Origin of the sequence: Rahnella selenatireducens, from assembly GCF_046449555.1 — a bacterium.
GTDB classification, from domain to species: Bacteria; Pseudomonadota; Gammaproteobacteria; order Enterobacterales; family Enterobacteriaceae; genus Rahnella; species Rahnella selenatireducens.
Map to the genome: position 1 here is coordinate 115,343 of NZ_JBKEZJ010000012.1, position 55,981 is coordinate 171,323.

Annotated in this window: 57 protein-coding genes and 1 other RNA gene (2 of these 58 cut by a window edge); 33 read left to right on the top strand and 25 right to left on the bottom strand. The window is 51.7% G+C overall.

The window, feature by feature from the left end:
- On the top strand, positions 1-574 hold the 3' portion of the coding sequence (serA, locus tag ACLBVC_RS18770; protein WP_195813877.1) for a phosphoglycerate dehydrogenase. The gene continues 665 nt to the left of window position 1, outside the view; 574 of the gene's 1,239 nt are visible here — the last part of the coding sequence; its start codon lies beyond the left edge, outside the window; the stop codon is at positions 572-574.
- Positions 575-926: 352 nt separating this feature from the next.
- Here serA and asr read toward each other — a convergent pair whose 3' ends face one another.
- The 4 genes from asr to zapA all read right to left on the bottom strand — a co-directional run bounded on the left by asr (position 927) and on the right by zapA (position 2,726).
- Positions 927-1,346 (bottom strand): acid resistance repetitive basic protein Asr, encoded by a 420-nt coding sequence (gene asr, locus ACLBVC_RS18775; protein ID WP_410150871.1) that lies wholly within the window; start codon positions 1,344-1,346, stop codon positions 927-929.
- Positions 1,347-1,527: 181 nt separating this feature from the next.
- Positions 1,528-2,124, bottom strand: a complete 597-nt coding sequence (locus ACLBVC_RS18780; protein ID WP_410150872.1) for a 5-formyltetrahydrofolate cyclo-ligase — start codon at positions 2,122-2,124, stop codon at positions 1,528-1,530.
- Positions 2,125-2,163: 39 nt separating this feature from the next.
- Positions 2,164-2,347: non-coding RNA, 6S RNA (gene ssrS / locus ACLBVC_RS18785), on the bottom strand.
- 49 nt (positions 2,348-2,396) lie between these two features.
- Entirely contained in the window at positions 2,397-2,726 is a 330-nt protein-coding gene (gene zapA, locus ACLBVC_RS18790) for a cell division protein ZapA (protein ID WP_013576788.1), read from the bottom strand.
- Between the two features lie 253 nt (positions 2,727-2,979).
- Here zapA and ACLBVC_RS18795 point away from each other — a divergent pair, with 253 nt between their 5' ends.
- From ACLBVC_RS18795 to ACLBVC_RS18900, 22 genes are all read left to right on the top strand, one after another.
- On the top strand, positions 2,980-3,552 hold the full coding sequence (locus ACLBVC_RS18795) for a YecA/YgfB family protein (protein WP_101075350.1): 573 nt from the start codon (positions 2,980-2,982) through the stop codon (positions 3,550-3,552).
- Positions 3,553-3,606: 54 nt separating this feature from the next.
- On the top strand, positions 3,607-4,923 hold the full coding sequence (gene pepP / locus ACLBVC_RS18800; RefSeq protein WP_410150873.1) for a Xaa-Pro aminopeptidase: 1,317 nt from the start codon (positions 3,607-3,609) through the stop codon (positions 4,921-4,923).
- A gap of 18 nt (positions 4,924-4,941) precedes the next feature.
- A complete protein-coding gene (gene ubiH / locus ACLBVC_RS18805; protein ID WP_410150874.1) occupies positions 4,942-6,120 on the top strand; it encodes a 2-octaprenyl-6-methoxyphenyl hydroxylase in 1,179 nt (392 codons plus the stop codon).
- Between the two features lie 28 nt (positions 6,121-6,148).
- Positions 6,149-7,375 carry an FAD-dependent 2-octaprenylphenol hydroxylase gene (gene ubiI / locus ACLBVC_RS18810; RefSeq protein ID WP_410150875.1) on the top strand — a complete coding sequence of 409 codons (1,227 nt, stop codon included), beginning with the start codon at positions 6,149-6,151 and terminating at the stop codon, positions 7,373-7,375.
- A gap of 322 nt (positions 7,376-7,697) precedes the next feature.
- Positions 7,698-8,795, top strand: coding sequence for a glycine cleavage system aminomethyltransferase GcvT (gcvT, locus tag ACLBVC_RS18815; protein WP_410150876.1), 1,098 nt, complete (start codon positions 7,698-7,700; stop codon positions 8,793-8,795).
- Positions 8,796-8,847: 52 nt separating this feature from the next.
- Entirely contained in the window at positions 8,848-9,234 is a 387-nt protein-coding gene (gcvH, locus tag ACLBVC_RS18820) for a glycine cleavage system protein GcvH (protein WP_410150877.1), read from the top strand.
- A 109-nt stretch (positions 9,235-9,343) separates the two neighbouring features.
- A complete protein-coding gene (gcvP, locus tag ACLBVC_RS18825) occupies positions 9,344-12,217 on the top strand; it encodes an aminomethyl-transferring glycine dehydrogenase (RefSeq protein ID WP_410150878.1) in 2,874 nt (957 codons plus the stop codon).
- A 377-nt stretch (positions 12,218-12,594) separates the two neighbouring features.
- Complete coding sequence (locus ACLBVC_RS18830; RefSeq protein ID WP_410150922.1) at positions 12,595-13,338, top strand: SDR family oxidoreductase; 744 nt, start codon at positions 12,595-12,597, stop codon at positions 13,336-13,338.
- A gap of 330 nt (positions 13,339-13,668) precedes the next feature.
- The gene (locus ACLBVC_RS18835; protein WP_410150879.1) at positions 13,669-14,526 is read left to right on the top strand and encodes a DeoR/GlpR family DNA-binding transcription regulator; all 858 of its coding nucleotides are present in this window, start codon (positions 13,669-13,671) and stop codon (positions 14,524-14,526) included.
- 18 nt (positions 14,527-14,544) lie between these two features.
- The gene (locus ACLBVC_RS18840; RefSeq protein ID WP_410150880.1) at positions 14,545-15,531 is read left to right on the top strand and encodes a substrate-binding domain-containing protein; all 987 of its coding nucleotides are present in this window, start codon (positions 14,545-14,547) and stop codon (positions 15,529-15,531) included.
- A gap of 2 nt (positions 15,532-15,533) precedes the next feature.
- Entirely contained in the window at positions 15,534-17,066 is a 1,533-nt protein-coding gene (locus ACLBVC_RS18845) for a sugar ABC transporter ATP-binding protein (RefSeq protein WP_410150881.1), read from the top strand.
- Positions 17,059-18,048, top strand: a complete 990-nt coding sequence (locus tag ACLBVC_RS18850; protein ID WP_195823725.1) for an ABC transporter permease — start codon at positions 17,059-17,061, stop codon at positions 18,046-18,048. The genes ACLBVC_RS18845 and ACLBVC_RS18850 overlap by 8 nt, the downstream gene beginning before the upstream one ends.
- 11 nt (positions 18,049-18,059) lie before the next feature.
- A complete protein-coding gene (locus ACLBVC_RS18855) occupies positions 18,060-19,133 on the top strand; it encodes an ABC transporter permease (RefSeq protein ID WP_410150882.1) in 1,074 nt (357 codons plus the stop codon).
- A 49-nt stretch (positions 19,134-19,182) separates the two neighbouring features.
- Positions 19,183-19,863: a D-allulose 6-phosphate 3-epimerase gene (gene alsE, locus ACLBVC_RS18860; protein WP_259229224.1), complete on the top strand. Its 681-nt coding sequence runs from the start codon at positions 19,183-19,185 to the stop codon at positions 19,861-19,863.
- 15 nt (positions 19,864-19,878) lie between these two features.
- On the top strand, positions 19,879-20,811 hold the full coding sequence (alsK, locus tag ACLBVC_RS18865) for an allose kinase (protein ID WP_410150883.1): 933 nt from the start codon (positions 19,879-19,881) through the stop codon (positions 20,809-20,811).
- Positions 20,808-21,740, top strand: coding sequence for a ribokinase (gene rbsK / locus ACLBVC_RS18870; protein ID WP_410150884.1), 933 nt, complete (start codon positions 20,808-20,810; stop codon positions 21,738-21,740). Before alsK ends, rbsK begins: the two co-directional genes overlap by 4 nt.
- Before the next feature lie 523 nt (positions 21,741-22,263).
- A complete protein-coding gene (locus ACLBVC_RS18875; RefSeq protein ID WP_410150885.1) occupies positions 22,264-22,578 on the top strand; it encodes a hypothetical protein in 315 nt (104 codons plus the stop codon).
- 153 nt (positions 22,579-22,731) lie between these two features.
- Entirely contained in the window at positions 22,732-23,604 is an 873-nt protein-coding gene (locus tag ACLBVC_RS18880; RefSeq protein WP_410150886.1) for a carbohydrate ABC transporter permease, read from the top strand.
- Positions 23,594-24,478 (top strand): carbohydrate ABC transporter permease, encoded by an 885-nt coding sequence (locus ACLBVC_RS18885; protein WP_410150887.1) that lies wholly within the window; start codon positions 23,594-23,596, stop codon positions 24,476-24,478. The genes ACLBVC_RS18880 and ACLBVC_RS18885 overlap by 11 nt, the downstream gene beginning before the upstream one ends.
- 11 nt (positions 24,479-24,489) lie before the next feature.
- Positions 24,490-25,317: a phosphodiesterase gene (locus tag ACLBVC_RS18890; RefSeq protein ID WP_410150888.1), complete on the top strand. Its 828-nt coding sequence runs from the start codon at positions 24,490-24,492 to the stop codon at positions 25,315-25,317.
- Positions 25,317-26,417 carry an ABC transporter ATP-binding protein gene (locus ACLBVC_RS18895; protein ID WP_410150923.1) on the top strand — a complete coding sequence of 367 codons (1,101 nt, stop codon included), beginning with the start codon at positions 25,317-25,319 and terminating at the stop codon, positions 26,415-26,417. The genes ACLBVC_RS18890 and ACLBVC_RS18895 overlap by 1 nt, the downstream gene beginning before the upstream one ends.
- 20 nt (positions 26,418-26,437) lie before the next feature.
- Positions 26,438-27,745: an ABC transporter substrate-binding protein gene (locus tag ACLBVC_RS18900; protein WP_410150924.1), complete on the top strand. Its 1,308-nt coding sequence runs from the start codon at positions 26,438-26,440 to the stop codon at positions 27,743-27,745.
- Between the two features lie 38 nt (positions 27,746-27,783).
- Here ACLBVC_RS18900 and ACLBVC_RS18905 read toward each other — a convergent pair whose 3' ends face one another.
- Positions 27,784-28,392, bottom strand: a complete 609-nt coding sequence (locus ACLBVC_RS18905; protein WP_410150889.1) for an HD domain-containing protein — start codon at positions 28,390-28,392, stop codon at positions 27,784-27,786.
- 348 nt (positions 28,393-28,740) lie between these two features.
- Between ACLBVC_RS18905 and trhA the strand changes: the two genes are divergently transcribed.
- Positions 28,741-29,385: a PAQR family membrane homeostasis protein TrhA gene (gene trhA, locus ACLBVC_RS18910; RefSeq protein ID WP_195813897.1), complete on the top strand. Its 645-nt coding sequence runs from the start codon at positions 28,741-28,743 to the stop codon at positions 29,383-29,385.
- Between the two features lie 57 nt (positions 29,386-29,442).
- Here trhA and ACLBVC_RS18915 read toward each other — a convergent pair whose 3' ends face one another.
- Positions 29,443-30,723 (bottom strand): lysine N(6)-hydroxylase/L-ornithine N(5)-oxygenase family protein, encoded by a 1,281-nt coding sequence (locus ACLBVC_RS18915; RefSeq protein WP_410150890.1) that lies wholly within the window; start codon positions 30,721-30,723, stop codon positions 29,443-29,445.
- Between the two features lie 152 nt (positions 30,724-30,875).
- On the opposite strand from ACLBVC_RS18915, the gene ACLBVC_RS18920 reads away from it, so the two are divergent.
- Positions 30,876-31,757 (top strand): PhzF family phenazine biosynthesis protein, encoded by an 882-nt coding sequence (locus ACLBVC_RS18920; protein ID WP_410150891.1) that lies wholly within the window; start codon positions 30,876-30,878, stop codon positions 31,755-31,757.
- Between the two features lie 70 nt (positions 31,758-31,827).
- Here ACLBVC_RS18920 and ACLBVC_RS18925 read toward each other — a convergent pair whose 3' ends face one another.
- Complete coding sequence (locus ACLBVC_RS18925; protein WP_410150892.1) at positions 31,828-32,382, bottom strand: helix-turn-helix domain-containing protein; 555 nt, start codon at positions 32,380-32,382, stop codon at positions 31,828-31,830.
- A gap of 85 nt (positions 32,383-32,467) precedes the next feature.
- On the opposite strand from ACLBVC_RS18925, the gene ACLBVC_RS18930 reads away from it, so the two are divergent.
- The 3 genes from ACLBVC_RS18930 (at position 32,468) to ACLBVC_RS18940 (ending at position 34,770) form a co-directional block, all read left to right on the top strand.
- Positions 32,468-32,989 (top strand): GNAT family N-acetyltransferase, encoded by a 522-nt coding sequence (locus ACLBVC_RS18930; protein WP_410150893.1) that lies wholly within the window; start codon positions 32,468-32,470, stop codon positions 32,987-32,989.
- 97 nt (positions 32,990-33,086) lie between these two features.
- Entirely contained in the window at positions 33,087-34,184 is a 1,098-nt protein-coding gene (ada, locus tag ACLBVC_RS18935; RefSeq protein WP_410150894.1) for a bifunctional DNA-binding transcriptional regulator/O6-methylguanine-DNA methyltransferase Ada, read from the top strand.
- A gap of 37 nt (positions 34,185-34,221) precedes the next feature.
- A complete protein-coding gene (locus tag ACLBVC_RS18940) occupies positions 34,222-34,770 on the top strand; it encodes a GNAT family N-acetyltransferase (RefSeq protein ID WP_410150895.1) in 549 nt (182 codons plus the stop codon).
- Between the two features lie 64 nt (positions 34,771-34,834).
- Here the strand turns inward: ACLBVC_RS18940 and ACLBVC_RS18945 are convergent, their stop codons facing one another.
- From ACLBVC_RS18945 to gatZ, 7 genes are all read right to left on the bottom strand, one after another.
- On the bottom strand, positions 34,835-35,539 hold the full coding sequence (locus tag ACLBVC_RS18945) for a GNAT family N-acetyltransferase (protein WP_410150925.1): 705 nt from the start codon (positions 35,537-35,539) through the stop codon (positions 34,835-34,837).
- A gap of 140 nt (positions 35,540-35,679) precedes the next feature.
- Entirely contained in the window at positions 35,680-36,534 is an 855-nt protein-coding gene (locus ACLBVC_RS18950) for a tagatose bisphosphate family class II aldolase (RefSeq protein ID WP_410150896.1), read from the bottom strand.
- Positions 36,535-36,538: 4 nt separating this feature from the next.
- The gene (gene gatD / locus ACLBVC_RS18955; protein WP_410150926.1) at positions 36,539-37,588 is read right to left on the bottom strand and encodes a galactitol-1-phosphate 5-dehydrogenase; all 1,050 of its coding nucleotides are present in this window, start codon (positions 37,586-37,588) and stop codon (positions 36,539-36,541) included.
- 44 nt (positions 37,589-37,632) lie between these two features.
- Complete coding sequence (locus ACLBVC_RS18960; protein ID WP_410150897.1) at positions 37,633-39,000, bottom strand: galactitol-specific PTS transporter subunit IIC; 1,368 nt, start codon at positions 38,998-39,000, stop codon at positions 37,633-37,635.
- Positions 39,001-39,003: 3 nt separating this feature from the next.
- Positions 39,004-39,288 (bottom strand): PTS galactitol transporter subunit IIB, encoded by a 285-nt coding sequence (gatB, locus tag ACLBVC_RS18965; protein WP_410150898.1) that lies wholly within the window; start codon positions 39,286-39,288, stop codon positions 39,004-39,006.
- 72 nt (positions 39,289-39,360) lie between these two features.
- Complete coding sequence (gatA, locus tag ACLBVC_RS18970; RefSeq protein WP_410150899.1) at positions 39,361-39,843, bottom strand: PTS galactitol transporter subunit IIA; 483 nt, start codon at positions 39,841-39,843, stop codon at positions 39,361-39,363.
- Positions 39,836-41,131, bottom strand: coding sequence for a tagatose-bisphosphate aldolase subunit GatZ (gene gatZ, locus ACLBVC_RS18975; RefSeq protein ID WP_410150900.1), 1,296 nt, complete (start codon positions 41,129-41,131; stop codon positions 39,836-39,838). Before gatZ ends, gatA begins: the two co-directional genes overlap by 8 nt.
- 266 nt (positions 41,132-41,397) lie before the next feature.
- Here gatZ and ACLBVC_RS18980 point away from each other — a divergent pair, with 266 nt between their 5' ends.
- The gene (locus ACLBVC_RS18980; protein ID WP_410150901.1) at positions 41,398-42,180 is read left to right on the top strand and encodes a DeoR/GlpR family DNA-binding transcription regulator; all 783 of its coding nucleotides are present in this window, start codon (positions 41,398-41,400) and stop codon (positions 42,178-42,180) included.
- Between the two features lie 193 nt (positions 42,181-42,373).
- Here ACLBVC_RS18980 and ACLBVC_RS18985 read toward each other — a convergent pair whose 3' ends face one another.
- Complete coding sequence (locus tag ACLBVC_RS18985; protein WP_410150902.1) at positions 42,374-43,153, bottom strand: ABC transporter substrate-binding protein; 780 nt, start codon at positions 43,151-43,153, stop codon at positions 42,374-42,376.
- Between the two features lie 62 nt (positions 43,154-43,215).
- Between ACLBVC_RS18985 and ACLBVC_RS18990 the strand changes: the two genes are divergently transcribed.
- The gene (locus ACLBVC_RS18990; RefSeq protein WP_410150903.1) at positions 43,216-43,422 is read left to right on the top strand and encodes a hypothetical protein; all 207 of its coding nucleotides are present in this window, start codon (positions 43,216-43,218) and stop codon (positions 43,420-43,422) included.
- A gap of 156 nt (positions 43,423-43,578) precedes the next feature.
- On the opposite strand, the gene ACLBVC_RS18995 is transcribed toward ACLBVC_RS18990, so the two are convergent.
- Together ACLBVC_RS18995 and ACLBVC_RS19000 are read right to left on the bottom strand one after the other, a co-directional pair.
- The gene (locus tag ACLBVC_RS18995) at positions 43,579-44,109 is read right to left on the bottom strand and encodes a rhodanese family protein (RefSeq protein ID WP_410150904.1); all 531 of its coding nucleotides are present in this window, start codon (positions 44,107-44,109) and stop codon (positions 43,579-43,581) included.
- Positions 44,106-44,423 (bottom strand): ArsR/SmtB family transcription factor, encoded by a 318-nt coding sequence (locus ACLBVC_RS19000; RefSeq protein ID WP_410150905.1) that lies wholly within the window; start codon positions 44,421-44,423, stop codon positions 44,106-44,108. Before ACLBVC_RS19000 ends, ACLBVC_RS18995 begins: the two co-directional genes overlap by 4 nt.
- 955 nt (positions 44,424-45,378) lie before the next feature.
- Here ACLBVC_RS19000 and ACLBVC_RS19005 point away from each other — a divergent pair.
- Positions 45,379-47,010: a restriction endonuclease gene (locus ACLBVC_RS19005; RefSeq protein ID WP_410150906.1), complete on the top strand. Its 1,632-nt coding sequence runs from the start codon at positions 45,379-45,381 to the stop codon at positions 47,008-47,010.
- 49 nt (positions 47,011-47,059) lie between these two features.
- Here ACLBVC_RS19005 and ACLBVC_RS19010 read toward each other — a convergent pair whose 3' ends face one another.
- Genes ACLBVC_RS19010 through ACLBVC_RS19035 form a run of 6 tightly spaced genes read right to left on the bottom strand, consistent with a single transcriptional unit; the run spans position 47,060 to position 51,022 of the window.
- Entirely contained in the window at positions 47,060-49,387 is a 2,328-nt protein-coding gene (locus ACLBVC_RS19010) for a primase-helicase zinc-binding domain-containing protein (RefSeq protein WP_410150907.1), read from the bottom strand.
- An 11-nt stretch (positions 49,388-49,398) separates the two neighbouring features.
- Positions 49,399-49,740: a DUF5375 family protein gene (locus ACLBVC_RS19015; RefSeq protein WP_410150908.1), complete on the bottom strand. Its 342-nt coding sequence runs from the start codon at positions 49,738-49,740 to the stop codon at positions 49,399-49,401.
- The gene (locus ACLBVC_RS19020) at positions 49,737-50,000 is read right to left on the bottom strand and encodes a hypothetical protein (protein WP_120134556.1); all 264 of its coding nucleotides are present in this window, start codon (positions 49,998-50,000) and stop codon (positions 49,737-49,739) included. Before ACLBVC_RS19020 ends, ACLBVC_RS19015 begins: the two co-directional genes overlap by 4 nt.
- Positions 49,997-50,521 (bottom strand): host cell division inhibitor Icd-like protein, encoded by a 525-nt coding sequence (locus tag ACLBVC_RS19025; RefSeq protein ID WP_410150909.1) that lies wholly within the window; start codon positions 50,519-50,521, stop codon positions 49,997-49,999. The genes ACLBVC_RS19020 and ACLBVC_RS19025 overlap by 4 nt, the downstream gene beginning before the upstream one ends.
- 13 nt (positions 50,522-50,534) lie before the next feature.
- On the bottom strand, positions 50,535-50,765 hold the full coding sequence (locus tag ACLBVC_RS19030) for a hypothetical protein (protein WP_410150910.1): 231 nt from the start codon (positions 50,763-50,765) through the stop codon (positions 50,535-50,537).
- Positions 50,762-51,022 carry a helix-turn-helix transcriptional regulator gene (locus ACLBVC_RS19035; RefSeq protein ID WP_410150911.1) on the bottom strand — a complete coding sequence of 87 codons (261 nt, stop codon included), beginning with the start codon at positions 51,020-51,022 and terminating at the stop codon, positions 50,762-50,764. Before ACLBVC_RS19035 ends, ACLBVC_RS19030 begins: the two co-directional genes overlap by 4 nt.
- A gap of 565 nt (positions 51,023-51,587) precedes the next feature.
- Here ACLBVC_RS19035 and ACLBVC_RS19040 point away from each other — a divergent pair.
- Complete coding sequence (locus ACLBVC_RS19040; RefSeq protein WP_410150912.1) at positions 51,588-52,373, top strand: capsid protein; 786 nt, start codon at positions 51,588-51,590, stop codon at positions 52,371-52,373.
- Between the two features lie 9 nt (positions 52,374-52,382).
- A complete protein-coding gene (locus ACLBVC_RS19045; RefSeq protein WP_238532095.1) occupies positions 52,383-52,556 on the top strand; it encodes an ogr/Delta-like zinc finger family protein in 174 nt (57 codons plus the stop codon).
- A 333-nt stretch (positions 52,557-52,889) separates the two neighbouring features.
- On the opposite strand, the gene ACLBVC_RS19050 is transcribed toward ACLBVC_RS19045, so the two are convergent.
- Positions 52,890-53,579 carry a hypothetical protein gene (locus ACLBVC_RS19050; RefSeq protein ID WP_410150913.1) on the bottom strand — a complete coding sequence of 230 codons (690 nt, stop codon included), beginning with the start codon at positions 53,577-53,579 and terminating at the stop codon, positions 52,890-52,892.
- A gap of 1 nt (position 53,580) precedes the next feature.
- On the bottom strand, positions 53,581-55,981 hold the 3' portion of the coding sequence (locus ACLBVC_RS19055) for a reverse transcriptase domain-containing protein (protein ID WP_410150914.1). 479 nt of this gene lie beyond the right edge of the window; only the last 2,401 of its 2,880 coding nucleotides appear in the window; its start codon lies beyond the right edge, outside the window — the gene reads right to left on this strand; its stop codon occupies positions 53,581-53,583.

Genomic DNA, 55,981 nt, shown 5'->3' on the forward strand with positions numbered 1-55,981 from the left:
CGAAGTGCAGCTGGCACAAATCAAGCCGGGCGCATTGCTGATCAACGCCTCACGCGGCACGGTGATCGACATTCCTGCCCTGTGCAATGCGCTGCGCAGTAAACATCTGTCCGGTGCGGCTATCGACGTCTTCCCGGAAGAACCGGCGACCAACAGCGATCCGTTCAACTCTCCGCTGTGTGAATTCGACAACGTTCTGCTGACGCCACACATCGGCGGTTCTACCATGGAAGCGCAGGAAGGCATTGGCCTGGAAGTGGCAGGTAAACTGGCGAAATACTCTGACAACGGTTCAACCTTGTCTGCGGTTAACTTCCCGGAAGCCTCTCTGCCAGCGCATACCGAGAAAGCCAGCCGTTTGCTGCATATCCACGAAAACCGTCCGGGCGTGCTGACCAGCATCAACCAGATTTTCGCGGAGCAGGGCATCAACATTGCGGCGCAGTATCTTCAAACCAGCCCGGAAGTCGGTTATGTGGTTATCGATGCTGAAACGGATGTCACAACGCTGAACACCGCGCTGCAACTGATGAAAGCAATTCCGGGCACGATCCGTGCTCGCTTGCTTTACTGACAGACCTGCGCAGCAACAGAACATAAACCGCCGAAAGGCGGTTTTTTTGTGCCATTTCCCGCAGACGGGAAGATCTTACCGGATGAGTCGTTTGCCAGATTGCTCAAGGCGTTGAGCCGATGACGGGCGCCATCTCAGGGCACTTCACGAAAATGTCAGAAGTAAAAGAACAGGCTGACCAGACCACAAACGATCAGTGAAGACAGGGTGATTTCGAACTGGAAGCGGCGCAGCATCATCCGGAGTACCTCAGGATAAAAACTGGAGAAAAAAACACCCGGCGAACCGGGTGTAAATTTAGCAGTCCTGGTAATTGCGAGTTAACACCTCACAAAGACTTCTTGGTGACTTCTTATGCTGCTGGTGTTGCTTTTACAGCTGGAGCAGCTTTCTTAGCATGTTTCACGTGTTTTTTAGCAGCCTGCGCTTTCTGAGCTACCGGAGCAGCTTTCTTAGCGTGTTTCACGTGTTTCTTAGCAGCCTGCGCTTTCTGGGCTACCGGAGCAGCTTTCTTAGCGTGTTTCACGTGTTTTTTAGCAGCTTGCGCTTTCTGGGCTACCGGAGCAGCTTTCTTAGCGGCTTTTTTGTGTTTTTTAGCAGCCTGCGCTTTCTGGGCAACTTTCTTATGTGTCTTGTGTTTGGTTACGTGCTTGGCAGCAGGCGCAGCGGTAGTAGTTGCAGCAGGTGCCGGTGTTGCGGTTGTTTCGGCAGCGAAAGCGACAGAAGACAGACCCATTGCAGCGGCTACAACCAGAGCTAATACTTTTTTCATGTTTAATTCCTCAGAGATATCGGTTTATGTGTCTGCCCCACTGCGGGGCCGTTGAGAAGATAATAGACATGACGGATTTTATTGTCCGTGAGGGATTGGTTTCGGCGTGTAACGGTATGTATAAGGGGAATTTTCTGAGGGGGAGTATTATCTGAGAGAAGTATTAACAGCCAGCCGGCCTTCACCACGTCCACACTTTGCCCGGCGTTATCACTTGCGGTAAAGGCACATCCCAGTGTTCAACCGGCAAGGTATCCACCTGCTGGCAATCATGCGCTAAGCCAATCGGATACGGCCCGTCATCCTGCCAGTGCTCCAGCGTACGGTCGTAAAACCCGCCACCCATACCCAAACGTTGTCCGTGGCGGTCAAACGCGACCAACGGCGTCAGGATGATATCCAGCTGAGATAATGGCAAAACCTGTGTGACATCGAGTTGTGGTTCGAGGATTTTAAGACGATTGAGTACCAACGGCGTTTCAGGCGTATAGCGCAGGAATAACAGATGGTGAGGGGAAAACGGATGCAGCACAGGCAGACAAAGCTCTTTTCCTTCCTGCCACAGGCGCTGAATCAGCGGCGTGGTATCTAGCTCTCCGTCGAAGGACAGAAAAACTGAAATCGTGCTGGCAGACTTAATTTTAGGGTGTGCGGCAACTTGATCGGCCGCCTGAAGGGCAAACAGTGTTTGCTGACCGTCAGTCAGATTTTTTCTACGCTGGCGAATTTCAGTACGGATATTTTGTCGGGCAAAAGCAAAAAGAGGAGTGTGCGACATAGATACAAACACCAGAAAGGGATGTACCAAAAAGAAAGGGGAATCTCCGAGATGCCGTCGCAGGCTGTAACCCTTGAACCCATGGTTCAAGGTGAACGTGCTGTCGCAATCTTTAGGCTTCTCGGACGGACCGAGCATGCGCACCGATTACGGATCATCACATTCTGTTGGTACTAATTATCGGCTCAGGGGACGGGCCCGCTGGCGAACATCTCAGAGAAATTTTTTACCGCTTCTGACTGACCTGTGACGAGCCACATCAGCAACGTGTGTTATTCGAAAGGCGCCCCTTCACGTTCAGAGATCCGGCCTTGTTCGAGCAATGCCTGCTCGATGGTTTGTTGCAGCATCCGGATACGTTGTTCCATATTGGATGCGTAATCGCGCGTTTTCAACCTTTCCTGAGCAAGTTCGTGACATACGTTCAATGCCGCGATGAAAACCAGTTGCTCTGTATTGGTGACTCTAGTGCGAACTTTAAGATCTTGCAACCGCTGATTAAGATCTTCAGCTGCCAGATTCAGTGCTTCCTGTTGTTCTGGCGGACAATTCACCCGTAACGAGCGACCAAAAATTTGAATATCTACCGGTTGTGCAGACATGCCACCTTCCTGCTGATTTATTCGTCCGCCCCAACGTGACCACTACGACCTGGCGCAGGATGTTGGAAGCGGGCGCCACTATAACTATCTCAATACCAGGTTACAACCCCTTGACCGGCTGACTGCTGCCCGATTGTTCAGGGTGTGCCATTCAGGCCAAAGTGAGCCTGATTGCGGGCTGCTAATCTGGTACTACGACAGACCTTGGTGGTAGCATAACACGAACTTAACCTGCCAACGATGGCGAATGCGCATGTCTATTGAGAATACTTACCCTACTTACGATTCGTTGGATCAAAACCTGAAACAACAATCGGTTGCTTTGACCGCAGCAGAAATGCACGGTCTGATCAGTGGCTTACTGTGTGGCGGCAACCGCGACGGCAGCTGGCTGACGATGGTTCATGATTTGACCAATGAAGGTTTGGCCTTCCCGCATACGCTGGCGGATTTGCTGCAACAGCTACGTAAAGTCACCTCCGATACGCTGGAAGATGACAGCTTCGAATTTAAAATGATGATGCCCGATGATGACAAAAGCGTCTTCGAACGTGCCGATGCGCTCGCCGGTTGGGTCAACCATTTCCTGCTCGGCCTTGGCATGATGCAGCCTAAACTTGCGAAAGTGAAAGGCGAAGTCGGCGAAGCCATCGATGATTTGCGTAGCATCGCGCAACTTGGCTACGACGAAGATGAAGATCAGGAACAACTGGCGCAATCTTTAGAGGAAGTGGTGGAGTACGTCCGTGTGGCAGCCATTTTGTGCTTTGGCGAATTTGGCCACAGCCTGCCGTCTGCACCGGAAAACACCCGCACGTTGCACTGATTATTTGAGAACACATTTAATAATAACGAACTAAAACGATTTCAGGAGAAAGTGATGACTCAGCAAGAGATCGAGAACCGTCGCCAGGCTCTGTTAGCGAAAATGGTACCGGGAAGTGCTGCGATAATTTTTGCGGCCCCCGAAGCCCCGCGCAGCGCCGACAGTGAATACCCGTATCGTCAGAACAGTGACTTCTGGTATTTCACCGGTTTCAACGAACCGGAAGCCGTGCTGATTCTGGTCAAAAGTGATGAAAATCATAACCACAGCGTGCTGTTTAACCGCGTGCGTGATCTCACCGCTGAAATCTGGTTCGGGCGTCGTCTGGGGCAGGAAGCGGCACCGGCTAAGCTGGGTGTGACCAAAGCCTTGCCTTTCGGCGACATCAACGACCAGCTTCATCTACTGCTCAACGGCCTTGATGTGGTCTATCACGCGCAGGGCGAATATGCCTATGCCGATGAAATCGTTAATCTTGCGATGGAAAAACTGCGTAAAGGTTTTCGTCAGAACTTCGCCGCGCCCGCGACCATCACTGACTGGCGTCCGTGGGTTCACGATATGCGTCTGTTCAAATCCGCCGAAGAAATCGCGGTTATGCGCCGTGCCGGGCAAATCACCGCGCTGGCACACACCCGCGCCATGGAAAAATGCCGTCCGGGGATGTTCGAATATCAGCTCGAAGGCGAAATTCATCACGAATTCAACCGCCACGGCGCGCGTTTTCCTTCCTACAACACGATTGTCGGCAGCGGTGAAAATGGCTGCATTCTGCATTACACCGAAAACGAATGTGAGATGCGTGACGGCGATTTAGTGCTGATCGACGCAGGTTGCGAATATAAAGGCTATGCGGGCGATATCACCCGTACCTTCCCGGTGAACGGCAAATTCAGCAAAGCGCAGCGCGAAATCTACGACATCGTGCTGGCGTCAGAATACAAAGCGCTGGACGTTTTAAAGCCGGGCAGCAGCATCCAGGCGGCGACCGAAGCGGCCGTGCGTGTGATGATTGAAGGTCTGCTGAAACTTGGCGTGATGAAAGGCGATGTCGACACGCTGTATGCCGAACAGGCGCACCGTCAGTTCTTCATGCACGGCCTGTCTCACTGGCTGGGTCTGGACGTTCATGACGTCGGCCATTATGGCTCGTCAGATCGCAGCCGTACGCTGGAACCGGGCATGGTGCTGACCGTTGAACCGGGTCTGTACATCGCGCCGGACGCCGACGTTCCGGAAGCGTATCGCGGCATCGGTATTCGCATCGAAGACGACATTCTGATCACCGCGACCGGCATCGAAATTCTGACCGGCGACGTGGTGAAAGAAGCCGATGATATCGAAGCCTTAATGGCGGCGGCACGTAAATAATATGAGCATTGTTTCTCTATGAGCATAGTGATTGTTGGCGGCGGAATGACCGGTGCCACGCTGGCGCTGGCGATTTCCTCGCTGACGCAAGGGCGTCTGCCGGTGCATCTGGTGGAAGCCACCGCGCCGCAAGAGCACGGACATCCGGGTTTTGATGCCCGTTCGATTGCGCTCGCGCAGGGAACCTGCCAGCAACTGGCGCGCGTCGGGATCTGGCCCGCACTGGCAAAAATCGCGACGCCTATCCGTGATATTCACGTCAGCGATCGCGGTCATGCGGCTTTTGTTAATCTCACTGCAGCACATTACGGTGTTGAAGCGCTCGGTCACGTTGTTGAGCTGCATGAAGTCGGTAACCGTCTGTTTGCCATGCTCAGCAAGGCGCCTGGTGTGACGGTGCATTGCCCGGCAAAAGTGGTTGATGTTCAAAGACAAATCGACAGCGCGAGTGTCACGCTCGACAGTGGCGAAATGCTTACCGCGCAGTTGCTGGTCGCCGCTGACGGTTCCCATTCGTCTCTTGCGAAAGCCTGCAATATCAGCTGGCAGCGTGAGGATTACGGGCAGATTGCCGTCATTGCTAACATCGCCACCAGTGAACCGCATAACGGCCGGGCGTTCGAACGCTTCACCCAAAACGGACCGCTGGCTTTATTGCCGATGTCCGACGGGCGCAGTTCGCTGGTCTGGTGCCACCCCCGCGAAGCCCGTGAAGAAATCGATCACTGGAGCGAGGCGACGTTCCTCAGCGAACTGCAAAAGGCCTTTGGCTGGCGTCTGGGCACCCTGAAACAGGCCGGTAAACGCTTCAGTTATCCGCTGCAATTACAAAAAGCCAACAGCCATATCAGCCATCGTCTGGCGCTGGTGGGCAACGCGGCGCAAACGCTGCATCCGATTGCCGGTCAGGGATTTAACCTCGGCCTGCGCGATGTGATGACGCTGGCGGAAACGCTGGCAGGTGCCGAAAAGCAGGGCAACGACGTCGGCAGTTATCGCGTACTTTGCGATTATCAGAACCGCCGTCAGCCCGATCAGCAGGCGACCATCGGCGTTACCGACGGCCTGATCCACCTCTTTGCCAACCGTTATCTGCCGTTAATGGTCGGCCGCAATCTGGGTTTACTGGCGATGGAAGGCATCACGCCGTTGCGAGATGCGTTTACCCGACGGACGCTCGGCTGGGTTGACCGTTAATTCCGTTCCGGGCCTTACAGGAAAAATTATGCAATCTTTTGATGTGGTTATCGCCGGTGGCGGAATGGTTGGTCTGGCGCTGGCATGCGGATTACAGGGCAGCGGCCTGCGCGTTGCCGTGCTGGAAAACCAGCTGCCAGATCTCGATTCACCTTTGCCGGAGCAGCCGGGCCTGCGCGTTTCTGCAATCAATGCCGCCAGCGAGCGCCTGCTCAAATATATCGGCGTCTGGGACAACATCATCGCTCAGCGCGCGAATGCGTATCAGGGAATGGAAGTCTGGGATCGTGACAGCTTCGGTAAAATTGCCTTTCGTGGCGAAGAATACGGGTTCAGTCATCTTGGCCATATCATCGAAAATCAGGTGATTCACCGTGCCCTGTGGCAGCGGGCAGAAAATGCTTCTGACATCACGCTGCTCGCACCTGCGACGCTGAAAAATGTCGCGTGGGGCGAAAACGATGCGTTCGTGACTCTCAGCGATGACCGCCAGCTCAGCGCGCGTTTAGTGGTCGGCGCTGACGGCGCACAGTCGTGGCTGCGTCAGCATGCCGATATCCCGCTGACGTTCTGGGATTACCGCCATCATGCACTGGTTGCGACCATTCGCACCGAAGAGCCGCACCAGTCTGTTGCACGACAGGTTTTCCACGGTGAAGGTATTCTGGCGTTTCTGCCGCTGGCGGATGCCCATTTGTCTTCTATCGTCTGGTCGGTTTCGCCGGATGAAGCGCAGCGTCTGAGCGCCCTGGCACCGGAAGAATTCAATAAAATCCTTGCCAGCACGTTTGACCTGCGTCTGGGGGTTTGCGCTGTCGAGAGCGAACGCGTGACCTTCCCGCTGACTGGCCGCTATGCCCGCAGTTTCGCCGCGCCGCGCCTGGCGCTGGTGGGCGATGCGGCGCACACCGTGCATCCGCTGGCCGGGCAGGGCGTTAACTTAGGCTTTATGGACGCCGCCGAGTTGGCTTCTGAAATCAAACGTCTGCAAAAAGAAGGCAAAGATTTCGGTCAGCACATGTATTTGCGCCGTTACGAGCGCCGCCGTAAACACAGCGCGGCGCTGATGCTGGCGGGAATGCAGGGCTTCCGCGAACTGTTTGCCGGGGATAATCCGGCGAAGAAATTATTGCGTGATATCGGCCTGACGCTGGCGGATTCCTTGCCGGGTGTAAAACCGCAACTGGTCCGTCAGGCGATGGGTCTCAACGATCTTCCTGAATGGTTACAGGACGATTCAATTCGATTGAAATAATCTAATTTCAGCTCAGTTTTACCATTACTTTTTCTAATTCGAGTCCGGATTCCCCATTCTGAAAAGGGTGAGAAATCCGGCCTCACCGTTATATAACATCGATACTTTTGGTGTTTATTTGTAGATTTTGCGCCACAAACCCCAGTTTACCAGTCAAAAACTCTGCACAATGCCCCTGAGAAATTACTGACATTCGTTCTGCTCCACATATTTTATCTTATGGTTAGCAGGGGGATTCAGTGGTAAGTTCAAATAAAGGGTATCGTTTGCGCTCCCTGTCATTTTTACATTTTCAGGCAGCCTTTTCGTCATGAGGAATAAGATGGTTAAGCAGACTCAGCTTTATGAACAACACGTGGCGTGCGGTGCGCGTATGGTCGATTTCCACGGCTGGATGATGCCTTTGCATTACGGCTCGCAGCTGGATGAGCACCACATTGTGCGTCAGGACGCCGGTATGTTTGACGTCTCGCACATGACCATCGTTGACCTTCACGGCGCACGGACCCGCGAATTCCTCCGTTACCTTCTGGCGAATGACGTCGCCAAACTCACCGTCCCGGGCAAAGCCCTTTATACCGGCATGCTCAATGCGTCCGGCGGCGTGATCGACGACCTGATTGTTTATTTCCTCACTGAAGATTATTTCCGCCTGGTGGTGAATTCCGCGACCCGCGAAAAGGATCTGGCATGGATTTCGCAGCATGCAGAACCGTACGGCATCGAACTGACCGTGCGTGATGACTTAGCGCTGGTTGCTGTTCAGGGGCCGCAGGCGAAAGAAAAAGCCGAAACGCTGTTCAACGCAGAACAAAAGCAAGCCGTCGCTGGCATGAAACCGTTCTTCGGCGTGCAGGCGGGCGACCTCTTTATTGCCACGACCGGCTACACCGGCGAAGCCGGTTATGAAATCGCACTGCCGCAAGAGCAGGTTGCTGATTTCTGGCTGAAATTACTGGCCGCGGGCGTTAAACCTGCCGGGCTCGGCGCGCGTGACACGCTGCGTCTGGAAGCCGGCATGAACCTTTACGGTCAGGAAATGGATGAAGGCGTTTCACCGCTGGCGGCCAATATGGGCTGGACCATCGCGTGGGCGCCTGAAGATCGCAGCTTTATTGGCCGTGACGCACTGGAAAGACAGCGCGAGCAGGGCACTGAACGGCTTGTCGGTTTATTGATGACAGAGAAAGGCGTACTGCGTAACGAATTGCCGGTGCGATTTACCGACGGTGCGGGTAATACGCTGGAAGGCGTGATCACCAGCGGCTCATTCTCCCCGACTCTCGGCTACAGTATTGCTCTGGCGCGCGTTCCGGCGGGCATTGGCGAAAACGCTATTGTCCAAATCCGTAACCGCGAAATGCCGGTAAAAGTCACCAAGCCAGGCTTTGTTCGTAACGGCAAACCGCTGGTGCAGTAACCCATTCGATTAGCTGACATATAAAAATTTAAAACGTTTTCAGGAGATTAAGATGAGCAATGTCCCGGCAGATTTGAAATACGCGTCTTCCCACGAGTGGGTACGTTCAGAAGGTAATGGCGTTTACACCGTAGGGATAACCGAACACGCGCAGGAATTACTGGGCGATATGGTCTTTGTAGACCTGCCAGAAGTCGGCCGTGAAGTTGCCGCAGGCGAAGATTGCGCGGTCGCGGAATCCGTTAAAGCGGCGTCCGATATTTACTCCCCAATCAGCGGCGAAATCGTTGCCGTCAACGGCGATCTGGAAGGTTCTCCTGAGCTGGTGAACAGCGAGCCGTATGGCGAAGGTTTCCTGTTCCAGATTAAAGCCTCAGACGAAGCCGAACTGGCTAACCTGCTGGACGCCGAAGCCTATTCAGCTTCAATCGAAGAGTAATTAAGACTGCAATACCCGCCCTGCAACCTGTTTGTGGGGCGAATTCAAGACCCGTAGCTTTTGTCAGTATCCCAAGACACCTCCAGCAGATTTCAGGAATGCGTAGCAAATGACTCAGACTCTCAGCCAACTCGAAAACAACGAAGCCTTTATCGGCCGTCACATTGGTCCGTCTTCTCAGCAGCAGCAACAGATGCTGGAAACGGTCGGTGCAGACTCGTTAAACGCGCTGATCCAGCAGATCGTTCCGGTCGATATTCAGCTGCCGGGGCCTCCGGCCGTCGGCGATGCCGTGACAGAACATCAGGCGCTGGCTGAGCTGAAAGCCATTGCCAGCCAGAACCAGTGTTATAAATCCTACATTGGTATGGGTTACAGCGCGGTACTGACGCCGCCGGTTATCCTGCGAAACATGCTGGAAAATCCGGGCTGGTACACCGCGTACACGCCATATCAGCCGGAAGTGTCTCAGGGCCGACTCGAAGCACTGCTTAACTTCCAGCAACTGACGCTGGATCTGACCGGCCTGGATCTGGCTTCTGCGTCGTTGCTCGATGAAGCAACCGCTGCCGCCGAAGCTATGGCGCTGGCGAAACGCGCCAGCAAACTGAAAGATGCTAACCGTTTCTTCGTGGCGGATGACGTTCATCCGCAAACGCTGGACGTTGTGCGCACCCGTGCGGAAACTTTCGGCTTTGACGTTATCGTTGATAAAGCAGAAAAAGTGCTCGATCTGGAAGGCGTGTTCGGCGTGCTTTTACAACAGGTCGGCACCACCGGTGAAGTTCACGATTACACATCGCTGCTGGGCGAACTGAAATCCCGCAAAATTGTGACCAGCGTCGCCGCTGATATTATGGCGCTGGTTCTGCTGGCCGCGCCGGGCAAACAGGGCGCTGACGTGGTCTTCGGTTCCGCGCAACGCTTTGGTGTGCCGATGGGTTACGGCGGCCCGCACGCCGCGTTCTTTGCCTGCCGCGACGAGTTCAAACGCTCGATGCCGGGCCGTATTATTGGTGTTTCCCGCGATGCAGCCGGGAAAACCGCACTGCGTATGGCGATGCAGACCCGCGAGCAACATATCCGCCGCGAAAAAGCCAACTCCAACATCTGTACCTCGCAGGTTTTACTGGCGAATATTGCCAGCCTGTATGCGGTATTCCACGGCCCTGAAGGCCTGAAACGCATTGCGTCACGCATTCACCGTCTGACCGACATTCTGGCTTCTGGCCTGAAACAGGGCGGCCTGACCCTGCGCCACAACACCTGGTTCGACACGCTGACCGTTGAAGTCAGAGACAAAGCTGCCGTGCTGGAACGCGCGCTGAGCTTTGGTCTGAACCTGCGCACCGACATTCACGGTGCCGTAGGCGTAACGCTCGACGAGGCGACATCCCGTGAAGACGTGCAGATCCTGTTTGCCGCCCTGCTGGGTGACGACAACGGTCTGGACATCGACAAACTGGATAAAGCCGCATCGACTGACAGCAACTCGATTCCTGCCGCGATGCTGCGTGTGGATCCGATCCTGACGCATCCGGTCTTCAATCAGTACCACAGCGAAACCGAGATGATGCGTTACATGCACCGTCTGGAGAAAAAGGATCTGGCCCTGAATCAGGCGATGATCCCGCTGGGCTCCTGCACCATGAAACTGAATGCTGCTGCTGAAATGATCCCAATCACCTGGCCTGAATTTGCTGAACTGCACCCGTTCTGCCCGACAGAACAGGCCGCCGGTTATCAGCAAATGATTGGTCAGTTGTCACAATGGCTGGTACAGCTGACCGGTTACGACGCGGTGTGCATGCAGCCGAACTCCGGTGCGCAGGGCGAATATGCGGGTCTGCTGGCTATCCGTCGTTACCATGAAAGCCGTAACGAAAGCAGCCGCCACATCTGCCTGATCCCAAGTTCAGCGCACGGCACTAACCCGGCTTCCGCCCAGATGGCGAGCATGACGGTGGTGGTAGTGGCCTGTGACAAACAGGGCAACATTGATCTGAGCGATCTGCGTGAGAAGGCGGCGCAGGCGGGCGATGCGCTGTCCTGCATCATGGTCACTTACCCGTCAACGCACGGCGTTTACGAAGAAACCATCCGCGAAGTTTGCCAGATTGTGCATCAGTACGGCGGTCAGGTTTATCTTGATGGCGCAAACATGAATGCACAGGTAGGCATCACCACGCCGGGTTACATCGGCGCGGACGTTTCGCACCTTAACCTGCATAAAACCTTCTGCATCCCGCACGGCGGTGGCGGTCCGGGTATGGGCCCGATCGGTGTGAAAGCGCATCTGGCACCGTTTGTTCCGGGCCACAGCGTCGTGCAGATTGACGGCGTGCTGACGCAAAACGGCGCAGTTTCTGCGGCACCGTTCGGCAGCGCGTCGATCCTGCCAATCAGCTGGATGTACATCCGCATGATGGGCGCGGAAGGCCTGAAACAAGCCAGCCAGGTCGCGATCCTGAATGCGAACTACATCGCTACCCGTCTGAAAGACGCGTATCCGGTGCTTTACACTGGCCGCGATGGTCGCGTGGCGCACGAATGTATTCTGGATATCCGTCCGCTGAAAGAGACCGTTGGGATCAGCGAAATGGATATTGCCAAACGTCTGATCGACTACGGTTTCCACGCGCCAACCATGTCGTTCCCGGTTGCGGGTACGCTGATGGTTGAACCGACCGAATCCGAAAGCAAAGTGGAGCTGGATCGCTTTATCGATGCGCTGCTGGCAATCCGCAGTGAAATCGACCGTGTCGCGAAAGGCGAATGGCCGCTGGCCGATAACCCGCTGGTGAACGCACCGCATGTACAAAATGAGCTGGTGAACGAGTGGAACCATCCGTACACCCGCGAAGTGGCGGTGTTCCCGGCAGGTGATGAGAATAAATACTGGCCGACCGTGAAGCGTCTGGATGACGTTTACGGAGACAGGAACTTGTTCTGTTCATGTGTGCCGATGAGTGATTACGAGTAATCTCTGATAGCGTAAATTTCGGTTTTTCATGTGCGGTGATTACTTAACTTATCGCGCCTAAACCGACCAAGAGAGGGAAGTGCTTTCCCTCTCTTGGAGCTCTCCCCGCTTTTTCAAACAAGCGCTACCGCTTGCTAAGCATATTTCAGCCACTCCAGCTGTTGCCGCAAAATCCCGCCGCTGCGCGGTACCCTCCGTTCGGGTTACAAACCTCGCAAAAACACGCTCGTTTTTCCACCACTCCTCCGGCGCGATTTTTGAAAGCGGCCAATGGCTTATCTAAATTCAAAATCGGGTCGGTGTGGGCCCACGACCCTTGAATTTGAATTTATCTCCCCTACACTTTTCTCACTTTCCCAAAAGGAGTTTCCCTAATGATCAGCGTAGCCCTCGTCACCGGCGGTAGCCGCGGTATCGGCCGTGCAACCGCGATCCTTCTCGCGCAGCAAGGTTACGCCGTCGGCATCAACTATCTGAATAACGAAACTGCCGCACAATCCGTCGTCAATGAAATTCAACAGGCCGGTGGCAAAGCCGTCGCGCTTCAGGCTGATATTGCCGACGAAACTCAGGTGGTCGCGATGTTTAAACGCCTGGGCGAAGAACTCGGGATCATCACCGCGCTGGTTAATAATGCCGGAATTCTGTTCCAGCAGACGACAATTGAAAACCTCTCGGCGGAGCGGATTAACAAAGTGCTGTCCACCAACGTGACGGGGTATTTCCTGTGCTGCCGCGAGGCGGTGAAAATCATGTCGCACCGGCACGGCGGAAAGGGCGGGACGATTGTGAATGTCTCCTCGGCGGCTGCCCGTCTGGGTGCGCCGGGTGAATATGTCGATTACGCCGCGTCAAAAGGGGCAGTGGATACCCTGACCATCGGTCTGGCGCTGGAAGTGGCGGCCTACGGTATTCGCGTTAACTGCGTACGGCCCGGTCTGATTTACACCGAAATGCACGCCAGCGGCGGTGAGCCGGGGCGGGTCGATCGCGTAAAGGCCAATCTGCCGATGCAGCGCGGTGGCCAGCCGGAGGAAGTCGCGCAGGCGATTTACTGGCTGCTCTCCAATTCCTCCTCTTACGTCACCGGCAGTTTTCTCGATCTGGCGGGCGGCAGATAAAATTTTCTTCGAATGCACAAGCGCCTGAGGGCGCTTTTTTTATGTCCAAACGGTCAACTCCACATAAACGGTCATAACTGGTCATTAGAAACCACGAGGAATTGTGACCGTTTGCAAAACTGTTGCTGTCTTGTTGCAACGCAAATGACGATTTAATGCCGCTCCCGCCACAGATCCAAACTTTAACATTTCATCTTTTCTCAGCTTTTCGTGACAACTATCACATGACGGCGGTGGCAAAAAATCTGCACAGCCGCGTTTGAGGCACTGCGCATTCCACAATCACCGGGCTGCGTATCCTGTTTGACATCGGGAAAGAGGAATCACCACATGCTGCCAGTAGAGCGACATCGTTTTATTACCGAAATTCTCACCCAGCGCGGACGCATTCTGGTGCAGGAAGTGGCGCAGTTATGCCGTATCTCGCTGGAAACGGCGCGGCGGGATCTGGCGCTGCTGGAAAAGCGTGGTGTGCTGTTACGCAGCCACGGCGGCGCGGTCTTTACGGAACATTCGGCGGGCGAAAAAACCTATGTGCCATCGCAGATTGAACAGGGCGAATCGTTTCGTGACCGCAGCAATCAGTCGCCGGACAGCAAAACGCGCATCGCCAAACGCGCATTGCAGCTGATTAATCCGGGGGATTGTCTGCTGCTCGACAGCAGTTCGACCAGCTGGTATCTGGCGCGCCAGTTGCCCGATATTCAGCTGGTGGTACTGACAAACTCAGTGCAGATCATCCAGACGCTGTCGGTGAAAGCCAATGTGCGCACCATCGGTTTAGGCGGTGAATATTCGGCGAAATACGAAGATTTCGTCGGCGTGCTGGCCGAGCAAATGCTGAAAGAGTTCGTCATCAACAAACTGTTTTTCTCCTGTCACGGCATCAGCCACGAAGGTGGGATCCGTGAAAGCAACGAGCATCACGCGCGGCTGAAACAGCAAATGCTGCTTTCCTCCGAGCACAAAATTTTGCTGGCTGACGCCAGCAAATTCGGCCGCCGCTCTTTTGCGCGGATCTGCCACTACCGGGAAATCGACACACTGATAACAGACCATCTGGAGGATGAGGAATTCCGCCAGGAACTGGCCTGGAGCAACGTTAACGTGATTGAAGTTTCTCCGTCACCCCTACAGAAAAAAACTAAAAACAACCGCAACGGCCCGTTTGCTGCGGTAAATAACTGACCTCCCAGGAGAGTAAACATGATCAAGAAATCCGTTCTTGCCTGCCTGTTCGCTACAGCCATGTTGTCCCTGTCAGCACACGCCGCTGACAAAATTCGCATGGGCGTGGTGGTGAAAGTCGGCGGTAACGCCTGGTTCAACGCGATGGAAGCCGGGATCAAAAGCGAAGCGGCGAAACGCGGGATCGACGCATGGCAGGTCGGCCCGACCAGCGCCGATCCGGCGTTGCAGGTGCGTGCGATTGAAGATCTGATCGCCCAGAAAGTAGATGTGATCGGCGTGGTGCCCAACGATGCCCGCGTGCTGGAGCCGGTGCTGAAACGCGCACACGACGCCGGGATCAAAGTCATCGTGCATGAATCGCCGGATCAGAAATACGCCGACTGGGATTTCGAAATGGTCGACGCCACGCAACACGGCATTACCCACATGGTCGCCCTCGCACAATGTATGAAAGAAAAAGGCGATTACGCGGTGTACGTCGGCAGCCTGACCGTGCCTCTGCATCAGAAATGGGCCGACGCGGCCATTAATTATCAGAAAGAACATTATCCGAACATGCATCTGGTCGGCGACAAATTTGGTGTCGGCGAATCACTTGATGACAGTATCCGTACCACCAACGACCTGATGTCTAAAGACGCCAATCTGAAAGGTATTCTGGCGATCGGTTCACAAGGCCCGATCGGCGCAGGCCGCGCGGTGCTTAACCGCGGCAAAACCGATGATGTTTGCGTCTTCGGGCCATTCAGTCCAGGTCAGGGCGCAAGCCTGGTGAAAGCCGGTGCCATCAAAGGCGGCTTTATCTGGAACCCAATGGTGGCCGGTGAAGTCTTCGTGCGCATCGCCGATAAGCTGGAAAAAGGCGAAAAAATCACTGACGGCATGACCATCGAAGGCATGGGTAAAGTGAAAGTCGATGAAGCCACGCGCACCATTCTGGGCAACGAAACCGAAAGTCTGGATAAAGCGAACTTGCCGAAACTGGTCAAAATGGGGCTGTAATTATGGCAATCTCCGAGATCATTCAAACAGACAACACGCCGCTGATTGATGTAAAGAATCTGTCGGTGACCTTTGGCGGACAGCGCGCGCTTAACGACATTTCCCTGCGGTTGATGCCGGGGGAAGTTCACTGCCTGGCGGGCACCAACGGCTGTGGTAAAAGTACGTTGATCAAAGTGATCTCGGGGGTTTATCAGCCGGATAACGGTTGCCGGATCACGCTGGGTTCTGCCAGGCAGGGGCTGCAGACGTTCAGCAAACTCAGCCCGGATCAGGCGCGGCAGTTTGGCGTTCAGGTGATCTATCAGGATCTGTCGCTGTTTCCGAACCTGAGCGTGTTTGAAAACATTGCGTTTGACCACAACCTGCAAGGGTTGATGGGTTGGTATCGCCCGTCACGCCTGCGCGACACTGCGCAGCGCATCCTGACTGAACTCAATTACACCTTAGATCTCGACAGCAAAGTGTCAGCGCTGCCGATTGCCCAGCGCCAGCAGGTGGCAATTTGCCGCGCGCTGGTCGCCGATGCGCGGTTAGTCATTATGGATGAACCAACCGCCTCACTGACCCGCACCGAAGTGAATCAGCTGCTGCGCACCGTGCATTACCTGAAAAACAAAGGCATCAGCGTGGTGTTCGTCAGCCATCGTCTCGATGAAGTGCTGGAGATTTCCGACAGCGTCACGGTCATTCGTGACGGCAAAAAAGTCGGCACCTTCCCGGCATCTGAGGTCAGCAGCGAACGCCTGACCGAGCTGATGACCGGCCTCAGACTCGATTACCGCCTGAAAGCCGCCAACATGAATGACGAACGCATCATGCTGGAAGCCGACAAACTCACCCGCGAAGGCCAGTACCACGACGTCAGTTTTAAACTGCACGCCGGTGAAGTGCTTGGCCTGTGCGGCCTGCTCGGTTCCGGGCGCACCGAACTGGCGCTCAGCCTGTTTGGTATGACCAAACCGGACAGCGGCAAGATTTACCTCGACAGCAAACCGGTGCGTTTTCGCAGCCACGAAGACGCGATCAAATCCGGTATCGGTTATGTCTCGGAAGACAGGCTGACGCTGGGACTGATCCAGCAGCAATCGGTCGGCGACAACACCGTGCTGGCGATCATGGATCAGCTGCGCAGCCGTTTTCATCTGATCGACGAATACCGCAAAAACAAGATCATCCAGCAGTGGATCGAAAAACTCGGCGTCAAAGTCGCCAATCCGGATCAGGCGATTTCCACGCTGTCCGGCGGCAATCAGCAAAAAATCGTGCTCGCGAAATGGGTGCTGACGCAGCCGAAAATCCTGATCCTCGATTCACCGACCGTCGGCGTGGATGTCGGCGCGAAAGCCAGTATTTATCAGCTGGTGCATCAGCTGGCGGAAGAAGGCATTTCGATCCTGCTGATTTCCGACGAAGTGCCGGAAGTGTATTTCAACTGCGACCGCGTGCTGCATTTCTCCGAAGGCACGGTGAAGGGCGAATATCTTCCGGCCGCGATTACTCAGCAACAGCTTGCGGAGGCGGTCAATGCTTAAGCTCAGCCGGTTACGCCCGTCCAGCAACGAAGGTTATTTAGCCTGGGTTTTGCTGGTGGTTATCGTCACGTTTTCCCTGCTCACTAACCAGTTTCTGACGCTTCAGAATCTGCTCGATCTGACCGAAAGCTACGCTGTGAGTGGCATTTTTGCCCTCGGCTTATTTGTGGTGCTGGTCACCGGCGGCATTGATATTTCCTTCGCGGCGGTCGCTTCCGTCGTGCAGTACCTCATTGCCACGCTGGCCATTCATTACGGCCTGAGCAGCCCGACCGGCAGCATTTTACTGGCGATCGCGATCGGCACCGTCCTCGGAATGATCAACGCCATTCTGATCTACTGCCTGCGCATCGTCTCGATCATCGTCACCATCAGCATGCAGTCGCTGCTGTTCGGCATGCTGATGTGGCTGACCAACGGCACCAGCCTCTACGACTTGCCGGACTGGCTGACTACGCCGATCCGCGTCCTGCCGTTCAGCGTTGGCGAGCAGCATTACCAAATTGGCCTGCCGGTTGTCGTGATGCTGGCGGTGGCAGCGCTGAGCTGGATTTTACTCAACAAAACGCATCTGGGCCGTCAGTTGTTTGCGGTCGGCGGTGATCAGGAGTCCGCGCGCCGCATTGGCATCCGCGTCGGCCTGCTGCACCTGTTTGCCTATGGCTATCTTGGCGCGATGGCGGCGATTGGCGGGCTGGTTCAGGTTTACCGCGTCGGCGAAGTGGTGCCGAATGCGCTGGTCGGCGGCGAGCTGGATGTTCTGGCCGCCGCGGTGCTCGGCGGCGCCAGCCTTAACGGCGGCAAAGGCAGCGTGGTCGGCACACTGATGGGCGTGTTCCTGATTGGCGTGCTGAAAAACGGCCTCAACCTGGTTGGCGTCTCCAGCTACTTCATGAATATCGTCATCGGCGTGGTGATTGTCGCGGCCATCACCGTCACCCATTACAAGAAACGCAAAGAAACCGAAGTCGGCTTCGCCTGAGGAAAACCGCTATGTTCGCGAAAAGCAGAAATGTGAATCTTAAAGCCCGGCCACGGCTGAAAATTGCTTCCCTGAAAATAGACAACACCACACTGGGATTATCGCTGTTGCTGCTGGTGGTCATTATCGGTTTCAGCCTGGCTATGCCGGGGCGATTCTTCAGTGACGCCACCTTTATGAGTGTCGCGTTTCAGTTGCCGGAACTCGGCTTGCTGACGCTGGCGATGTTTATCCCGATCCTCAGCGGCGGCCTGAACCTGTGCATTATCGCCACCGCTAACCTGACCAGCCTGCTGATGGCGTGGGTGTTTCTGACGTGGCTGCCGCCCGATGCCAGCATGGCGATGCAGGCGGTCTGGCTGACGGTGGCGCTGGTCGGCGCAATGATTCTGGCGCTGGTCATCGGCATGCTGACCGGTGCGCTGGTGGCCTACGTCGGGGCGCATCCGATTCTGGTCACGCTCGCTACCATGACGATGGTCAACGGCGTCGGCATCTATCTTTCACGCGGTGCGGCCATTAGCGGTATGCCCGACATCGTGCGCTTTATCGGCGCAGAAACGCTGCTCGGCGTGCCGGTTCCGCTGATTATCTTCCTGCTGACGGCGGTATTCATTGCGGTGTTTCTCGAACGCACGCGCCTTGGCAAATACATCTACATGAGCGGCAGCAACATCAACGCCACCCATTTCAGCGGCGTTAACACGCACCGTGTCCTCATCGCAATTTACGTGATTTCCAGCATGTTATGCGTGATTGCCGGGCTGGTGATGATGGCGCGCTTCAACTCGGCGCGCATGGGCTACGGCGATTCTTACCTGCTACTGACCGTGCTGGCGATCATTTTAGGCGGCACCGACCCGAACGGCGGATTCGGCAAAGTGGCGGGCGTGGTGCTCTCGCTGATTGTCCTCCAGGTGATTTCCACCGGCCTGAACCTGTTGAACGTCAGCCCGCATTTCAGTCTGGCGATGTGGGGCGCGGTACTGATTGTGGTGCTGGCGCTGAAATTCTTCCGTGCCCGTTTCCTGCAAAAACGCGCAGGACGCATGAGCGCCGCCAAAGCGCGGGCTGCACAACCTTAACCCTTATTTTAAAGCTTATTTTCATAGCCTCTGACCTTAGGAAAACATCATGGAATACAAAATTTCTCCATCGCTGATGTGCATGAGCCTGATAGACATCAAACAGCAACTGGAGGTGCTGAACCGCCGCGCCGACATGCTGCACATCGACATCATGGACGGGCATTACGTCAAAAACATCACGCTGTCGCCGTTCTTCATCGAACAGATCCGCCCGCATACGCCGCTGGTTCTGGACGTGCATATGATGGTGGAAAATCCGTCCGACTTTATCGAACCGATAGCCAGAGCCGGCGCCGATTTTATTTGCCCGCACGCCGAAACCATCAACCGCGACGCTTTCCGCATCATCAACCAGATCCGTTCTCTGGGTAAAAAAGTCGGTGTGGTACTCAACCCCGCGACGCCGGTGGAATACATCCAGCACTACATTCATCTGCTGGATAAAATTACCGTCATGACCGTCGATCCGGGCTATGCCGGGCAGCCGTTCATCCCGGAAATGCTGGGGAAAATTGCCCAGTTGCGCGATCTTAAACAGCAAAAAGGCTACCGCTATCTGATCGAAATCGACGGATCCTGCAACCTGCGGACATATCAGGACCTGATGTCTGCGGGCGCGGAAGTGTTGATCGTCGGCAGTTCTGGCCTGTTCACACTCGACAGCGATCTGGATATTGCCTGGGACAAAATGCTCGATCAGATGCGTCAGGCGCGTCACGCAGCCTGAGGGCAGGAGAACCGTATGCCGCATTTTCTTGGAGTGGACGTCGGGGGCACCAATACCCGTTTAATGCTGATGGACAGCCAGCAAAATTTTCGCGGCTACCACAAGACCCCGACGCAAAGTTGGGCTGGACAACGTGATCCGCTGAGCGGGCTGGAAGCACTGATCCGCGGGTATCTGGATGTGCAGGATCCGCATCATCAGGTGACACAGGCGATGCTCGGTTTGCCGGGGATCTTGTCCCGCGACCGGCAAACCGTGTTATCGCTGCCGTTTATTTCCGCGCTGGATAATCAGCCGGTAGCGGATCAGCTTGCGCAGCGGCTGCATCTGCCGGTGACGATGGATAAAGACGTTAACCATCTGATGTGGTGGGATTTACTTCAGCACGACGCGCTGCCGGACGTCGCCGTCGGCCTGTATCTGGGCACCGGTTTGGGCAACAGTTTGTGGATCAACGGTGATTTTTATCACGGCGCGCACGGCGGCGCGGGAGAACTCGGGCACATTCCGCTGGCAGGCAATCCGCTGCTCTGTCCTTGCGGTAAAACCGGGTGCGTCGAAACGCTGACGTCCGGCAACTGGCTGACCGGCTGGGCGCGGCAGCACGCGCCGCAAACGCCTTTCGCCGAACTGTTTGTGCGTCACGCAGAACATGTGGATTTAACCGAATTTGTGGCGCGTCTGGCACGCACGGTCGCCAGCGAAATGAACATTCTGGATCCGGAATATCTGGTGCTCGGCGGCGGCGTGCTGGCGATGGATAATTTCCCGCTGGCGCAGCTCGAACAGCAGTTGCGCAGCCATCTGCGCAGCCCGTATCCGGCGAACGGACTGAAGATCCACTTCAGCGCCGTCACCGATGAGACCGGCTGCCGCGGCGCCTGTTTGGCCGCACAACGCGTTTTTCAGTCGCAGTCACGACCGTTTTCTTTCAGGAGAGAGGCATGAAAAAAGGCAAGGTATGCGTATTTGGTTCTTTCAACCTCGACATCGTCGCTGGCATGGCGCGTTTCCCCAAACCGGGAGAATCCCTGATTGCGCGCAACAGCATGATGGGCGCGGGCGGTAAAGGTGCGAATCAGGCGGTCGCAGCATTGCGCGCCGGTGCGCGGGTGCATTACATCGGGAAAGTCGGGCGCGATGACTTCGGTATGTTCGCCCGCCGCCATCTCGACAACGCCGGTTTCGACGCCGTCACGCTGTTTTCCACCACCGAATGCCCGACCGGTAATGCGCTGATTTACGTCGCCGGTGCGGACGCGGAAAACATGATAGCGGTCGATCCGGGCGCGAACCTGACGGTCACCGAGGAAGAAGTCGAACAATGCCGCCCGGCGGTAGCCGCCGCCGATATTCTGCTGACGCAGCTGGAAAATAATCTTCCGGCTATTGAAAAGCTGATCAACATCGCCAGGGAAAACGGGACGTACATTATTCTCAACCCCGCGCCGTTCCAGCCGGTTTCCGACCACCTGCTGGCGCAGGTCGATTTGCTCACGCCCAACGCTACCGAGTGCACATTGCTGACCGGCATTGAGGTTCACGATATTCCTTCCGCTAAACGCGCCGCCCACGCGCTGCACGCCAAAGGGATTCAGGCACTGATCGTCACGCTCGGCACGCAGGGCGCACTGCTTTCCGTGAACGGCGAAACGCAGATCATCGCCGCCTGCCCGGCCACGCCGGTCGATACCACCGGCGCAGGCGATGCCTTCAACGGCGCACTGGCCTCGCAACTCGCCGCCGGTTCCACGCTCTCCGAAGCCGCACAATTTGCCTCCGCCTACGCATCAGTTTGTGTGGAAAGAGCAGGGGCTGCGGCATCAATGCCAACCTATGAAGAGGCGCGGGAAAGGATGGGTGTTGGTGTGGTTTGATATTTCACTGAAAATGCTGTTTTTTCTCCTTCCCCTGCTGAGCGGAATACAGAGCTTCTTTCTCCTCCCCCTGCGAAGGGGGAGGCCGGGAGGGGGTTTAGCAAGTGAATACACTGCCTGATCAGCTCGCACAAACCTCAACTTTCGAATTCGCCATTAATACCCCACCCCAACCCTCCCCTTCGCGGGGGAGGGAGCGGCCCCCATTCTTGCGAGACGCCTTCCAAATATCAAAGTAACTTCCTGTAAATCCATACAGTCTATTTCATTGGCAAAATCATCGGAATATAGTCACCTCGCTGCGGCAAAATCCGTAGCCGGACTTGGAACTCCGAATATCTGGAACTGAAAAAACTTGTTTTTTTTCAGCGGCTACGTGCACACTTCAATTCGTGGCTTAGGCAGGGCAATCTTTATGATTGGCCGGTCGCTAGATCCGGAGTTCCAAACCTGTCTGAGTCACTCCTTTAGTTTGGAACCTGAAGGCGTGATGAAACTTAAATCTAGTAAAGGAATGATCATCATGACAACAACCGAAACCCAGCACCCTGAAAACTCCATTACCGCTTTTCGCACTTTGATTTCTGATATGGATCTCAGCAACTTCACCGAACCCCAGCTTTATGATCTTGGCGCTGTCGCCTCTGAATCTGCCGAAGGCCTTTGCCACGGTTTGCTGTGTCTGAGCGAAGGGCTAGAAAGCGGGGAGCTGTTGCCGCCGGAAGGTGTGGCGCAGGTGAGCGCGTACATCAAAGCTACGGCGCATGTTTTGCCTGCTTTGTTTGAGTTGTCGGAAAAAGCCGGGAACGCGCTGGCGAGGTCAGGAGTTCAGGGTTAACGATTTAAGGCCGGCAATACGCCGGTCTTTTCAGCCCATTTGTTCAGTAACATTCGCTTGATTTTCATTCAAATAACCATCACATAACCGCCATGTAACTGACACACATTCCCGACAGGATAGGCACCTTATTTGGCTGACCGGTATCCTGTAATGCGCCGTTTGTTGTTTCCTTATCTTGTTCTGCTGCCGACGCTGATTTTTCTGTTTCTGTTCACCTATTACCCTTTATTCCAGTCAGCGATGGACAGCCTCTTTGACAGCCGTCTGTCGTCGTACGCGCCGCCGTTTGTGGGTCTGCAAAACTATCTGCGTCTGGTTCAGGACTCCGTTTTCTGGCGCGCACTGCTCAATAACCTGGCTTACATCCTGATGACTGTGATCCCCGGTATTGTGCTGGCGCTGCTGCTGGCCGTTGCGTTGTGGGAAAACACCTCGCTTAACCGCTGGCTGCGTACCGCGTTTTTCTTCCCGATGATCATTCCCCTGGTCAGCGCCGCCACCCTATGGCTGTTCATTTTTATGCCCGGCATGGGGCTGCTTGATTACTATTTAGCGAAAATGTTCGGGCCGATGAATAACAACTATCTCGGTATGAGCAACAGTGCGCTGATTGCCCTGAGCGTTATCGGTGTATGGAAATTTGCCGGGTATTACATGCTGTTTTTCCTCGCCGGATTGCAGTCGATTCCCGCTTCTGCCCGTGAAGCGGCGCTGATGGAAGGGGCGTCGCGCCCGCAGGTTTTCTTCTATATCACGCTGCCGCTGCTGCGCCCGACCATCAGTTTTGTGGTCACGATTGCGCTGATTTACTCGATTACCCAAATTGATCACGTCGCCGTGATGACGCAGGGCGGGCCGAATAACGCCACCACCGTGCTGCTGTATTACATCCAAAGCCTCGCCAATGACACGCACGATTTAGGCAAAGCGTCAGCGGCGACTTTCCTGACGCTGGTGCTGTTGTTTGGTTTTTCGATGCTGAATCTGCGCGTACTGGAAAGAGGGGCTCACTATGAGCGTTGAAACATTGGTGACTCAAAAATCGCGCGCCGTGCCGCGACCTTCCGGGCTGCTGCTGCGCGGTGCCCGCCGTTCGACATTGCCGGTTCTGCTGCTCTGTGCCGCGTTTTTGTGGATGGCACCGTTCCTGTGGATGCTGTCGTCAGCGTTCAGTGAAAGCAGTTTCGGGTCGGACATGGCGTCGCTGTTGCCCCGTTTCCCGCTGACGCTGCAAAACTTCCGTGATGCGTGGGATAGCGCCGACTGGCTGCGGCTTTACGCCAACACCATTTTCTTCTCGTTCGGCACGTTTCTGGTTCAGCTGGTGACGATCACCACAGCCGGTTACGTCTTCGCGTATCACGAGTTTCGCGGCAAACAGACGCTGTTCTACCTGCTGCTCATCCAGCTGATGATCATGCCGGTCATCATGATGGTGCCGAACATGATGATCCTCAAACAGTTCGGGCTGCTCAACACATTGACCGGCGTGATGATGCCGTACTTCGCGTCGGCGTTTGGCGTGTTCCTGATGCGTCAGGCGTTTCTCAGTATCCCGCGTGAAATTGAAGAAGCCGCGCTGATGGAAGGCTGCCGCTGGTGGCAGGTGGTGTTCCGCGTGCTGATCCCGATGTCATGGCCCGCCATTCTCGCTTTCGCGACCGTCAGCATTACCTATCACTGGAACGAATATCTCTGGCCACTGATGGTACTTAACGATCCGGATAAACAGGTGTTGACCGTCGGGCTGGTGTCCTTCGCGATGGGGGCAGAATCGGGCGGCCAGTGGGGATTAATTACTGCCGGGACGCTGATGGTGTGCCTGCCACTGATGCTGGCGTTCATTATTTTTCAGAAACAGTTCCTGAAAAGCTTCGGTTTTTCGGGGATTAAATAAAGGAGTCTTCCATGTTTTTAGCTCAGATCTCTGACATGCACTTTCGCAGCCACGGCCGCAAACTTTATGACTTTATCGACGTGAACGGCTGTAACGCCGAAGTGGTCAGCCAGCTGAATGCGCTGGAAGAACAACCGGATGCGGTGGTGATCACCGGTGATATCGTTAACTGTGGTCTGCCGCAGGAATACGAGGTAGCGCGCCGCACGCTGGGCAATCTGCGTTATCCTCTGTTTATCATTCCGGGTAATCACGATGACAAAGCGCAGTTTCTGGAAGCGCTGCATCCGCTGTGCCCGCAGCTCGGAAACGACCCGCAAAACATGCGTTACGCCATCGACGATTTCCCGATGCGTTTGCTGTTTGTGGATTCCAGCCTGGCCGGTGAGTCAAAAGGTTTTCTGACACTGGAAACGCTGGCGTGGCTGGAAGGCCAGCTGGAGCAGGGCGGTGATAAACCGACGGCGGTGTTTATGCACCATCCGCCGGTCAAAGTCGGTTCCGCGCAAATGGACGCGATTTCCTGTGAAAATGGTGACCAGTTGCTTGCGCTGATTGACCGTTTCCCGTCGCTGGTTCGCGTGTTCTGCGGCCATACGCACCGCCTGATTTTCACCCAGTACAAACAGGCGATCATCACCACGATTCCCGGCACCGTGCATCAGGTTCCCTACTATCACCACAATCCGGCACCGTTCTATAACCTCGAACCGGCGGCCTGCGTGATGCACCGTCTGGTGGATAACACCGGGCTGGTCAGTTATCTGCATCCGCTGTCGCAATACCCGGGTCCGTATCTTTACGACGCGCAAATCAGTTGCCCGGTGGATGATCAATGATGTCTGGTATTCGTCTGGAAAATATTACCAAGCAGTTTGAGGGCAGTACGGCGGTGAACCAGCTTTCGCTGGAGATTGCCGACGGCGAGTTTCTGGTGCTGGTCGGGCCGTCGGGATGTGGCAAAAGTACCTTGCTGCGCCTGCTGGCGGGTCTGGAAGACGTCAGCGACGGCCGCATTTTACTCGACGGTGCTGACATCACCGCGCAGGCACCGCGTGAACGTAATTTCTCAATGATCTTCCAGAACTACGCGCTGTTTCCGCACATGACCGTTGAGCAGAACATCACGTTCGGCATGCGGATGCGCAATGAGCCGAAAGATCAGCATCAGGCGCGGGTCGATCGCGTAGCCGGATTATTGCAGCTGGAACCGCTGCTGAAGCGCAAACCGGGTAAATTGTCCGGCGGACAGCGCCAGCGCGTGGCGATGGCGCGGGCGATAGTGCGCGATCCGAAGTTATTTCTGATGGATGAACCGCTGTCGAATCTCGATGCCCGCCTGCGTACCGAAGTGCGCGATGGCATTATGCAACTGCATCAGCAACTGAAAACCAGCACCGTTTACGTCACGCACGATCAGATGGAAGCCATGACCATGGCCGACCGGATTGCGGTACTCGATAAAGGCCATCTGCAACAGATCGGCGCGCCGGAAACGCTTTACGCGCACCCGGCCAACCTGTTTGTCGCCGGTTTTATTGGCACGCCGTCGATGAACCTGTTTTTACTGCCGTGCGCCGCTGGCGTGCTGACCGTCGAAAATCAGACGGTGCTTTTACCGCAAACTGACCACGCGCAGGCCCTCACGGATGTGTATCTGGGCATCAGACCCGAACACATCAGCGACCAGCCGGTGGACGGCGAAAGCCTGAAATTGCAGGCCACGCTGACCTATCGCGAACTGCTCGGCGCGGAGTATCTGTGCCACGCCGACACCGCTCTCGGCAAGATCCGTTATGTCCGTAAAAATCAGCTGCGGGAAAATACCGGGGATATTCCACAACCCGGTGACCGCATCACTTTGCACTTCTCTTTGCACGACCTTCATCTTTTTTCAGGCCAAAACCAGCAAAACCTGCACCGGGAGAATTTTTTATGAGCAAACGCATGAATACCACAATGCGTAAAATAAACGCGCTGGCGCTCGCCATCGGCTTCATTGCCGCAGGCACGGCGTCCGCGAAAGAAAACATCGATTTCATGTTCCCCGCGCCGGTTGACGGCAAACTGACCATGGAAATGACCCGCGTTATCAAAGAGTTCAACCAGTCACAAAATGATGTCGAAGTGCGCGGGATTTTCACCGGCAACTACGACACCACCAAAGTGAAAGCCGAAGCCGCCGCGAAATCCGGGCAGCCCCCGGCGCTGGTGATCATGTCGGCCAACTTTACGGCGGATCTGGCAATCAAAAATGAAATCCTGCCGATGGACGAACTGTTCAAATTCGGCGACCAGAAAGCGACACCATTTTTGACGCAAAACTTCTGGCCCGCCATGCGCCAGAACGCCCAGCTGAACGGCGTGACTTACGCCATTCCATTCCATAATTCGACGCCCATTCTCTATTATAACAAAGACATGTTTGCCAAAGCCGGGATCACCGCGCCGCCAAAAGACTGGGACGAGCTGCTGGAAGATTCGAAAAAGCTGACCGATTCGGCTAAAGGCCAGTGGGGCATCATGTTGCCATCGACTAATGACGATTACGGCGCCTGGATCTTATCGGCGCTGGTGCGCGCCAACGGCGGCCAGTATTACAACGCGGATTATCCGGGCGAAGTGTATTACAACAAACCGTCCACGCTGGGCGCACTGCACTTCTGGCAGAACCTGGTTTATCGCGACAAAGTGATGCCTTCCGGCGTGCTGAACTCCAAACAAATCAGCGCAGCGTTCTTCTCAGGCAAACTGGGGATGGCGATGCTGAGCACCGGCGCGCTGGGCTTTATGCGTGAAAACACCAAAGATTTTGAACTGGGTGTGGCGATGATGCCTTCCAAAATCCGCAACGGCGTGACCATCGGTGGCGCAAGTCTGGTGAGCTTTAAAGGGATTTCCGACGATCAGAAAAAAGCGGCATACCAGTTCCTGCAATACCTGGTCAGCCCGAAAGTGAACGGTGCCTGGAGCCGCTTTACCGGCTATTTTTCACCGCGTATGGCGTCTTATGACACACCGGAAATGAAAGATTATCTGGCGAAAGATCCGCGTGCGGCGATTGCGCTGGAACAGCTGAAATATGCGTACCCGTGGTATTCCACTTACGAAACCGTTGCGGTTCGTCAGGCAATGGAAAACCAGCTGGCCGCTCTGGTGAACGACGAAAAAGTCACCCCGGAAGCCGCCGCCGCTCAGGCGCAGAAAGATGCCGATACCCTCATGAAACCGTATGTTGATTCGACGGCGTTGACAGTGCCGAAGTAATTGATTTGGCTCCCTCCCCTGCGAAGGGGAGGTTTTTTTTACTTCAACCACCCCTGCTGGTGGGCGTTATCCAGATGGCCGCGGATATGCAGCCACAATTCCGGGTGGATCTCGGCGATAAAGGCATTACGCGCCAGAACCTGTTCCAGACGAATGTTATTTTCTACCCAGCTCTGCCCCTGATTATTCAGGTTCATGACCATCGGCATGACGCGGTCAATCACCAGTGCAAAGCGCGCTTCCGGCGTTTCTCCGGCTTCGTACTCGTTCCACAAATCCAGAAATTGTGTGCTCAGCGGCGCAGGCAGCAGGCCGAACAGGCGTTTGGCGGCGATCACTTCCTGATCGTGGACGGCAGCGCGGGCAGCGAGGTCATAAACGATGACGTCACCGGCGTCGATTTCGACGATGTCATGGATTAATGCGATGCGGATGACTTTATTGATATCCACGCCTTCGGGTGCAAAAGGCGCCAGAGACAGGGCTGCAACGGCGAAATGCCAGCTGTGTTCCGCAGAGTTTTCCTGACGTTCGGTGCCCAGCACTTTTGTGCGGCGTTGCACGCTTTTCAGCTTGTCGATTTCCATCAGGAACTGAAAAACTTCGGTCATTGCGCCAAAATTCAGCGGGGAAGTTGCTACGGACATGATCAAACCTTAGTCAAATTGACAGCATTATGAAGAGCATTATCAGAGATTTCCGCTACACCTTAATCGGTTGATGTAAAAAAATCATGTTTTTGGGTGCGGAAAATGGCGCTGTCTTCAGAATGTCATACGGGTAAATTATAAACAAAGTGAATGAATTGAAGGGATTCCAGTCATTCGTGTATTGAAATGATGATCCGGCTAAAAGACTGTTACATCAGGAAATACTCAATTTAAGCGTACAAGTGTACACTGGAATTATTCTCAGTTAATCTGCCTGTCGGCGTAATTTATAAACAGTGCCGGATTAACGTTATTTTATTATTTTGCCTCGAGGGTTCTCATCGTATGGGTAAGTCATCACCACAGGGATATCCGTGGGCTGAAGAAATTGCCAACAGCCTGAGTCACGGCGTCGGGCTGGTGTTTGGGATTGTCGGCCTGGTCTTGTTACTGGTGCAGGCGGTCAGCGTAAACGCTAGCGCAATGGCGATCACCAGTTATAGTTTGTACGGCGGCAGCATGATTTTGCTGTATCTGGCCTCCACGTTGTATCACGCCATTCCGCATCAGAAAGCCAAGTACTGGCTGAAAAAACTCGATCACTGCGCGATTTATCTGCTGATTGCCGGAACCTACACGCCGTTCCTGTTGATCGGGCTGAATTCTCCCCTGGCGAAAGGGCTGATGGCGGTCATCTGGGGGCTGGCGCTGTTTGGCGTAATTTTTAAACTGGCGTTTGCACACCGTTTTGAAGTGCTTTCGCTGATCACCTACCTGACCATGGGCTGGCTGTCGCTGATTGTGATTTATCAGCTGGCGACCAAATTGTCTCTTGGCGGTGTGACCTTACTGGCGGTGGGCGGCGTGGTGTACACGCTGGGCGTTATTTTCTATGCATCAAAACGCTTCCGTTTTGGCCATGCCATCTGGCACGGTTTTGTGCTGGGCGGCAGTGCCTGCCACTTTTTGGCGATCTACTTCTACGTGTAGATTAAACGGTGCGTCAAAAATGAAAGCGGAGCCATGTGCTCCGCTTTTTTGTGCCTGCTATTCGCCGGACCACCACTGCACCAAAGATGGCACAGGGCGCAAATCATAATGCGGTTCGCCCAGCAGATGGTTCAGGATCTTGGCCGAGCGCCATGCGGCTAGCGTCAGCTGACCTTCGGCGCTGCCGTGGCTGTGGATACCGGCATTCACCGCGTAAATCCGGTTCTGCTCCGGGCCGTCCCAACGTAGGTTGAAGTTGGGCAGCAACGGCAAATGCTGTTCGCGATCGTACGGAATTCTGTCGAGCATTGGCGCGAGGTAATCCGGCAAACCGGGGCGATAACCGGTGGCGAGAATGACGATATCGCCGCTGAAATGTTCCTCGCATTTCTCCAGCCCGTGTTTCGCCTGCAAACTGATGTCCCCGGAAGCGTTGCGAACGATATGATCCAGCGTGCGGTGCGGCAGTAAACGCACGTTTCGCGGCTGATGCAACACGTCAAACCGGTGATACAGCTGCTTATAAATATCTTCCAGCGTGTGATAACTGATACCGTCGGAAGGCAGTTTCTGCGTTCTGATCTCCTGCTCGCGCACGTCTTCGGGCAGGGTATAAAAGTAATTCACATACTCGGGCGTGAAATATTCATTAGTGAAAATCGACTCATCCAGCGGCTGAAAATTCGGGCGTCGCGACAACCAGCTCAGCTCCGCGAATTCACCCCAGTGGCCGCCCAGCGCATTGAGAATAATGTCTGCGCCGCTCTGGCCCCCGCCGACTACAATGACGCGTTTGCCGGTGAAATCCGGTTCACGTAATTCAATTTCAGCCGCATGGAAACAGTTTTCCCCCAGCGCCGCGCGTGCCGGTTTGGGGATCCACGGCGCATGGCCGGTGCCGAGGCAAATGTTGCGTGCGCGGTGCTCGCCTTTATCGCCCTGCACCACAAATTCCTGCTTTTTATCATCGAAATCAATACGCTCAATCGGTTCGGAAAAATGCAGACCGGGAATGCGGTCACACGCCCAGCGCAGATAATCTGAGAATTCATCGCGGCTGATGATCAACTGTTCCGTCGCCAGAAAACGGTAAATCTTCTTCTGCTCAACCAGATAGTTGATAAAAGAGAATTCGCTGCGCGGAGCGACCGTCGTCACCAGATCCTGCAAAACGTAGGTCTGCATGGTGGCTGTCGGCAATAACATGCCGGGATGCCAGCTGAATTCCGGGTTGGCATCAAAGAAAGCTGTGTTAAGTTTCGCGGTATCCTTCGCCATGGCGGCCAGACTAAGATTAAACGGGCCGATGCCAATACCAATCAAATCCTTCGCGGGCATTTTTAGGTTCCTTATGGGTTTTAGAAAAGACAGTGAAGTGCTTTAAGCATAGGCCAGCCGCCGCAAGCTGACATTTTTCTCGAAATCTTAAAGAAAACTTCATAGACTCAGTCACTTCGCCCGTTTCTAAAAGATGAACAAAAGGAACAGTTATGACCCGCCTGCGCCGTTTTAAACAAGTTGATGTGTTTACCGCCCAGCCTCTGAAAGGCAATGCACTGGCTGTAATCCTGGACGCCGAAGGGCTGACCGACGCCGAAATGTTCGCCATGGCGCGCTGGACCAATCTTGCGGAAACCGCTTTTGTGCTTAAACCTGCATCGCCAGAAGCCGATTACCGCGTGCGTATTTTTACGACCGACAAAGAGCTGCCGTTTGCCGGACATCCGACACTGGGCACGGCGTACGCGCTGTTGCAGAGCGGGCTGAAGCCTAAAAATCCGGGCCATCTGATACAAGAATGTGGCGTCGGGCTGGTTCAGGTTAATCAGCTGGCCGAAGGCGGGCAGGCGTTTTCTGCACCGCCAGCGGTGATGAAACCACTTGCGGCTGAACACAATGTGTTGCTGGCGACCGCGCTGCGCGGTGGAAAAATTCAGGCAGACGTCACGCCGGTGGCGGCTGACATGGGCATTATCTGGCTGGTGGTGCGTATGGAAAGTGCCCAGGATTGTCTGAATATCACGGCTGACGCAGCAGCTATCAGCGAGTTGCAAACGCGCCTCGGCGTGAACGGCATTGCGGTTTACGGTTTGCACGATAAAAACGGCCCGGCAGATTATGAAGTGCGGGCGCTGATCGACGAAGACGGCGTGCTGAAAGAAGATCCGGTCACGGGCAGCGCGAATGCCTGTCTGGCGCGGGTGCTGAAAGCGGCGGGATTCCCGGACGGCACTCATATGGCCGAAAGTTACCGCGTCCGTCAGGGCACAAAACTTCAGCGCGATGGCCGTGTGACAGTTACTTTCGTGGACGGCGAACCGTGGATCGGCGGCGATACCTGTACGCTGATCGACGGCACGTTAGATCTCTGATCTCAGTTATTTTTCAGTAACTGACGTCCGGCGGCTTCTGTCGCCAGACGCCTTTTTTCTATGAATGACGCTATTTATCGCCCATGACGAGCAAATAGCGGCAAGGCTGCGAACCCGGATTACTGAATGTGATGGGTAAATCGACGCCAAACGTCAGGGCGTCACCGGCGTCCAGCGCATAGTGTTCATCCCCGTAACGAATCTCCAGCGTGCCTTCTATCATCCACAATCGTTGTTTGTAAGCCTGCTGATGCCAGCCGGGATAGTTGACCCGCGCTCCGGCGGGAAGGGTAATTTCCACCAGTTCTGGCGCACCATTCTCTTCATGCGCGGTCACCTGACGGCGCAGATAACCAATATCCGGATCCTGCCAGACTTCCTGCTGTGCCCGTGCTCGCAGCGGGGCGGGCTGCGGGTTTTCCTCTGAAAGCAACTGTGCCAGCGACACGCCGAGGCTTGCGGCAAGACGCCCCAAAATGCTGGCGCTAGGGCTGCTGTCCTGCCGTTCAATTTTCGAAATCATCGCTTTACTGACCCCGGAACTGTTTGCCAACTGTTCGAGGCTCAGTCCCTGAGTTTTTCGTAATGATTGCAGACGTGTGGCGATCAACTGGTCGATTGACATATCAGGCGTTCCGTTGTTTACTTTTGTGGAATTAAATCCACTATAGTGGAAATTGAACCATAACGGAAGCGAAGGAGAACACCTGATGAAACTGATTGCCTGTACTGAACGTCAGCATGCGGTGGCGATTCTGGATATTTTTAATGATGCAATTCTGACTTCAACGGCTCTGTATGATTATAAACCACGCCATATCGACAGTATGACCCCATGGTTTGCCACTAAACTGATGAATAATTTTCCAGTAATCGGCCTTGAGGATGAAGAGGGGACGCTGCTGGGATTTGCGAGCTACGGCACGTTTCGCGCGTGGCCAGCCTATAAATATTCCGCTGAGCATTCTATTTATATTCATAAAGATCATCGCGGAAAAGGGCTGGGGAAAGTGTTGCTCAACGCACTCATCGAAGCGGCCCGCGAGCGTGACGTCCATACGCTGATTGGCGCGATAGATGCTGCGAATGGCGGCAGCATTGCGCTGCATGAGAAGAACGGTTTCACCCACATCGGGACGATTAAACAGGCCGCCTGGAAATTTGACCGCTGGCTGGATCTGGCGTTTTATCAGTTTATCCTCGATACGCCATCGACGCCGGTTGGAGGCTGATAACGGCGGGTGGAATGAGAAAGCAAGCGCCGGAGGGCGCAAGGTGATCCCGCAGCATAAACTGTGAGTCATCCAGTCGGGAAATGTGAGGCAGACCATGTCAGGTAAAACACAAGTTCGTCATGAAGTGGTAACGGGAAGTGCAGAATGTAATGAGGCGCTGGATCCACGCTGGCAGGCGGTCGTCAGCTGTGATGTGAAAGCCGACGGCCAGTTTGTCTATGCGGTTAAAACGACCGGCATTTACTGTGCGCCTTCCTGCCGGTCACGCCAGCCCAACCCGGGAAATATCGTATATTACGACACTGCCGAAGACGCCGAGCAGGCCGGATTCCGTGCGTGCAAACGTTGCAGGCAGGGGCTTATCTCGCTGGCACAGTTTCACGCTCAGCGCGTTGCGCAGGCCTGCCGCCTGCTTGAACAGTCTGCCGAAATGCTCACGCTGAACCAGCTGGCGGCACAAGTCGGCATCAGCGCCTATCATTTTCATCGTATTTTTAAAGCCCAAACCGGCGTGACGCCGAAAGAATATCAGCAGGCGCAGCGCACGCGCCGCGTTCGTGAGACGCTGGCCGATGCGGCAACAGTGACAGAAGCCGTTCACTCCGCCGGATATTCATCCGATGGCCGGTTTTATGAAACCTCAGGCACGGTACTTGGCATGACGCCGCAGTCATTCCGCTCCGGTGGCCGTGATGTCCGCGTGTGGTTTGCCATAGGGCACTCTTCGCTGGGCGAGATTTTAGTGGCTGAAAGCCAGCGTGGGATTTGCGCCATTTTGCTGGGCGATGATCCCGAAAAACTGATCGTTGAACTGCAAAACAGTTTCCCGCTGGCTGAACTGGTGGGCGGCGATCCTGATTTCGAGCAGCGTATTGCGGTGATCGTCGGTTTTGTCGAACAGCCACAAATTGGGCTGGATTTGCCGCTGGATATTCGCGGTACGGCTTTTCAGCAGCGCGTCTGGCAGGCATTATGCGCTATTCCCGCCGGAACCACCGCCAGCTACGCCGATATCGCCCGTAAAATTGGCTCGCCAAAATCCGTTCGCGCCGTGGCCGGTGCCTGTGCGGCGAATCTGCTGGCCGTTGCCATTCCCTGCCATCGCGTTGTGAAAACAGACGGGAATATTTCCGGCTACCGTTGGGGAGTGGAAAGAAAGCGTTCATTGTTAGCGCGTGAAGAAAAAGTCTGACTATACTCAGCTGACTTTTCTGCCAACGGATTTTTTGATGACGAGGGACGCCGTGCCTGCTTTTTCTTTGCGCGAAGCTGCGCCAGAAGATATTGATGAACTTGCCGGATTGCACGTCGCTATCTGGCGCCAAACCTACCGCGAGCTCGCCCCAGCGGAAGCCTTCGCTGCGCTGGATGTGCCACGCCGTAAAGCTTTCTGGCAGGATAAATTTGATCATCCCGCAGCCGGGCAGGGTATTTTTCTGGCCGAGGTCAACGGAAACCTGGCCGGTTTTTGCCTGACTTCGGCATCATCTAACCCTGATTTTGGCGAGATGGCCGAAATCAAATTCCTGTATGTTTCAGGCGATTTTAAGCGTCAGGGCATCGGTAAACGGTTAATCAGTAAAGCGGCTCAGCATCTTATTGTCGCGGGCTATCGCAGCGTCGGACTTGGCGTAGTGGAAGGCAACGAACCGGCAATCCGGTTTTACAGTGCGCTGGGTGGCCACGAAGCGGGGCGGTATACCGACTCCGGGCCGCTCTGGCGTTCGCGAAATATCATTTATGCGTGGCCAGATATTACGTTGCTGTCTGTCGTGTAAATTCGCTGTTTAAATCAACCAGGCAAAGAAAGTGCCCGCGTCAGTGAATTCCGCGGGCTATTTTTTATTTACGCAGTTCTTCCAGACGCTGCTTCTGCTGACCTTCTGCAGAGAAGTTATCGGCGCTCAGCCAGCGGTCAAATGCCGTTTTCGATTCCGGCCATTCACTGTCGATGACGGAATACCAGCAGGTATCACGGTTGTGGCTACGCAGGACGATAGCCTGACGGAATGTGCCTTCGTATTGAAAACCGAACCGTAATGCCGCCTGTTTAGAGGGTTCATTCAGGCTGTGGCATTTCCATTCGCAGCGGCGGTATTTCAGCGTATCGAACAGATAACGTTGCAGCAGATAAATCGCTTCGGTGCCGAAACGCGTGCGCTTCATCAGCGGAGACCAGTTTACCCAACCAATTTCCGCAACGCCGTTCACCGGGTCGACGCGCATCAGCGATACGCTGCCGACCGCCCCCCCCGTTGCGTTATCTACCACAGCGAAAAATAAAGGATCCTCACTTTTGACCTGCTGTGAAATAAACAGATCGCATTCAGCCTGCGTCGCCGGACGGTCAACGGAAAGGTAGGTCCAGTCACTGCCGTTATCAATGCTGTGCCAGGCGTTAAAGAGATCCTGACTGTGGCGTTCGCAACTCAGCGGCTCCAGACGGCACCAGGTGCCGTTAAGCTGAACGCGAGACGGACGTTCGCGAGGCTGCCAGTCGGGAAGGGCGTCGCCCACAGGCTGGCCAAAGTGGTTGAGGGTTGTCATCATCTTTTCCATTTCACTATCAGAGAGCTTTCCATAAAATCAGAATGGCGATTGGCCTGCAACCGGTGAGATGCCAAAGAGCTGAAAAGCGGAGAAAAACCTCCGCTTTTAATCCATGAAGGCGGTAAACCTCATGCTGGTTATAAACGGCCAGCGCTGCCGCAGACGTTTATCTTTTCCTCCACTACTTTTTGCATAGCCAGCTTTCCGGGAACGATATATTTGCGTGGATCGTTCGCGTCAGGATGCGCTGTAAAATAGTTTTTCACCGCATCGGCAAAGGCTATTTTCAACTCAGTCGCCACATTGACTTTGCAGATCCCCAGCGCAATCGCCTCATGGATCATGTCATCCGGGATCCCAGATGCGCCGTGCAGAACGAGCGGAATATCTACCAGCTGGCGAATCTGTTCAAGACGGCGGAAATCCAGTTTCGGCGTACCCTGATATAAGCCGTGCGCAGAGCCAATAGCGACCGCCAGCGAATCGATACGGGTGGATTCCACAAAGTGCTTTGCGACAACCGGATCAGTAAAGAAGCTGTCGCCTTCTTCAACGACCAGATCGTCTTCCTGCCCACCAAGCCGCCCGAGTTCCGCCTCTACGCTCGCATCAAAGGCATGACAAAAACGCACAGCATCGCGCACCTTTTCTATGTTCTCCGCCAGCGGAAAATGTGAAGCGTCGATCATAACGGATCGGATCCCCGCCCGGACTTTCGTCCCGATGTCTTCCTGTTCTTCATGATGATCAAGATGCAGCGCCAGCGGAATACGGTTTTTGCGTGCCGCTTCCTGGCATAACGAAATCAGGTATCGGGTTCCCGCATAGCTGAATGTGCCGGGCGTTCCGGCGAGTATCACCGGGGAGCCCATCGCAGCGGCCGTTTCGGCCACAACCTGTATCGTTTCCATATTGTGGATATTGAATGCCGGAACCGCATAACCTTCACGCTGAGCCGCCAGCAACATTTCTCTGTTTGAGATCAGATACATGAATTTAGCTCCTTGTTAAATCCAGCAGAATTTTTCCCGCCATAGGTTTGCCCTTAAGGGCGGCAACTTCTCTGGCAAACTCCTGCGGATCGCCCAGACAGCCAATGAGCGGCATCAGATTTATTTTTTGCTCCGCAAAAAGCTGCGTTGCCTGCTGCCATTCACTGCCGGGCCAGGGCGCGGAATAATTCATCCAGCTGCCGAGTAACGTCAGCTCCTTACGCAAGATATGGCTGAAGGTCGCCACATTCAGAGTCAGATCTTTATGAAGTGTACCGACCAACGCGACCTGCGCTTTCGGTCCTGCAATGTCGAGAGCCAGCGCGACGGTTTGCGGCGTGCCAGCGGTTTCGATAATCAGCTGATTAAAGCGACGTTCCTGACTTTGCTGGCGGATTTCATCAGCATTTAGCTGGGCGCTGTTAAAGCTATGGCCCGCGCCGGTTTCCAGAGCAAGCGCAAGCCGCTGCGGATTGATATCAATAGCCGTCACCGACTTTGCACCCAAGGCGCAAGCGGCCTGAATGAGCAACTGGCCGATCGTTCCCGCACCAATCACGACAACTTCTTTTCCTTCACAGCCTCCGGCCAGTTTTAGTGCGTGTAAACCTACAGTGATCGGTTCCAGAAATGCGCCCTGAAGCAACGAAGCGTTTTCCGGCAGCCGGAAGAGGTTCTTTCTCGACGCAACGGCATATTCCGCATGACCGCCATCGCGGCGGGAGCCGATAAACTGATAGTGCTTACATTGTGAGTACGCTTCTTTTTTGCATTCTTGACACTGGAAGCAGGGGAGCAGAGGAACGCACGCCACAGCATCACCTTCCTGTAAATCATGAACTTCATCGCCGGTACTGACCACATAACCACTGAATTCATGGCCGAGCGTGATCGGATAATAATGCGAAGAATTGGCGAAAATACGCGGAATATCTGAACCGCACAGGCCGGAATACGCAACACGAACTAACACATCATCTGGCGCATTCAGCACGGGTTTTTCCCGTTCCTCGACGGTGATTGCTCCGCCCTGGTGTATCACTACAGATTGCATCATTGTTTCCTTAAGGCGGAGGAAATCCTCCGCCTGGATGAGGGTTAAGCGCTGGTCATTGCAGCCGCAGCCAGTTTTTCAGCCCGGGTGAAATTGCGGGCGCGTCGCCAGGTGAGGTATACACCCACGGCGTAAATGACGCCGATGATGCTGAGCCCCGCGATGTTTTTCAGCGTACAAAGTTGGATCAGGAGATAGGTAATCGGAGAGCCGCCCTGATCCATCGATGCCACTCTGCCTCCGGCCGTAAGAGCCCCAGCGTTGGCTGCGAGTTGTGTGTGCAGGTCGATAGTCTGCGTCGCAATCCAGAGGGTAATGCTCATGATGATGCAGCCTGAAATCAGCGTGCGGAACAGATTTCCCTGATGCACAGCCACTGCAATCGCTACAAAGAAACCGATGGTTGCCAGATCACCAAACGGCAGAACCTGATTTCCCGGTACCAGTACCGCAATCAAAATTGTTAACGGAATAAAGATCAGGCTGGCAGAGACGACGGCGGTGTGGCCGAGCAAAAGCGCCGGATCGAGACCTATCAGGAATTCCTGACCGCCAAAACGGGCTTGCAGACGTGTACGTGCATGGCGGGCAATAGGTGTTAACCCATCCATGATCGGTTTAATCACCCGTGGCATCAGCAGCATGACGGCAGCCGTTTTGACGGCCAGCTGCAATACACCTTTGATGTCATATCCGGCGAGATAACCAATAATCAGACCCATGACAAAGCCCACGGTGACGGGTTCTCCGAACGGGCCAAAGCGTTTCTGGACATCGTCAGCGCTGAAGTGGATTTTGTTCAGGCCCGGGATTTTCTCAATAAGGGTATCGACCAGCACGGCGATCGGGCCGAGATAAGCCGAGGAGCCGTGCGGGATTGCGATGCCTTCAAGGTTGAAGAAATCGCGGGTATCTTTCGCAAACCAGTCGCCCAGTTTGTAGATGAATGCTGCGTGAACCACGACGCCCATGATCCCCAGCCAGTATGATCCGGTTGCCAGGTGCAGCATGGCGCCGGTGAATGTCATGTGCCAGATGTTCCAGATATCGACGTTGACAACGCGTGTCATGCGGGTCAGCAGCATCACGATATTTACTCCGATAGCAATCGGAATGGCGACCAGCGCAATCTGGGAAGCCCAGGTCATCGGTGATGAACCCGGCCAGCCGATATCCACCACTTGTAGGTTGATTTCAAAATGCTCGGCCATCGCTTTTGCGGCAGGCCCGATGGAATCGAGCATAAGGCCAATGACCAGACCAATCCCGACGAAGCCGATGCCAATGTGAATGGCTGATTTAAATGAGTCCCCCAGTTTCATGCCCAGTATCAGGGAGAAAATGATGATGACGCCGGGCAACATGACTGTCGGCCCGAGATCGAGGATGTAGCGCATTATTTCGGTAAACATGGCTTACTCCTGCAACAGGGTCAGTATTTGCTCACGCAGCGCATCCATGCCGACACCGGAAATAAATGGCATCCCATGTACCAGGGGAATATCCCCAAATTTGCGGTCAACCCGGGCCGTGGTGCAAATCAGATGCGCACCGTCCATATAGGTTTCAATCTCGGTGACGCGGCATTGCACGAGATCTACTTCAATGTTGTGCGCTGCGCACAACTCTTTGATTTCTTCTGCAGCCAGGGTGGATGTGGCAACGGCTCCGCCACAGGCGACAATGATTTTTCGCTTCACGGTAAGACTCCTTGGTGCTTTGTTTTAATGTTTGTAAGAAAGGTGTAGAGGTCGCTTCGGGTGGTAAGAGCTTCAGATATAAACGGGAGATATTTTCTCTTCTGTGGGTGAGAAAACATGCTGCTCAAAAATGGAGGTCAGCTGATTTTCTGGCGCGGTGAGCAGTTTTTCTAAAAAGTCCGGTTTCTGTAACTGGCTGAAAAGTTGACGCAACAGTTTCAGTTGTTCCGATGGGTGAGTGACGATGAGTGCCACAATCAGTGACGCCGGAACGGTGCCTTCATCATCAGCCTGAAAAAATTCAACAGGGGCATCAGGACGAATCAGATAGATAGCCGGGCTCCGGGCATGGCTGGCTTCGCAGTGGGGAATAGCCACCGCATGTTCCTCAAGCTGAATGCCTGTCGGGAATTCAGCCTCGCGATTAAGCAGCGCCTGCGGATAGGTGCTTTCAACCACGCCGGCTTTGACCATGCTTTCTCCGATGTGGGCCAGAGCTTCCAGATGATCCGTGAAGGCAATATTTGTTTTGACGAAGATTTCGCAGTTAAGCATTGCAGCAGGCCTCCGCGCTGGCGGGCTGCGGGGAACAGCCGTAATGGTAGGCGCGCAGAACATCCTGAATTTTATCGATAATCAGTTCGTGAGGATCGCTGGTCAGTTTATTCGCCATCACCCGTTCAAATTGCGCGGGAAGGTATTGGCTCAGCAGGCCGAGGGGAATTTCCACCGATTTTAAATTGGCGACCAGCGTTTCCATTGCCTTGTTGATGCGGGCATTTGGCCAGTAATAACGAATGCGGTCTGAAAGGCTGAAATGCAGGTCGATCAGCGAAAGGCTGAATGTCGGGTTGTAGTATTTTTTCCAGTAAACCGGTTCGTCCAGCATGACACCGTCGATCACGGTCAGTATCTGGCTGCGGGATTCGGGGGCGATCAGTACCTGTTCGATATTCGCCAGAGCAAAAATGGCTTCACGAAGGGCAAAGGTTAATGCAGGCCCGACTTTCAGAATGGCAAAGTGATCCTCAACCAGATGACGATAGGATTCACGGGTTTGGTAATCGGTTGAATGAGCTTCGTAAACCAGCGGAGTCGATGTTATATAAGCCGATAATCCTTCAGTGAGCTTTGGCTGATAGTGGATCACGCGGCTGTGGTCAAACTCTACACCTGGCTGCACAACAACGGCGATGATCCGTTCTTTAGCTGCCTCAAGCCCCATTTCGTTGAAAGCCTGATGATGCATTTCGAGTGTGGCTTGCGCGTCTTTCGCCTCGGTCACATGAACGTGCTGAATGGCGGAAGCTTCTCCGCCGGGCACCGGGACTTCGGTGCCAATGACGTAAGTCAGTGAACATTTTTGCTGTGGTGTTGCTACACGTTCGGCCACCTGACACAAGCGCGCTGCTCGCTGAGCGACTACAAAAGGATCAAGCGGAACTGGATCGTCTGCGCATGACATTGAGGCATCCAGATGTATTTTGCTGAAACCGGCTTCAACATATTGCGCTATGAGTACTTCTGCCTTAGACATTGCACTTTCAGCATTTTCATTTTGCCAGCAGTTTGGCCCCAGATGGTCTCCACCCAAAATGAGCCGCTGCATTGGGAATTCCACTTTTTCCGCAATCGCGAGTACGAAATCCCGAAAATCGATTGGCAGCATTCCTGTGTAGCCACCAAACTGATTCACCTGATTAGAGGTTGCTTCAATAAGCACTTTACGATCGGTGTGAAGATCTTCCCGCAGGGCCGCCTCGATCACCAGAGGGTGTGCGGAGCAGACAGAACAAATCCCGTTGCTTTCGCCTTGTTTATGCTTTTCGATAATATCTTTCATTTTGGCCTCCGATTGTTTTCGAAGATAGTCATATCATTTCGAAAGCCAAACAATAGCGTTTTTCAGATTTCGTGACAGCGATCGAAATATTTCGTAAGGTTGTTGCATTCGTTTTCTTTCGACTACAGAGGTGTACCGTAAAGTGTAAATAATCAAAACCTGACAAGCAAAGTGATAAGGCGTTTCACATTGCCGGGATTTTTTTCTCCTCTTGATGACGCCTTTTGTTTACACTGTCGGCAATATGGTCTTTCGGATCCTTAATCATGAATACTTATGATAGACGTAACAAAATCATTGATTTAGTAAATCAAAACGGCAGCGTTATGGTTGCCGACCTTTCGAGTGCTTTCGACGTATCCGAAGTAACAATCCGCTCTGACTTAGGATTGCTGGAACAAAAAGGGTCCCTGACACGCTTTCATGGCGGTGCAGCGAAACGGGTGGCTTCGCCAGCCAACCAGACGGAGTTACCGCAGGATGAAATGATGCTTGAAGAGCGCTATCTGCTGGCCAGTGATCCTAAAAAACGCATCGCTCAGGCGGCGGCAGGGCTGGTGAATCCCGGAGATACCGTCATTCTCGACAGTGGCAGCACAACGATGTTGCTGGCTGAAGAACTGGTGAAAAAAGGCGATATTACTGTCATCACGAACAACTTACCGGCTGCGTTTGTTTTGTCTGAAAACCCAGATATTACGCTGGTGGTGTGCGGTGGAACGTTGCGACATAAAACGCGCTCTTTGCATGGCAACATTACGGAATACGCCTTGCAGGGGATCGTCGCCAATCTGATGTTTGTGGGCGCGGACGGCCTGGATGCCGCGACCGGTATCACCACATTTAATGAGGGCTACAGCATCAGCGGTATTATGGCTGCCGCTGCTCAACGGGTTGTGGTTGTCACCGATTCCACTAAATTTGGCCGCCGCGGATATAATCTGGTGCTACCGATGGAAAAAATTGACACGATTATTACGGACACAGATATCCGTGAAGAAGCGTTGCTGGCACTCAGGCTGACGTCCGCGAATCTCATGCTGGTTTAACCTTTTCAGATAATGTTTATCGGCGAGGCTGACTTTAGGCTGAAAGCTGAATCAGTGAAACGGGCAGGTTTAAGGGTTGCGCAGGCTCACGAAAACAATTTTCTGAATTGCAGTTTCAGACAGGCGGGAATGGAATCTCGCCCGCAAATATTGAGCCGCATGAACGATTACATGCGGCCTGAAGAGTGGGGAATCACGGCTTTTGGGTGTAGACCTCAAACGTGAAGTATTTCTTTTCCAACGTCTGGTAAGTCCCGTTTTTATGGATTTCTGCCAGCGTATTATTGATGAGTGTCAGGTGCGCCTGATCATCCTTACGCAGCCCGATAGCCGTTCCTTCGCCCAGATAACGGGTGTCGTTTAACGGCTCGCCAGCAAAGGCATAATTTTTGCCTTCAGGCGTTTTCAGAAAGCCAGTTTCGGCTGCGGCCGCGTTAGTCAACGTCACGTCGATACGGCCAGAGGCCAGGTCCTGATTCACGAAATCCTGATTCTGATAGGAGACGACGTTAACGCCTTTCTTCTGCCATTCGCCTTGCGCATACGCTTCCTGTGTTGTCCCCTGAGCAACACCAACGGTTATACCTTTCAGCGATTCCGCGGTTGGCTGCAAGCCACTTCCTTTTTTCGCGATCAGCACACTTGGAACGTGATAAAGCATGTTGGAGAAATTGACCTGAGCTTTGCGTTTAGGTGTCATCGACATCGCTGAGAGCACGGCATCAAATTTTTTGGCATTCAGGGCTGGGATAATCCCATCATACGCGGTTTCAACCCACTCACATTTAACCTGAGCCTGCTGACAGATTGCGTTGCCCAGATCGATATCAAAACCGACCAGCTTGCCGTCCGGCGCTTTGGATTCAAAAGGGGGAAACGACGGATCTACGCCAAAACGCAACGTTGTTTCAGCCTGTGCAAAACTGCTGGTAGCCGCCAGCGCCAGAATGGCCAGCAATATGTTTTTCTTCACAAGTAATCTCCTGATGATGCCAAAAAAACAAACCCCCGCGGCTAAAGGCGAGGGTAAAAGTGATGGTTTCTGGTTTCGAATATGACGACTCAGTAAGTCATGGTCAAGCGCCAGCAATCTGCGCAAAACGGGCAATAGCTGAAGATGGCAGCGATCAGAGAACTGGCCGCTATGGAAAACGACTATTCGCCGAAGTGGATGAGGTTAATGTCGTGTTATGGATAAAAAACAAAAAGATAGACTGCGGCGGTTTATCGGAAACGTCGTAATCAAAAAGCCGTATATCCTTGCGGGCTACGGCTTTCTTTGTCTTAGCGACTTTATCGGGTAATAGCCGAAACCTTGTTTGGGGAAATCTGACTATCAGTTTTACTTTTAGACATTTAATTTAGTTTTAATTGCTATCTCTAAACACATGCCAGTCTTTAATTCTTAATCTTGTTCCAGGGCATTTTGGAAAGCAGAGCTGCCATTCCGCACCAACCACTTACCCCAGCAAAAAGCAGGCCTGCACCTATTAATCCCGACAAGAGAAAGAAGCTTTTATCTGCAGCGTATCCCATCGCGACCCCGGCAAGGATCAGTATCCCAGCGACAACCTGAACCTGCCTCATTATTGGAAGAGGATATTTCTTGTCTTCAATGGTAGGATAATTGGCACTTTTCCAGGCATTTATGCCACCAGATAACAATAAAACGGTTTCCGGGTCTGCTGCTTTGATAAGGGCATCTTCATTTTGAACTGTACGGGAACCCGCTAAACAGTGAAAAATGACAGGAGTATTTACGGGCAGACCTTTAATTTTATTTCCCAACAAGAGCTCAGATAATGGAAAGGAGATAGCTTCAGGAATGTGCTCACGAAGAAATTCAGCAGGCTCCCGGATGTCGATCAGAGTGCTGCCTTTTTTCATGAGTTCTTGTGCTTCTGAAGGACTTACGGTTCTTGCGGTCATTTCAAATCCTCTGGGCAAAAAATGTCCTTTAACGTTGCGACAATCTTTCTAATTGATTCATTTTTAATAAAATAATTTCTTCTCTGCTCATCAGCGGAACATTCAATCAAATCTTCTTCCTTCATTCTGGCCAGATGCTGAGATGTTGCGGAAGGGCTTAATCCTGTCAGTTTGCTTAAGCTACCTGCTGAAGTTCCTGGTGAGTCAATGAGCGTACAAAGGATCAGTAGTCGGTTTGCATTGCTCATTGACTTGAGTAGCCTGGTCGCCTGAGCGGCATTTTCTTGCAAAAATTCAATGCCAGTATGTTTCATACATTACTTTAGGTTTGTCTAAGTTAAGTAAATACTAAATCAATTGAAGGCATAGAGCAAAATAGATTTTTAGTACAGTTTTCACGGTGTTGGATTTTATATTTATGGATAATTCTCAGATAATTGAACGGTAATTGTCCTGTTGTAAGCTGCTCATACCTCATCACTTTCGGGTGGCTACATATCTTGTCATATGAAAAAACCGGCCTGAGCCGGTATCTCGTTAAACTTCTCTGATGTCACTCTTTGATTCGCAGTAATTGTTTCATTTCGCGCCGCTGGGTTTCACCAAAAGATAAAGGCAGCTGGCGTCTTGCAAGGTATGCTCTTTATCTTTGCCCCTGGCGGCTTTGATCTGTGAGTTGGTGAGTGATATGGCGGGTCGAGCCATTTTAGCGATACGCTCTGTAGCTATATGAGGGGCATATAACTAGCCGTATATCTAAAATTGATGGTTGCATATGAGGGCTGCCAGCGGATAACCTGCAATAAAAAAGCCGCAAACCCTTCCGGGCTGCGGCTTTCTTTGCGGTAACGGCCTTATCTGGTAATAACCGAAACCTTGTTTGGTGGGCTGGGGGAAGTTGAGGATATTAGCTAACTTAATGTTTTAGCTAGTTAATTACGATTTCAGATTTGTGGTGTATACCTAAACGTATACCAATGCAGATAATCGTGCCTCGTTATGTTCATATTTTGAACGCTTTGAGTAGGGTGCCTCTGACTAGCCTACGCGATACAAAAAGATTTATAGAAAAACTGGTCACAGTGTTCACTTTTATAGAAAACTCTTTTTTTTCAGTTGGTTAATTTTTTTAAGTCATTTCATAGCCTTCACTTCTATTCACGATGATCCCAAAAGGTATTTTTGGTTCATGACTTCGCCTATTATGAAAAAAATTGTTTGTTATCATTTATACACAGTAAAAGCGCTAAACTAATTTAAGGACATAAAATGGGACGTAGATCCGGTTTTGAGGGTTTTTTGAGGGCTTCGGTTAGGGCTGCTGCGGCAATTGACCGTGAAAATAAAAGATCTCTGAGAAGCCATGCCGCTGAAGCTAGGCGTGTAGAAAGGCAGAACAGACAAGAATATGCACAATACGTGCGTGAAGAAAAACAGTTAATTCGTGAGCAAAAGGAGGCAGATAAACTTGCTAAAGTAATGTATTTAGAAGATAGAATAGAGGAGGTTAACGATCTTAATTCTGATTTGCTTGAAACAATCTCTGAATTATCTGGCATTTTAGAACACACTTTAAATCATGATGATTCTATTGATTTTTCAAGTTTAAAAATGGTACCTAGTTTTAAAAAATTTCAGACACCGAGCCATCTTTTACCCGACAGTAGCCCGATAATAGATTTCGTACCTATGCCGATGGGATGGAGAAAGTTAATACCTGGTGCGGGTAAAAAATACAATTCGAAAGTAGAGTTGGCTGAGAAGAAATTAGAAATTGAAATGAAAGAGTATATCTCTAAAGAAAAAGAAAAAAGCCAGAAAATCGAAGAGATGAAAAATGAATATTCACGAGAAAAAAATAGATATCTTGATGAGGTGAATCGGCATAATGAAGATATTGATGAGTTTGAAGTAAGTTATTTTTCTGGAGATGAACTATCCGTTAAAAATTACTGCGAAATGGTTCTTACTCGCTCTGAGTATCCGCAAGATGGATTTCAACAAAATTTCCGTCTTGCCTATACAATTGCAAACAAGGAATTAGTAATAGAGTATTTCATACCTAGTATCGATGTTATCCCAAAGGATTTAGAATACAAATATATTAAGACGCGTGATGCGATAACTTCAAAACTAAGAAAGCCATCTGAAATAAATAAGCTATATCAAGATATTATAGCTGCAATTGCTTTGCGTACATTACATGAGATTTTTGAGGCTGATCAGGCTGGTGCTATATTATCAGTAGTATTCACTGGGGTGCTCGATACGATCGACCCAACTAGTGGGCATGATATCAATGTAAATGTCGTATCTGTTAGAGCTTTCAAAGAAGAGTTTATGGCTATAAAATTAGACCGAATAGATAAGGTAGCTTGCCTTCGTAGTCTTGGTGCTCAAGTATCTAATCATCCTGAAGAGCTTCAAGCAATTAAGCCTATTATAGAATTTAATATGGTAGATAAGAGATTTATTGAGAAGGGTGATGCTTTATCTGGATTGGAATCGCGTCCTAATCTTATGGATTTATCCCCTGGGGAGTTCGAGGTTTTAGTTTCAAATCTTTTTTCGCAGATGGGATTAGATACCAAACTAACCCGAGGTACTAAAGATGGCGGGGTTGATGCAATAGCGTTTGATACAAGACCTATACTTGGTGGGAAAGTTGTCATTCAAGCTAAAAGATATAAAGATACTGTAGGTGTGAGTGCCGTACGAGATCTTTATGGAACCATGATGAATGAAGGTGCAAATAAAGGAATCTTGGTTTGCACTAGTAAATATGGCAAAGATGCTTATAATTTCTGTAAAGATAAACCTATAGAATTAATTGATGGTGGTGGTTTAATTTATCTTTTAAGAGAACATGCTGGAGTTGATGCAAAAATACAGCTCCTGTAGATATGAAATTCTCACCGCCTCATTATCATCTGAGGCGGTGAGAATTAAATTATCTTTCGCACTTCGGCAACCAATCCGCCTCACTGTCATCGTTTAACGTGAGGTTAGTCTGCATTCCCTGATTGGTCTTTCGCTTCATGAATTCAATCTCATATTCTTTCAGCGTTTGCGGTACAGCCCGACCAAAGGCCGTCAGGGTCATAGGGCGTTGATGGCCTCTTGCTTCCATAAAAGATAGGTACGCGTGATAGAGATACTTGCGCGGGTTGGCTGGAATAATGTTGGCGTTCCCAATATAAAGGCCGTTTGGTGTGCTGACTGCCAGCAGGTAACCGCAGAAATCCACTAATGGATCTGCACTGCGCTTTATCTCCAATGCTTCATCGGAATTTTGCTGTGCCTGTAACAACTCGCGTGCGTCACTGGGAACGGCAAAGCGTTGCATCAGGTGGCGAACAATGACGGCTAGCTCCTGAGCTATTTTCTCTATTAGCTGTGGATCCCGTTCATTCGCGGGTATCACCTCCGGAAAAGTGATGATCACCCGCCGGCGCGTTACGCCCCCGCTTCGGTCACTAAACTGCATCGGGTTGTTATTCACCGCCAGGATCACCGCCGGAATATGTGCCGAATAAGCATCACGGTATTTCGGGTCAATCGCTACCGCATCACCGCCAGTGATGGCTTTAATTCCTGCGCCGTCGCCGCTCCATTTCTCCTGGTCGGGTAACACAATCAGTGAGTATCCCACCACAGAAGCACGCTCACGCGCGGATTCCAAAGTCTCGATGCTTGCGGAGGTGGTGTTGTCTTCTCCGGCAAGCATGCGGGCAATGGAAGCCATTACGCTTTTACCGCTGCCGCCTGGCCCTGTCACTTCAAGGAACAGTTGCCAGTCGTAACGGTTTGCCAGCACCATGAAAAGTGCGGCGAGTATGCGCTCTTGTTTTTCACTTTGCTGGTTTGCAGCCCGTGTTAACCATTGCCAGAAGTTAGGGGCATACTCTGCAAGGTTTTCACCGGCTTTAGGTTGTGTGTAATCAACACTGTTTACGGTTCGCAGCCAATTGTTTGGATTGTGAGGACTAAAATGTCCTGTGACGGTATCAAACACCCCATTGCGGAATCCTATCAAACTTCTCGCCGGTTTCCCTGTTTGAGGCACCATCAGCTTCAAGGTATCAATAATTCCGCTAATACCAGGTGCCGAAAAGGGGGCGCGGATCTTTTGAAATAAAGCGGCGATCTCACGGCTGAGAACGCCGTGGGGTAATATCTGCCACGCACCGTTCTCATAGCGGCAGAGATCCTCTCCCACCTGCGGCACAGCTAATCGTTGTTCATAATGGGTTATTAATAGTTCCGCTTTCTCGCTTGCGCTCATGGATTTAAGGTCTGCGTCACTGACCGTTTCAAAAGGGCTCTGCGCAGATGGCTTATTAAAAGCGCGGAGCTGTTCCAGCGTGTAGTCACGACCTTCCTGCATGAATACATCGTTCCAGTCACCTGCGATTAAGGGGAGCACAACCTCTCCGTTGACCAGATTTGCGGCTTCTTTAGCTTTCTTCTGTCCTGTGCCGTTCCGATCATTATCTGCCGCCATAAGCAGCACGGCGTCAGGGTATTTCTCTCGCAGGCACTCAGCCAGATGAGGGAAGTTATTGGCACTCATTGCCACATACACGGTTTCACCCGTCAGCGCATGTATTGTCAGGCCGGTTGCATAGCCTTCTGCCATCCAGATAACGGGGCTGTCTTTACCTTCAAAATGATGAGCTGCGCCGGTAACCTGCCCACCCGCAAGCATGCGTTTTTCCCCCGACCCGTTAATGAGCTGGGCGTTGACCAGTTTGCCCGATAAATCATAAAGCGGAATGACCAGGTCACCCGCCGCGAAATCTACGCCGCCCACTCGCAGGCCGTTACCCTGTAAGGTCAGTACCTCCTTATCCGCCCAGCCTTTTTTCTCCAGATAGGCATTGCCTGAAGCTTTGCGGGCTGCATTTACCAACATTTTCGCCAGCACGGCTGCCTTCTGGCGGGCATCGTCTTTTTGCTGTTGTACAGCGGACTCGTCGTGATGAACCGCAAGAGGCTGAGCCTCTCCCAGAATTTCAGCCACCTTCACGGCGGCTTCTTTCGTGGTGATATCCAGCGTTTTCGCAACCAGATTTAGCCCGTCACCGGCACCGCAGTGGTTACATATCCAGGTGCCTCTTCCTGCCTGATTATCGAAGCGAAAGCGGTCTTTCCCCCCGCAAACGGGGCAGGCTGAATGATGCCCGTGAGGGGCAACGTTTATACCTAGCGCTGGCAGAAGCTGAGGCCAGCGCCCTGTCGCGGCGCTCACGGTGTTTTGAACAATCATTTGTGTCATATGCGCCTCTGTCAGTGCAGCGTGGTTTCAGGAGTGGTGTGAAGACAAGGCCGGAACAGCTCGTCCATCATGGATTCTCCGAGCGGTGTCAGGCGGGGTTTTGCCACCAGAATATCGGGCTGCACCATGTCGCGCAGCATGGCGCAGGCGATGTCCATACCCAGCTTTGCGCCGTGCTGACGGACATAGTAGCTTTCGACCTCTTTTGCGATGGTCATTTGCAGTTCATCTAGCGAGTAGCCGGTTTCAACGCCGTAGGCGGTACAGGCATCGAGATAGGCCTGTGCGAGGGCGCGCCGGTAGAGGGCGGCGAGCACTTCAACCGGCAGGCAGGATTGCTGAGTCGTATTCATTCGTAGACATCCTCCATTTGCGTTTTGATGGCGGTCTCGCAGGTGTCTACTACTTTGCCGAGCTGGTCAGTCAGCAGCGCAACCATTGAGGCCATGGAATTCAGCTGATCGCCGCTGGGCACATGCCCTAACGAGTCCTGGGTATCAAGCATGTCGAGGAACATCACGCCGACGTTGTGCGCGTGTTGCAGGCGCAGGAAATCAGCATGCGGGATAGGGTAATGGGTATTGGGAAAATAGAAGGACGCGAGCTTGTTCATGCGGCCTCCTGAGCGGGCAGGCGACCGGCAAAGCACAGCACATAGTCACGGGCAAACTGGCGACGGGCAGAATGTTCATTGTCGGCGGCGTAACGAAGCATACAAACCGGCGCTTTAGGTTCAGCACGGCGCACGGCGGCGAACAGGAACGTAAATTTAGGATGTGGGGGGGTGAGGGGTGTAGCCATGGTGGCAGCCTCCAATAAGTATTGGTTATTGCTACCACCGAAGTTTCCACGCTTATGGGTGGTAGCCCAGACGGGGGTGGAAATACCGGCCTTATTGGAAACCGGCCTGACCGAGGTCAGCCCCGCCTGAGCCACCATTGCTTGATAAGCACAGCGGTTAAGAAACCACTGAGCAAATAACAGGTGCGCTAAGGCATCGACATAAAAAAACACGCCAGGCGCGTGTTGTGTCGCCAATAAGTAACTCGGGTTTCCACGCCCGGCTGCCGATTTTGCGGCAGCACAAAAACTATAGAGCAGGGGCTCGCCAGAGAAAAGCCTTTTTTGAAGCATTGGCCGTTTCTCCTTAGCAATCGGTCAGGAGTTGATCGGACTGCTGCGGATTTGATCGGAAGTGCGAATCATCCTCAGAGCTAACGCTTTCGGCTGCTACGGATAACATGCCCAGGGTATTGCTGGTAAATGCAGGCAAGGGATTTTTTCTGCCGCAGGCGGCAGCCATCAGGCCTTCAGCCATATAGGCCGCCTCTTGTGTATTGAGCTGGATATTATGATGACCGACAGCCAGAGAAATCATTGCATGGTCTCCTGAGCGCGTGCGGCGATGCGGTCATTCATCCAGCCCTCAATCTCCGAGGCAAGCCAGGCCACGTTCTTACCGCCGAGAGAAATCTGGGCAGGGAATTGCTGACGGCTGATTAAGTCGTAAAGGGTGGAGCGGGAGAGACCGGTGGTGTGGATCACTTCCGGCAGTCGCATAAAGCGATCGCGTGGGTACGCCGGTGGCATCACAGGGGCAGAAGAAGGGGGCGTATTTTGAGCGGTGGAGAGCATGGTGCTACCTCATATTTGTATCCGGCTGGACGCGACCAGTACCGGCTGTTTCGTTAAGGAGCCCCCTATTTTGATAATATTTTTGCGTTTAGCAACAAGCTCTTGCGTTAAAAAACCTTGAAAAAAATGCTTGTTTTTTTAAACAACATCAGGTCACAAAAGCCCAAATGCCTACAGTTGCCTACAAATGCCTACAGTGACATGCAGGTTGTTTACTGAACAATGATTAAGTGGTTTTGGTTATTAATGAACTCAATTTTAATAGGAAAAAATATTAAATTATTTTGGGCTAGCCAGAAAAAGGCTTTTTAAGACAGGGAACAGTCGTGAACAGTGAGTGAATAGCTTTGGGGAAGGTGTTCACTGATTAAATTAATGATTTAATTATATTTTATTTTAAAGTGAACAGTAGTGAATAGTATTTATAGAAATATAAACTCTCTCCATTTTCATGGCTTACGTCCCAGTCCGTTGTACCAGCGCTGAGCGAACGCCATCAGATAGAAATGTTGTGCCAGCCTCCCCACAATATCCTCACATTGACAACACATTGCTGAGGTATGCCATGAAACCCGATTCAACCAAAACCGTCGAAGCCGTTATCCAGGACTTTCTTCAGGTCAAAGCCGGTCACAACGAAAAGCCATCATCAGGAAACGCTGAAGACGCTATCCAACGCTTTGAGCAGGCCAAAGCGGCTTTTGCGCAGGAAAAGCAGGCACTGGATGAAATTGAAAGTTCGATTGCCCGATGCGCCCAGGAAAAAGAAACGGCGAACAGCGAAATCAAAGAAAATGAAGAGAGCTGGCGTTCACGTTTTCGCAAGTCACGCGGAGTTATGACGGACGAGCTCAAGAACGCGCACAGTCAGCGGGCTGTTCAGCAGGGATTAGTTAAAGAGTTCGATGACCTGATTGAGGAATTGAGTGTCGAGAAAGAATCAGCGATGCTGCATTGTGCTAATGCCGGGGATGCGTTGATTAGCGCCCACCGCAGCGCACTGAATGCCTATGCTGACCATCAGTGGCGACTGGCCATCAACAATCTCAGTCCGGCGTTGGTACGCGCTGTGAAACTTAAACTTCTGGCGTTATCCAACGTCAGCTACCAGGAAACACAATCCGGTCATTATGTAGAGCCCGCCAAAATTATCAGCGCTGAAATTGGCAAGGCGCTTGTCGTGGCGGCTCGCATCGGTCAGTTAAACATGGATGCTGAACCTGTGCTGGAGAAAATTGGGACGCATGCTCCTGCGTTGCCTGGTGTCGATGTGGCGCTATTACAAAGCCCGATAAAAAGACAGTTACTGGCACGTAAGCTGACAGAGCGTGCTACTTCAAAAAAGGAGTAACAGCAAATGATGCGCTGCCCGCTTTGCAGCTCTGTTTCTCACATTCGCACAAGCCGTTATATCACCGAACAGACAAAGGAGTCTTATTATCAGTGCACCAGGCTGGAATGCTCATGCGCATTTAAAACAAATGAAAGTGTCAGTAAAATCGTTAAAAGAGAAAATCTAAAGCGGAAAATATAAATTTCAGCTCGTTTCAATTCCCCAAAAAATAACCTCAAGTGTCGCTTTCGAATAAGGCGGCATTTTTCATTAATACGGTGCAAATTCGTCCCTCCTGACAGCCTTTTCTCTGGCTAGCCTGTCCTTGTAAGCTCTGCATGCTTAGGGTGCATGGTTTTGCATGGATCCAGGAGTGCTCAAAATGGCTCTAACCCCTTGCTACACGGGATTTCAGCGGCTTTTATTCATGCATTAAAACCAGTGAGCTAAGTCAGCAGCGGGCAGGCGGGGAGAATTGCGCGCGCAGACTATAAGCAATAATAGTGACTATACTTGCGTGCGCAATTTCGTACTCTAATTATTATTTGTTGACATCAGGAGCGCTTCCGCATGCTTTTTAAAATGCTTTGCATGACTAACAATATCATCTAATAAGTAATGGTGTTTATCATTTAATAGCGTCAATACTAGGTTATTCAACGGCTCATAATGCTTTAACACTTCATTATCAATAAAGTTAGCATAAGAAATACAAGCTCCATCCATTGTCATAGCACTTGCAATATAGCTTTGCTCGAGCGATCTGATAACTGGGCTGTTAAAATTGTTTGTTCTTATACTAATACTTATGTTTTTTAAAAGTTCTGACATTAAAATTTCATCATTTGCAGGGGACATAAAAACCATGTCTCGATCTTTTTTATATATTTGTGACCAACACATTAGTTGGCATAGGTAATACTTTGTGCTATTTTTAATATAGTCGTCAACATCAGTCTCATTCATTGTTTTAATATAGCTTAGTCGTCCAATAACACCATTTGCAGCACTGAGTAAAGTGCTGGACCATCTTCCAATTTCTCTGTTTTTGTTAGCGTTGTACTCATGGTTTTTTTGTATTAGATCAAGTTCTGCTTTTGTTTTTAGTTTAAATGACTCAATCGACCTTTTATCAAGATGGTTAAGTATGAATTTCGATAAAAAAACCATTATTGTCACAGTGGTTCCTGCTGTGAATAATGATTCGATGACTGTGTTTATCATCTTAAAATCTCCTCGACAATTTTCTTTGACTAAAGCCTGGTGGATTATGTTTGATAATATCCCCGGAAATTCTTTTATCTCTGTACTGAGCGTCCCTTAAGCCTTCTATATCTAAAGTGGTGGTTAGTATGCATGTGTTCTCTCCCCCCTTAACATATATTTTGTTAGAAATAGTTGTCATGGTTGGTTGTAATACACATGAACCACCATATTGCGAAGTGTTAGCCTGTGCAATGTAGCAATGAATATCACGCACTGCTGATTCCATTATGTGCTGATAATAGTTAGTATCTTTATTCCAAACGCAAGCAAAAAGAATGTCAATTTGTGATCTAAATAATGCTCTATGCTCAATGTTAGCTAGCTCGAAACAATTATATGTCGAAAAAGAAACACCTCTCCAACTGATTAAATGATATTTTTTATCCTCGTGTTTATCTGAGGAGTTTTTAAGTCTGAAAGATTGCAGCATTTCTAGCTCGCTAGGAGCATAGTGATTTTTTTCTCTCAAAGAAATAAAACTTGAATTGTATTTATCATGAGACTTATAAGGTAGTATCTCTACAATTAGATTATAAGCTATATCATCAATTACCCAGTGTTCTAAACCAAAAATCAGAGCAATTTGCTGTCTACGGGCATGAGAGGCCATAAACGGAAGCCAAGACACAGGGATAGACAGTTCTGGTAAGAGAAGAATATCAGCGTTTTCTTCATTTGCAGCGTTAAGAATTTTATATAAATTTTTCTGCCGTTTATAACTTATATCTGGTTCGCGATCTTTCCGACAAGCAGATTCAATAGAACTTTGATTAATCTGCATATTAGCAAGTGCAACTTTTAATTCTTTTGTTTTCTTTTGGTTTTTAAATTTTATTTTTAATGCTTTTTTATTTTTTATATTCTTTACTGTGCAATAATCTTTGTGGTATTTGTTTTCTTTAGTAAACTTATGAAGTTTCTTGCTATAGAGTGCTTTTATTAAATCGAAAAGCTGATAATCATCAGCATGAATGTAACGAGGTGAATGAAGTATTTTATTATCATTCAAATCGAAATTCAATAAAGAGAAATATGCATTCTCTTTGGTTAAATCGCCAGTGTAATCCGTATAGTTTGCCAGCGGCCATGAAACCAGATAGTGCCTTATTAAGTTACTTTTACGAAATTGTTGCGTAAGTTTTTTTAAATAAGACGAGTTACTCACTATTCCTGAGATTAACTTAATGCTTTTATTACTTGTTTTCTTTTCTCCAAGTATAACCTTCATGTCTAAGAGTGCTAGTGATAGGCTAAATGAGATGTCTATATATTTATCCAAGCCTGATTGAATTTTTATGTTTATATGACTACTGTCATGAGCATTTTTTGATAACCATGTTTTTTTAATGCACTCTTTCACTGAATAATAAAAATCAACTGCAAATTTATTGTTGTCCGTTATTAATGAATAAGAAATTACCTTCTCCCACAATCTACTAAAAATAAGAGCATTTTCGCCTTTAAAAAACAATTCAATTTGTTGTAGTGTTTTCTCACCAGCAGGTAACTTGCAAAGCCTGTGAGCGATAGTATGAGAGGATAAATATTTAGATAACTCTGTTTCATTTTCAACAAGACCAACAATACTTCTAAACTTATTAGCTGAACCATCATAAAGTATATCATACGCAAATGTGTCAAGATCACTCACAATATGCTCATCCGGTAAAAATCTAAAGGCACTGCTTCTATTTTCTAATTCTTTTTTGAAAATTTGCAAACCCGCTAAGCTATGGTTTTTATCAAAATAGTGCAAAATTAGCTTATCTTTTTGAATGGGCAGAGAGTGATATTTTTCAGCTAATAAGTATGACCCCGTGTCTTTTTCACTCTCAACTATCATTCCTCTCAATATATTTGAAATAAAGTCATTGATCGCATTTTTGTTGTTCCCAAACTCTAGTTTAGGTGATTTTAAAACGAAAATCATGTCATCAACATATCTACCATAGTAAGTAGGGTTGATCAGTTCCTCGACATCATTATCAAATTCTTTGAGATACCAATTTGAAAGAATTGCCGAGGAAGTCATACCAATAGGAATTCCACCATTATTATTTTTTTGATGAGTTATGCCAATTGTATTTTCGACAACTGTCTTATATTTTTCATGTATTTTTTTTAAACAATCATTCAGGATTAAAGACAGCTCAATGAGGCTTGGGTTTTGAGTCTCGGTTATAATATTGGATATAGTATTAAAATCTATATCAATATTATAATAAAATCCTTTGAGATCTAAGGAGAAAATAGCCACGTCCTTCTTATCGGTATTAACAACTTCGATAGCTTTATTTATTCCCTGATCTCTCCATTTTGTATAATTTTCAATATATCTTTCGAAAAGATCATTAGAGTTT

Excerpts from the sequence above, each read along its gene's own strand:
- gcvT (WP_410150876.1), top strand. The coding sequence starts at position 7,698 with ATGGTTAAGCAGACTCAGCTTTATGAACAACACGTGGCGTGCGGTGCG.
- ACLBVC_RS18900 (WP_410150924.1), top strand. The coding sequence starts at position 26,438 with ATGCGTAAAATAAACGCGCTGGCGCTCGCCATCGGCTTCATTGCCGCA.
- ACLBVC_RS18980 (WP_410150901.1), top strand. The coding sequence starts at position 41,398 with ATGAATACTTATGATAGACGTAACAAAATCATTGATTTAGTAAATCAA.
- ACLBVC_RS18915 (WP_410150890.1), bottom strand. The coding sequence starts at position 30,723 with ATGCCCGCGAAGGATTTGATTGGTATTGGCATCGGCCCGTTTAATCTT.
- trhA (WP_195813897.1), top strand. The coding sequence starts at position 28,741 with ATGGGTAAGTCATCACCACAGGGATATCCGTGGGCTGAAGAAATTGCC.
- ACLBVC_RS18845 (WP_410150881.1), top strand. The coding sequence starts at position 15,534 with ATGGCAATCTCCGAGATCATTCAAACAGACAACACGCCGCTGATTGAT.
- rbsK (WP_410150884.1), top strand. The coding sequence starts at position 20,808 with ATGAAAAAAGGCAAGGTATGCGTATTTGGTTCTTTCAACCTCGACATC.
- ACLBVC_RS18835 (WP_410150879.1), top strand. The coding sequence starts at position 13,669 with ATGCTGCCAGTAGAGCGACATCGTTTTATTACCGAAATTCTCACCCAG.
- ACLBVC_RS19005 (WP_410150906.1), top strand. The coding sequence starts at position 45,379 with ATGGGACGTAGATCCGGTTTTGAGGGTTTTTTGAGGGCTTCGGTTAGG.
- ACLBVC_RS18875 (WP_410150885.1), top strand. The coding sequence starts at position 22,264 with ATGACAACAACCGAAACCCAGCACCCTGAAAACTCCATTACCGCTTTT.
- ACLBVC_RS18905 (WP_410150889.1), bottom strand. The coding sequence starts at position 28,392 with ATGTCCGTAGCAACTTCCCCGCTGAATTTTGGCGCAATGACCGAAGTT.
- alsE (WP_259229224.1), top strand. The coding sequence starts at position 19,183 with ATGGAATACAAAATTTCTCCATCGCTGATGTGCATGAGCCTGATAGAC.
- asr (WP_410150871.1), bottom strand. The coding sequence starts at position 1,346 with ATGAAAAAAGTATTAGCTCTGGTTGTAGCCGCTGCAATGGGTCTGTCT.
- ubiH (WP_410150874.1), top strand. The coding sequence starts at position 4,942 with ATGAGCATAGTGATTGTTGGCGGCGGAATGACCGGTGCCACGCTGGCG.
- ACLBVC_RS18930 (WP_410150893.1), top strand. The coding sequence starts at position 32,468 with ATGAAACTGATTGCCTGTACTGAACGTCAGCATGCGGTGGCGATTCTG.
- gcvP (WP_410150878.1), top strand. The coding sequence starts at position 9,344 with ATGACTCAGACTCTCAGCCAACTCGAAAACAACGAAGCCTTTATCGGC.
- pepP (WP_410150873.1), top strand. The coding sequence starts at position 3,607 with ATGACTCAGCAAGAGATCGAGAACCGTCGCCAGGCTCTGTTAGCGAAA.
- ACLBVC_RS18885 (WP_410150887.1), top strand. The coding sequence starts at position 23,594 with ATGAGCGTTGAAACATTGGTGACTCAAAAATCGCGCGCCGTGCCGCGA.
- ACLBVC_RS18925 (WP_410150892.1), bottom strand. The coding sequence starts at position 32,382 with ATGTCAATCGACCAGTTGATCGCCACACGTCTGCAATCATTACGAAAA.
- ACLBVC_RS18890 (WP_410150888.1), top strand. The coding sequence starts at position 24,490 with ATGTTTTTAGCTCAGATCTCTGACATGCACTTTCGCAGCCACGGCCGC.
- ACLBVC_RS18940 (WP_410150895.1), top strand. The coding sequence starts at position 34,222 with ATGACGAGGGACGCCGTGCCTGCTTTTTCTTTGCGCGAAGCTGCGCCA.
- ACLBVC_RS18950 (WP_410150896.1), bottom strand. The coding sequence starts at position 36,534 with ATGTATCTGATCTCAAACAGAGAAATGTTGCTGGCGGCTCAGCGTGAA.
- ACLBVC_RS18895 (WP_410150923.1), top strand. The coding sequence starts at position 25,317 with ATGTCTGGTATTCGTCTGGAAAATATTACCAAGCAGTTTGAGGGCAGT.
- zapA (WP_013576788.1), bottom strand. The coding sequence starts at position 2,726 with ATGTCTGCACAACCGGTAGATATTCAAATTTTTGGTCGCTCGTTACGG.
- ACLBVC_RS18995 (WP_410150904.1), bottom strand. The coding sequence starts at position 44,109 with ATGACCGCAAGAACCGTAAGTCCTTCAGAAGCACAAGAACTCATGAAA.
- ACLBVC_RS18840 (WP_410150880.1), top strand. The coding sequence starts at position 14,545 with ATGATCAAGAAATCCGTTCTTGCCTGCCTGTTCGCTACAGCCATGTTG.
- ubiI (WP_410150875.1), top strand. The coding sequence starts at position 6,149 with ATGCAATCTTTTGATGTGGTTATCGCCGGTGGCGGAATGGTTGGTCTG.
- ACLBVC_RS19030 (WP_410150910.1), bottom strand. The coding sequence starts at position 50,765 with ATGATTTCTCTGGCTGTCGGTCATCATAATATCCAGCTCAATACACAA.
- ACLBVC_RS19015 (WP_410150908.1), bottom strand. The coding sequence starts at position 49,740 with ATGAATACGACTCAGCAATCCTGCCTGCCGGTTGAAGTGCTCGCCGCC.
- ACLBVC_RS19045 (WP_238532095.1), top strand. The coding sequence starts at position 52,383 with ATGCGCTGCCCGCTTTGCAGCTCTGTTTCTCACATTCGCACAAGCCGT.
- ACLBVC_RS19000 (WP_410150905.1), bottom strand. The coding sequence starts at position 44,423 with ATGAAACATACTGGCATTGAATTTTTGCAAGAAAATGCCGCTCAGGCG.
- ACLBVC_RS19040 (WP_410150912.1), top strand. The coding sequence starts at position 51,588 with ATGAAACCCGATTCAACCAAAACCGTCGAAGCCGTTATCCAGGACTTT.
- ACLBVC_RS18945 (WP_410150925.1), bottom strand. The coding sequence starts at position 35,539 with ATGACAACCCTCAACCACTTTGGCCAGCCTGTGGGCGACGCCCTTCCC.
- alsK (WP_410150883.1), top strand. The coding sequence starts at position 19,879 with ATGCCGCATTTTCTTGGAGTGGACGTCGGGGGCACCAATACCCGTTTA.
- ACLBVC_RS18795 (WP_101075350.1), top strand. The coding sequence starts at position 2,980 with ATGTCTATTGAGAATACTTACCCTACTTACGATTCGTTGGATCAAAAC.
- ACLBVC_RS18880 (WP_410150886.1), top strand. The coding sequence starts at position 22,732 with ATGCGCCGTTTGTTGTTTCCTTATCTTGTTCTGCTGCCGACGCTGATT.
- ada (WP_410150894.1), top strand. The coding sequence starts at position 33,087 with ATGTCAGGTAAAACACAAGTTCGTCATGAAGTGGTAACGGGAAGTGCA.
- ACLBVC_RS18780 (WP_410150872.1), bottom strand. The coding sequence starts at position 2,124 with ATGTCGCACACTCCTCTTTTTGCTTTTGCCCGACAAAATATCCGTACT.
- ACLBVC_RS19020 (WP_120134556.1), bottom strand. The coding sequence starts at position 50,000 with ATGAACAAGCTCGCGTCCTTCTATTTTCCCAATACCCATTACCCTATC.
- gatD (WP_410150926.1), bottom strand. The coding sequence starts at position 37,588 with ATGCAATCTGTAGTGATACACCAGGGCGGAGCAATCACCGTCGAGGAA.
- ACLBVC_RS18850 (WP_195823725.1), top strand. The coding sequence starts at position 17,059 with ATGCTTAAGCTCAGCCGGTTACGCCCGTCCAGCAACGAAGGTTATTTA.
- ACLBVC_RS18920 (WP_410150891.1), top strand. The coding sequence starts at position 30,876 with ATGACCCGCCTGCGCCGTTTTAAACAAGTTGATGTGTTTACCGCCCAG.
- ACLBVC_RS19025 (WP_410150909.1), bottom strand. The coding sequence starts at position 50,521 with ATGCTTCAAAAAAGGCTTTTCTCTGGCGAGCCCCTGCTCTATAGTTTT.
- ACLBVC_RS19035 (WP_410150911.1), bottom strand. The coding sequence starts at position 51,022 with ATGCTCTCCACCGCTCAAAATACGCCCCCTTCTTCTGCCCCTGTGATG.
- gatZ (WP_410150900.1), bottom strand. The coding sequence starts at position 41,131 with ATGAAAGATATTATCGAAAAGCATAAACAAGGCGAAAGCAACGGGATT.
- ACLBVC_RS19050 (WP_410150913.1), bottom strand. The coding sequence starts at position 53,579 with ATGATAAACACAGTCATCGAATCATTATTCACAGCAGGAACCACTGTG.
- ACLBVC_RS18960 (WP_410150897.1), bottom strand. The coding sequence starts at position 39,000 with ATGTTTACCGAAATAATGCGCTACATCCTCGATCTCGGGCCGACAGTC.
- ACLBVC_RS19010 (WP_410150907.1), bottom strand. The coding sequence starts at position 49,387 with ATGACACAAATGATTGTTCAAAACACCGTGAGCGCCGCGACAGGGCGC.
- gatA (WP_410150899.1), bottom strand. The coding sequence starts at position 39,843 with ATGCTTAACTGCGAAATCTTCGTCAAAACAAATATTGCCTTCACGGAT.
- ACLBVC_RS18990 (WP_410150903.1), top strand. The coding sequence starts at position 43,216 with ATGGTTTCTGGTTTCGAATATGACGACTCAGTAAGTCATGGTCAAGCG.
- gcvH (WP_410150877.1), top strand. The coding sequence starts at position 8,848 with ATGAGCAATGTCCCGGCAGATTTGAAATACGCGTCTTCCCACGAGTGG.
- ACLBVC_RS18855 (WP_410150882.1), top strand. The coding sequence starts at position 18,060 with ATGTTCGCGAAAAGCAGAAATGTGAATCTTAAAGCCCGGCCACGGCTG.